Origin of the sequence: Enterococcus sp. 3G6_DIV0642 (assembly GCF_002140635.1) — a bacterium.
In the GTDB taxonomy this organism is placed as follows: domain Bacteria; phylum Bacillota; class Bacilli; order Lactobacillales; family Enterococcaceae; genus Enterococcus_D; species Enterococcus_D casseliflavus.
Genome location: NZ_NGLH01000001.1, coordinates 3114682 through 3172352, shown reverse-complemented (window position 1 = coordinate 3172352; position 57671 = coordinate 3114682). Strand labels below are relative to the sequence as shown.

At 45.0% G+C, this 57671-nt stretch carries 54 protein-coding genes (2 of these 54 only partly in view); 39 read left to right on the top strand and 15 right to left on the bottom strand.

From position 1 onward, the window contains the following. The 23 genes from prmA to A5878_RS15220 form a co-directional block, all read left to right on the top strand. Positions 1 to 675, top strand: partial view of a 50S ribosomal protein L11 methyltransferase gene (gene prmA / locus A5878_RS15330; RefSeq protein WP_005227766.1) — the 3' portion only. The gene continues 273 nt to the left of window position 1, outside the view; the window shows 675 of its 948 coding nt (coding positions 274-948); its start codon lies beyond the left edge, outside the window; it ends in the stop codon at positions 673 to 675. 1 nt (position 676) lies between these two features. Then, complete coding sequence (locus tag A5878_RS15325) at positions 677 to 1432, top strand: 16S rRNA (uracil(1498)-N(3))-methyltransferase (RefSeq protein WP_005227767.1); 756 nt, start codon at positions 677 to 679, stop codon at positions 1430 to 1432. Between the two features lie 4 nt (positions 1433 to 1436). After that, complete coding sequence (locus A5878_RS15320; RefSeq protein ID WP_005227769.1) at positions 1437 to 2102, top strand: hypothetical protein; 666 nt, start codon at positions 1437 to 1439, stop codon at positions 2100 to 2102. A 188-nt stretch (positions 2103 to 2290) separates the two neighbouring features. Then, the gene (locus A5878_RS15315) at positions 2291 to 4501 is read left to right on the top strand and encodes a bifunctional (p)ppGpp synthetase/guanosine-3',5'-bis(diphosphate) 3'-pyrophosphohydrolase (RefSeq protein ID WP_005227770.1); all 2211 of its coding nucleotides are present in this window, start codon (positions 2291 to 2293) and stop codon (positions 4499 to 4501) included. Positions 4502 to 4507: 6 nt separating this feature from the next. Then, positions 4508 to 4954: a D-aminoacyl-tRNA deacylase gene (gene dtd, locus A5878_RS15310; RefSeq protein WP_005227772.1), complete on the top strand. Its 447-nt coding sequence runs from the start codon at positions 4508 to 4510 to the stop codon at positions 4952 to 4954. A 312-nt stretch (positions 4955 to 5266) separates the two neighbouring features. Beyond that, on the top strand, positions 5267 to 6808 hold the full coding sequence (locus tag A5878_RS15305; RefSeq protein ID WP_005227774.1) for an FtsX-like permease family protein: 1542 nt from the start codon (positions 5267 to 5269) through the stop codon (positions 6806 to 6808). Between the two features lie 12 nt (positions 6809 to 6820). Next, on the top strand, positions 6821 to 7495 hold the full coding sequence (locus A5878_RS15300; protein ID WP_005227776.1) for an ABC transporter ATP-binding protein: 675 nt from the start codon (positions 6821 to 6823) through the stop codon (positions 7493 to 7495). Further along, positions 7488 to 9038, top strand: coding sequence for a PASTA domain-containing protein (locus A5878_RS15295; protein WP_005227778.1), 1551 nt, complete (start codon positions 7488 to 7490; stop codon positions 9036 to 9038). Before A5878_RS15300 ends, A5878_RS15295 begins: the two co-directional genes overlap by 8 nt. Positions 9039 to 9227: 189 nt before the next feature. Beyond that, complete coding sequence (locus A5878_RS15290; protein ID WP_086295767.1) at positions 9228 to 10967, top strand: ABC transporter ATP-binding protein; 1740 nt, start codon at positions 9228 to 9230, stop codon at positions 10965 to 10967. Further along, on the top strand, positions 10906 to 12828 hold the full coding sequence (locus A5878_RS15285; RefSeq protein WP_005227782.1) for an ABC transporter ATP-binding protein: 1923 nt from the start codon (positions 10906 to 10908) through the stop codon (positions 12826 to 12828). Before A5878_RS15290 ends, A5878_RS15285 begins: the two co-directional genes overlap by 62 nt. 202 nt (positions 12829 to 13030) lie before the next feature. Further along, complete coding sequence (locus tag A5878_RS15275; RefSeq protein WP_005227786.1) at positions 13031 to 13525, top strand: methylated-DNA--[protein]-cysteine S-methyltransferase; 495 nt, start codon at positions 13031 to 13033, stop codon at positions 13523 to 13525. A gap of 103 nt (positions 13526 to 13628) precedes the next feature. Further along, the gene (locus A5878_RS15270) at positions 13629 to 15134 is read left to right on the top strand and encodes a phosphoglucomutase (RefSeq protein WP_005227788.1); all 1506 of its coding nucleotides are present in this window, start codon (positions 13629 to 13631) and stop codon (positions 15132 to 15134) included. A 19-nt stretch (positions 15135 to 15153) separates the two neighbouring features. Next, positions 15154 to 15357 carry a hypothetical protein gene (locus A5878_RS15265; protein WP_005227790.1) on the top strand — a complete coding sequence of 68 codons (204 nt, stop codon included), beginning with the start codon at positions 15154 to 15156 and terminating at the stop codon, positions 15355 to 15357. Between the two features lie 158 nt (positions 15358 to 15515). Next, the gene (gene sapR / locus A5878_RS15260) at positions 15516 to 16190 is read left to right on the top strand and encodes a two-component system response regulator SapR (protein WP_005227794.1); all 675 of its coding nucleotides are present in this window, start codon (positions 15516 to 15518) and stop codon (positions 16188 to 16190) included. Further along, on the top strand, positions 16187 to 17224 hold the full coding sequence (gene sapS / locus A5878_RS15255) for a two-component system sensor histidine kinase SapS (RefSeq protein WP_034869039.1): 1038 nt from the start codon (positions 16187 to 16189) through the stop codon (positions 17222 to 17224). The genes sapR and sapS overlap by 4 nt, the downstream gene beginning before the upstream one ends. A 115-nt stretch (positions 17225 to 17339) precedes the next feature. Next, on the top strand, positions 17340 to 18206 hold the full coding sequence (locus A5878_RS15250; protein WP_005227798.1) for a GRP family sugar transporter: 867 nt from the start codon (positions 17340 to 17342) through the stop codon (positions 18204 to 18206). Positions 18207 to 18229: 23 nt separating this feature from the next. Beyond that, complete coding sequence (locus tag A5878_RS15245; protein ID WP_086295766.1) at positions 18230 to 19615, top strand: APC family permease; 1386 nt, start codon at positions 18230 to 18232, stop codon at positions 19613 to 19615. Between the two features lie 273 nt (positions 19616 to 19888). Next, positions 19889 to 21352 (top strand): ABC transporter permease, encoded by a 1464-nt coding sequence (locus A5878_RS15240; RefSeq protein WP_034869202.1) that lies wholly within the window; start codon positions 19889 to 19891, stop codon positions 21350 to 21352. A 12-nt stretch (positions 21353 to 21364) separates the two neighbouring features. Beyond that, positions 21365 to 22039, top strand: coding sequence for an ABC transporter ATP-binding protein (locus A5878_RS15235; protein WP_005227805.1), 675 nt, complete (start codon positions 21365 to 21367; stop codon positions 22037 to 22039). Beyond that, complete coding sequence (locus A5878_RS15230; RefSeq protein WP_005227808.1) at positions 22032 to 23345, top strand: PASTA domain-containing protein; 1314 nt, start codon at positions 22032 to 22034, stop codon at positions 23343 to 23345. The genes A5878_RS15235 and A5878_RS15230 overlap by 8 nt, the downstream gene beginning before the upstream one ends. Positions 23346 to 23386: 41 nt before the next feature. After that, positions 23387 to 23545, top strand: coding sequence for a hypothetical protein (locus A5878_RS17575; RefSeq protein ID WP_005233508.1), 159 nt, complete (start codon positions 23387 to 23389; stop codon positions 23543 to 23545). A 75-nt stretch (positions 23546 to 23620) separates the two neighbouring features. Beyond that, positions 23621 to 24307: a response regulator transcription factor gene (locus A5878_RS15225; protein ID WP_005227810.1), complete on the top strand. Its 687-nt coding sequence runs from the start codon at positions 23621 to 23623 to the stop codon at positions 24305 to 24307. After that, positions 24301 to 25632: a cell wall metabolism sensor histidine kinase WalK gene (locus A5878_RS15220; RefSeq protein ID WP_086295765.1), complete on the top strand. Its 1332-nt coding sequence runs from the start codon at positions 24301 to 24303 to the stop codon at positions 25630 to 25632. The genes A5878_RS15225 and A5878_RS15220 overlap by 7 nt, the downstream gene beginning before the upstream one ends. An 84-nt stretch (positions 25633 to 25716) precedes the next feature. Here A5878_RS15220 and A5878_RS15215 read toward each other — a convergent pair whose 3' ends face one another. Both A5878_RS15215 and A5878_RS15210 read right to left on the bottom strand, forming a co-directional pair. Continuing rightward, positions 25717 to 26910 (bottom strand): toxic anion resistance protein, encoded by a 1194-nt coding sequence (locus A5878_RS15215; RefSeq protein WP_005227814.1) that lies wholly within the window; start codon positions 26908 to 26910, stop codon positions 25717 to 25719. Positions 26911 to 27006: 96 nt separating this feature from the next. Further along, positions 27007 to 27648, bottom strand: a complete 642-nt coding sequence (locus A5878_RS15210; RefSeq protein ID WP_010749055.1) for a 5-bromo-4-chloroindolyl phosphate hydrolysis family protein — start codon at positions 27646 to 27648, stop codon at positions 27007 to 27009. A gap of 218 nt (positions 27649 to 27866) precedes the next feature. On the opposite strand from A5878_RS15210, the gene A5878_RS15205 reads away from it, so the two are divergent. Together A5878_RS15205 and macP are read left to right on the top strand one after the other, a co-directional pair. Continuing rightward, entirely contained in the window at positions 27867 to 28445 is a 579-nt protein-coding gene (locus tag A5878_RS15205; protein ID WP_005227818.1) for an NUDIX hydrolase, read from the top strand. Continuing rightward, a complete protein-coding gene (gene macP / locus A5878_RS15200; protein ID WP_005227820.1) occupies positions 28438 to 28734 on the top strand; it encodes a cell wall synthase accessory phosphoprotein MacP in 297 nt (98 codons plus the stop codon). Before A5878_RS15205 ends, macP begins: the two co-directional genes overlap by 8 nt. 57 nt (positions 28735 to 28791) lie before the next feature. On the opposite strand, the gene A5878_RS15195 is transcribed toward macP, so the two are convergent. Beyond that, positions 28792 to 29394, bottom strand: coding sequence for a class I SAM-dependent methyltransferase (locus A5878_RS15195; RefSeq protein ID WP_005227821.1), 603 nt, complete (start codon positions 29392 to 29394; stop codon positions 28792 to 28794). Between the two features lie 151 nt (positions 29395 to 29545). Here A5878_RS15195 and A5878_RS15190 point away from each other — a divergent pair, with 151 nt between their 5' ends. The 3 genes from A5878_RS15190 to A5878_RS15180 are packed head-to-tail and all read left to right on the top strand — an operon-like array spanning position 29546 to position 31148. Next, positions 29546 to 30241 (top strand): 5'-methylthioadenosine/adenosylhomocysteine nucleosidase, encoded by a 696-nt coding sequence (locus A5878_RS15190; protein WP_005227823.1) that lies wholly within the window; start codon positions 29546 to 29548, stop codon positions 30239 to 30241. Between the two features lie 43 nt (positions 30242 to 30284). Continuing rightward, on the top strand, positions 30285 to 30848 hold the full coding sequence (locus tag A5878_RS15185) for a cysteine hydrolase family protein (RefSeq protein ID WP_005227824.1): 564 nt from the start codon (positions 30285 to 30287) through the stop codon (positions 30846 to 30848). Further along, positions 30849 to 31148 (top strand): hypothetical protein, encoded by a 300-nt coding sequence (locus A5878_RS15180; protein ID WP_005227832.1) that lies wholly within the window; start codon positions 30849 to 30851, stop codon positions 31146 to 31148. 50 nt (positions 31149 to 31198) lie between these two features. Here the strand turns inward: A5878_RS15180 and A5878_RS15175 are convergent, their stop codons facing one another. After that, positions 31199 to 33091 carry a M13 family metallopeptidase gene (locus A5878_RS15175; protein WP_086295764.1) on the bottom strand — a complete coding sequence of 631 codons (1893 nt, stop codon included), beginning with the start codon at positions 33089 to 33091 and terminating at the stop codon, positions 31199 to 31201. Positions 33092 to 33231: 140 nt separating this feature from the next. Here A5878_RS15175 and A5878_RS15165 point away from each other — a divergent pair, with 140 nt between their 5' ends. Together A5878_RS15165 and A5878_RS15160 are read left to right on the top strand one after the other, a co-directional pair. Then, positions 33232 to 33771, top strand: coding sequence for a C39 family peptidase (locus tag A5878_RS15165; RefSeq protein ID WP_005233534.1), 540 nt, complete (start codon positions 33232 to 33234; stop codon positions 33769 to 33771). Positions 33772 to 33842: 71 nt separating this feature from the next. After that, the gene (locus tag A5878_RS15160) at positions 33843 to 34808 is read left to right on the top strand and encodes a ribose-phosphate diphosphokinase (RefSeq protein ID WP_010749060.1); all 966 of its coding nucleotides are present in this window, start codon (positions 33843 to 33845) and stop codon (positions 34806 to 34808) included. Between the two features lie 78 nt (positions 34809 to 34886). Here A5878_RS15160 and A5878_RS15155 read toward each other — a convergent pair whose 3' ends face one another. Further along, positions 34887 to 35906, bottom strand: a complete 1020-nt coding sequence (locus A5878_RS15155) for a LacI family DNA-binding transcriptional regulator (RefSeq protein ID WP_005227844.1) — start codon at positions 35904 to 35906, stop codon at positions 34887 to 34889. Positions 35907 to 36013: 107 nt separating this feature from the next. After that, positions 36014 to 38278, bottom strand: coding sequence for a glycoside hydrolase family 65 protein (locus A5878_RS15150; RefSeq protein WP_005227846.1), 2265 nt, complete (start codon positions 38276 to 38278; stop codon positions 36014 to 36016). Positions 38279 to 38529: 251 nt separating this feature from the next. Between A5878_RS15150 and A5878_RS15145 the strand changes: the two genes are divergently transcribed. Together A5878_RS15145 and A5878_RS15140 are read left to right on the top strand one after the other, a co-directional pair. After that, positions 38530 to 40704: a PTS transporter subunit IIBC gene (locus tag A5878_RS15145; RefSeq protein ID WP_005227848.1), complete on the top strand. Its 2175-nt coding sequence runs from the start codon at positions 38530 to 38532 to the stop codon at positions 40702 to 40704. 94 nt (positions 40705 to 40798) lie between these two features. Continuing rightward, the gene (locus tag A5878_RS15140) at positions 40799 to 41629 is read left to right on the top strand and encodes an endonuclease/exonuclease/phosphatase family protein (RefSeq protein ID WP_005227850.1); all 831 of its coding nucleotides are present in this window, start codon (positions 40799 to 40801) and stop codon (positions 41627 to 41629) included. Positions 41630 to 41684: 55 nt separating this feature from the next. Here A5878_RS15140 and A5878_RS15135 read toward each other — a convergent pair whose 3' ends face one another. The 7 genes from A5878_RS15135 to A5878_RS15105 form a co-directional block, all read right to left on the bottom strand. After that, positions 41685 to 42125, bottom strand: a complete 441-nt coding sequence (locus A5878_RS15135; protein WP_005227852.1) for a hypothetical protein — start codon at positions 42123 to 42125, stop codon at positions 41685 to 41687. Then, positions 42118 to 42891 (bottom strand): MurR/RpiR family transcriptional regulator, encoded by a 774-nt coding sequence (locus tag A5878_RS15130; protein WP_005227853.1) that lies wholly within the window; start codon positions 42889 to 42891, stop codon positions 42118 to 42120. The genes A5878_RS15135 and A5878_RS15130 overlap by 8 nt, the downstream gene beginning before the upstream one ends. A 63-nt stretch (positions 42892 to 42954) precedes the next feature. Then, on the bottom strand, positions 42955 to 44286 hold the full coding sequence (locus A5878_RS15125; protein WP_008379332.1) for a 6-phospho-alpha-glucosidase: 1332 nt from the start codon (positions 44284 to 44286) through the stop codon (positions 42955 to 42957). Between the two features lie 13 nt (positions 44287 to 44299). Beyond that, on the bottom strand, positions 44300 to 45892 hold the full coding sequence (locus tag A5878_RS15120; RefSeq protein ID WP_034869042.1) for an alpha-glucoside-specific PTS transporter subunit IIBC: 1593 nt from the start codon (positions 45890 to 45892) through the stop codon (positions 44300 to 44302). Positions 45893 to 46079: 187 nt separating this feature from the next. Further along, a complete protein-coding gene (locus tag A5878_RS15115; protein WP_005227859.1) occupies positions 46080 to 46751 on the bottom strand; it encodes a type 1 glutamine amidotransferase in 672 nt (223 codons plus the stop codon). Then, positions 46744 to 48093, bottom strand: a complete 1350-nt coding sequence (locus tag A5878_RS15110) for a Mur ligase family protein (protein ID WP_005227862.1) — start codon at positions 48091 to 48093, stop codon at positions 46744 to 46746. Before A5878_RS15110 ends, A5878_RS15115 begins: the two co-directional genes overlap by 8 nt. Positions 48094 to 48291: 198 nt before the next feature. Further along, positions 48292 to 49749 (bottom strand): TrkH family potassium uptake protein, encoded by a 1458-nt coding sequence (locus tag A5878_RS15105; RefSeq protein ID WP_223597487.1) that lies wholly within the window; start codon positions 49747 to 49749, stop codon positions 48292 to 48294. Positions 49750 to 50060: 311 nt separating this feature from the next. On the opposite strand from A5878_RS15105, the gene A5878_RS15100 reads away from it, so the two are divergent. Beyond that, the gene (locus A5878_RS15100) at positions 50061 to 50855 is read left to right on the top strand and encodes a Cof-type HAD-IIB family hydrolase (RefSeq protein WP_005227867.1); all 795 of its coding nucleotides are present in this window, start codon (positions 50061 to 50063) and stop codon (positions 50853 to 50855) included. A 150-nt stretch (positions 50856 to 51005) separates the two neighbouring features. On the opposite strand, the gene A5878_RS15095 is transcribed toward A5878_RS15100, so the two are convergent. Both A5878_RS15095 and msrA read right to left on the bottom strand, forming a co-directional pair. Then, positions 51006 to 52070: an iron-containing alcohol dehydrogenase family protein gene (locus A5878_RS15095; protein ID WP_034869045.1), complete on the bottom strand. Its 1065-nt coding sequence runs from the start codon at positions 52068 to 52070 to the stop codon at positions 51006 to 51008. Positions 52071 to 52232: 162 nt separating this feature from the next. Then, positions 52233 to 52751, bottom strand: coding sequence for a peptide-methionine (S)-S-oxide reductase MsrA (msrA, locus tag A5878_RS15090; RefSeq protein ID WP_005227878.1), 519 nt, complete (start codon positions 52749 to 52751; stop codon positions 52233 to 52235). Between the two features lie 128 nt (positions 52752 to 52879). On the opposite strand from msrA, the gene A5878_RS15085 reads away from it, so the two are divergent. The 6 genes from A5878_RS15085 to glyA form a co-directional block, all read left to right on the top strand. After that, positions 52880 to 53461, top strand: a complete 582-nt coding sequence (locus tag A5878_RS15085) for a GNAT family N-acetyltransferase (protein ID WP_005227879.1) — start codon at positions 52880 to 52882, stop codon at positions 53459 to 53461. Positions 53462 to 53597: 136 nt separating this feature from the next. After that, a complete protein-coding gene (locus A5878_RS15080; RefSeq protein ID WP_005227882.1) occupies positions 53598 to 54182 on the top strand; it encodes a thymidine kinase in 585 nt (194 codons plus the stop codon). 3 nt (positions 54183 to 54185) lie between these two features. Further along, positions 54186 to 55259, top strand: coding sequence for a peptide chain release factor 1 (gene prfA, locus A5878_RS15075; protein WP_005227884.1), 1074 nt, complete (start codon positions 54186 to 54188; stop codon positions 55257 to 55259). Further along, a complete protein-coding gene (gene prmC / locus A5878_RS15070) occupies positions 55252 to 56109 on the top strand; it encodes a peptide chain release factor N(5)-glutamine methyltransferase (protein ID WP_005227886.1) in 858 nt (285 codons plus the stop codon). Before prfA ends, prmC begins: the two co-directional genes overlap by 8 nt. A gap of 174 nt (positions 56110 to 56283) precedes the next feature. After that, complete coding sequence (locus A5878_RS15065; protein ID WP_005227888.1) at positions 56284 to 57312, top strand: L-threonylcarbamoyladenylate synthase; 1029 nt, start codon at positions 56284 to 56286, stop codon at positions 57310 to 57312. 81 nt (positions 57313 to 57393) lie between these two features. Continuing rightward, a protein-coding gene (glyA, locus tag A5878_RS15060) for a serine hydroxymethyltransferase (protein WP_005227890.1) crosses the window boundary here: on the top strand, positions 57394 to 57671 show its start. 967 nt of this gene lie beyond the right edge of the window; the window shows 278 of its 1245 coding nt (coding positions 1-278); the start codon lies at positions 57394 to 57396; its stop codon lies beyond the right edge, outside the window.

The following is a 57671-nucleotide window of genomic DNA, read 5'->3' as shown; positions in this document are numbered from 1 at the left end:
GGTTTGGCGATCGGCAAAAACACCATCACAACGAGCGAGGTCGTGGAAGAAGCATGGGCGACGGCCTGGAAAAAATATTACCATCCAGTCCGTATCTCCCGCTATCTGACGATCGTGCCGAGCTGGGAAAACTATCAACCGCTGCAAGAAGATGAAAAGATCATCATCCTTGATCCGGGGATGGCTTTTGGGACAGGCACACATCCTACGACACGTTTGACATTACAAGCCCTAGAAGTCTACTTGCGAGGCGGTGAAACCGTCTTAGATGTCGGGACGGGCTCAGGCGTGTTGAGTATCGCCAGTAAATATTTAGGTGCCAAAGACGTGTTCGCATATGATCTAGATGAAGTCGCTGTGAGGTCCGCCCAAGAAAATATGGCGATGAACCCTATTGCTCACGATGTGACCGTGCAGGCCAATGATCTCTTGCAAGGAGTGACGGTCCCTGCTGATCTTATCGTTGCTAATATTTTAGCGGACATCATTTTATTGATGATCCCTGATGCGTGGCGTCTATTGAAGCAAGAAGGGACCTTGATCGTTTCTGGGATCATTGAGACGAAAAAACAATTAGTGATCGATGCCATGATCGCACAAGGCTTTGAGATCGATCAGTTGTTCAATCAAAAAGACTGGTATGCGATCGCCTTTAAAAAACCAGAGGTAGAGTAAGATGCAGCGATATTTTTTACAGGAGCCTTATGAAGCAAAAGCGGTGTTTGCCGTTTCGGGAGAACCCTTCCACCATATGATCCGAGTGATGCGCATGACTCCCGGGGCAAAAGTCGGTTTAGTTTTTGAGGATCATTTGGCGATTATTGCCAAGATCAAAGAAGCCGATGAAGAAACGGTGTACTTAGAGGAAGTCGAAAAAGAACAGCAGGACAAGGAATTGCCGCTGCAGGTCACGATCGCTAGCGGCTACCCGAAAGGCGACAAGCTGGAATTGATCGTTCAAAAAGGAACGGAACTGGGGGCGGCAGCCTTTATCGGTTTTCCAGCGCAAACTTCGGTCGTGAAATGGGATCAAAAGAAATTACAGAAAAAGCAGCAACGGCTGCAAAAAATCGCCCAAGAAGCGGCGGAGCAATCCCAACGGCAGATCGTACCAGCCATCACGCTGCTGGATAACGCCAAAGCATTTTGGCAAAGCCTCAGTCAGTATGATGCGGTCCTAGTGGCTTATGAAGAATCAGCCAAACAAGGAGAAGCAGCGATGCTGCTGCAAGTGATCACCGCATTGCCTGTTGGTAGCAAAGTTTTAGCGATCTTTGGTCCAGAAGGCGGTCTGACCCCCTCCGAAATCGAAGAAGCCCAGCAAAACAACGCCAAATTATGCGGGTTAGGCCCTCGAATTTTACGAACAGAAACAGCACCGTTTTATTTTTTAAGTGCTGTCAGTGTGCTAACGGAATTAAAGAGGATGTGAGTTGATGAATAAGAACCAAGAAGCAATCAGTGTCCGTTTGTTGACGGCCGATCTGACCGACTGGGTCTTGAAGGATTTTATCAATCAATATAAGACGACCTTAAAGGAAGTCGTCGTTTTGCCTAGTGCCATTCGGCGAGCGAAAATCTTGGCACAAGGTTCTTCCCTACAAATCGGCGCAGTGATCGATTACCCCCTTGCCCAAGGAACACTGGCAAAGGTGGCGTTTGAAATTGGTCGGGCGTTTATGGAAGGCGCCGATTTTTTGGAAGTCTGGCTGCCAGCTTCTTCCTTCATGGAAAATGATCGTGGCTTTGCGGAGCTGACTGAAACGATCCGCTCCTTGACCTTGACAGGAGGAGAGATCCGCTTAGCTGTGCAAACCGAGATCATGAATGAATTGACGAAGATCCAAGTAGCACAACGCTTGAAAGAAGAAGCTTGGCCAAAGATTGTGTTAGGGCAAAAACAACCACTAGCAGAAGCATTGCATGACGTGAGCTTGTTTTCCTTAGATGGCGGCAGTCAACTGTCGATCCAGATCAATCCTGACACAGTAGATGAACAAGCGCTGCAATCACTACAGGCTGCTGGCGCTGAGAAAATCGGGCTCTCGTATCATGTTTTTGAAGAATTGCTTAAGGACCAGCCGTCGCCCGATGTGCTTTGAACAACAGCGATTGAAAAATAGCTGAAAAATTTGTATAATAATACTACTAAAATAAGAACTGCAGGTTAGACAGGAGTCCCATGCTTAGAACGTTTGTCCGCAAGGCTTTGGGTGCGTGACGAAACGTTAACAGCGACTTCTGTCTGCCTTTTTGATAGCACAAAAAAGAAAAGCAGGAGGCGGAATGAATGGCAAAAGAAGTTATATTGACCGGGCCCAATGTCATCAAATTGGTCGCTCATTATATGAGTGAAGAGCATGTTGCCTTTGTCCAAAAAGCATTAGATTACGCGACAGAAGCCCACAAAGAACAATTCCGTAAATCCGGCGAGCCTTACATTATTCATCCAATCCAAGTTGCGGGGATCTTGGCAGAATTGCAGATGGATCCTCATACCGTTGCAACTGGTTTTTTGCATGATGTCGTCGAAGATACCGATGTGACGTTAGCCGATCTGAAAGAAGAATTCGGTGCCGATGTAGCGATGCTAGTGGATGGCGTGACCAAGCTGGGTAAGATCAAGTACAAATCTCATGAAGAACAATTAGCAGAAAATCATCGAAAAATGTTGATCGCCATGGCGCAAGATTTACGGGTCATCATGGTCAAACTGGCTGACCGTTTACATAATATGCGTACGTTGAAACATCTGCGGGAAGACAAACAACGCCGCATCGCCCAAGAAACGATGGAAATCTATGCCCCATTGGCTCATCGTTTAGGGATCAGCCGCATCAAATGGGAATTAGAAGATATTTCTTTGCGTTATTTGAATCCACAGCAATATTACCGAATCGTGCATTTGATGCAGACAAAGCGAGAAGAACGGGAATCCTACGTTTCTGAAACCGTAGAAGAGATTCGAATCGCCACCGAGGAACTAGATATCTATGCTGAGATCTATGGCCGACCAAAGCATATTTACTCAATCTATCGCAAGATGAAAGACCAAAAGAAACAGTTCAATGAAATCTATGATTTGTTGGCGATCCGAGTGATCGTTGACTCCATCAAAGATTGTTATGCGGTTTTGGGAACGATCCATACAAAATGGAAACCAATGCCTGGGCGGTTCAAGGATTATATCGCGATGCCAAAAGCCAACATGTACCAATCGCTGCATACGACGGTCATTGGTCCCAAAGGCAATCCTGTCGAGATCCAAATTCGGACCCATGAAATGCATGAGATCGCTGAATTTGGGGTTGCTGCGCACTGGGCCTATAAAGAAGGCAAGACCGAAAAAGTCAGAGCCGACAAGATGACCCAACAAGTTGGCTGGTTCCGAGAAATCTTGGAACTACAAGATGAAAGCTATGATGCTTCTGAATTTATGGAAGGTGTCAAAGGCGATATTTTCAGCGACAAAGTCTATGTATTTACGCCAAAAGGTGATGTGACGGAGTTGCCTCAAGGCTCCAGTCCCCTGGATTTTGCCTATAGCATCCATACCGACATCGGTAACAAAACCACCGGCGCCAAGGTCAACGGCAAGATGGTCCAATTGGACTACAAGCTAAAAAATGGGGACATTATCGAGATCTTGACCTCACCAAATTCCTTTGGCCCAAGCCGCGACTGGGTCAAACTAGTGGCTACCAGCAAAGCGAAGAACAAAATCAAACGATTTTTTAAAGCCCAAGATCGTGATGAAAACATCATCAAAGGGCATGAGGCAGTGGTTCGTACCTTACAAGATATGGGCTTTGTGCCGAAAGAATTTTTGACGAAAAGCAAAATGGCGGAAGCTTGCGAACGGTTCAACTACCAAACAGAAGATGATCTATTTGCCTCTGTCGGCTATGGGGAAGTTAGTCCCACGACTTTAGCCAACCGTTTGACCGAAGAAGAACGGCGCGAGAAACAAATCGAGAAGCAAAAGCAGCAAGTCCAAGAGATGATCAATCAACCGACGAAAAAAGAACCAGAAAAAATGAAGGTTCGTCACGAAGGCGGCATTGTCATTGAAGGGGTCGATAACTTGTTGATCCGCATCTCCCGCTGCTGCAATCCAGTCCCTGGAGATTCGATCGTCGGCTACATTACCAAAGGCCGAGGAATCTCGATCCACCGCAGCGATTGTCCCAATGTTCAAAACAAAGACGCCGCGAACCGTTTGATCGATGTTGAGTGGGAAGATGCCACCGACATCAACAAAGAATACGATGCCGATCTTGAGATCTACGGCTATGATCGTTCTGGGTTGCTCAATGATGTCTTACAGACAGTCAACACTGTCACGAAGCGCTTAGTGAGTGTCGAAGCCAAAACCAACAAAGACAAAATGGCAACGATCCGCATCACGGTGGCGATTCAGAATTTGACCCATTTGAAATCGATCGTTGATAAAATCAAGCAGATTCCAGATGTTTACAGCGTCAGACGTACGAAGGGATGAGAAAGAATGCGGGCAGTGATCCAGCGAGTCAGTCAAGCAAGTGTGTCGATTGAGGAGAATATCGTCGGTGCGATCCAACAAGGGTTTATGGTTTTATTGGGGATCACCCATGAGGATACAGGCGACGATGTGGCTTATCTCGTAAGAAAAATCAAAAATCTGCGGGTTTTTGAAGACGAAGAAGGTAAAATGAATCGGTCACTGGAAAGTATAAATGGCGCCGTCTTGAGTATTTCACAGTTCACCCTCTATGGGGAGACCAAGAAAGGCAATCGTCCCAGCTTCATTCAAGCGGCACCGCCAAGTATTGCGATCCCGCTTTACGAAGCTTTTAATGAAGGCTTAAAAGCAGAAGGGATCACTGTTGCTACTGGAAAATTTGGTGCAGATATGCAAGTCGCCTTGGTCAATGATGGCCCGGTGACGATCGTGATCGATACGAAAGAAAAATAAGGGATACAAAACGAAGGATTTTCTCGCTGGGAAAGAGTGAGAGAATTCCTTCGTTTTTTTATACTCTCGAAAGTGCCAAGCATTTTTGATGGAATCCAAGTAAAATTTAAGTTGAAATCGGGAAATCTTACAAAACTGTTAGTAAAAATCCCATTCTTTTATTTGTTATTTAACATCTTTTTCTTGTTCTTTTATAAGGGTTTTTAAATGAAAATATCGTTTGTGCTCGTTTTTTTATATTTCAAATTCGAAAAACGACCCTTTATTGCGATTGTTCTTAAGGGAGAAGTATGGAATAATTGTTAAAAAATAATGTCACTGGAGGAAATAACAATGAACTTTTGGCAGCGTGCATTAAAAAGTATCACCAGAAGAAAAGGGAAATCATTTATTTTATTTTTAGTTCTATTTATTCTAGGCAATGTGATCGCTGGTGCTGTAGCAATTCAACAATCCACTGCCAACGTGGAGCGAGAGACGAAACGCAAAATGGGGAACGTAGCTACGGTGGAAATGGATTGGGAAGGTTTTGATAAAGACCATGCGGATGTTTCGGAGGAAGAACGGTCTCAAGAGGATTTTTATCCGAAACCACCAGCGCTGGATGTTTATAAGCAAATCGGTCAGTTAAGCTATGTCAAACATTATGACTATCAAATGATGGGCAGTTTAGAAACGAAAGAACTGAAAGCGTATGTACCAGAAGATGGTTCAATACAGATGGGCGGTCAATATTTCACATTGAAAGGCGGCAATTTGACACAGCCAATAGATATGCAAGAAGGGTTGATTCGTCTCGATGAAGGCGAAGGCCTAACGGAAAAAGATTTAAATGAACTGACGAATGCGGTATTGATCAGTAAAGAAGTTGCTGAACTGAATAACTTGAGCGTTGGGGATCAGTTGGTTTGGGATATCCGGACAGATATCATGATGGGCGGTGGAAGCGAGATCGTGGATGACGAAGAAAACGATGGCACAGAAGAAACTAGTGATGACAGCAACAGTGCCAGCTTTGATTATCCTGTGACGATCGCTGGAATTTTTTCGGTAGTTAAAAAAGATCAGAGCAATCAAAATGATTCATCGGATCAAAGTGGTAGTCAAAACTCCGATACGATATGGCAAGTGATGGATCAAATCAATACGTTTTATGCTAGTAATAATCTAGTCCTCGATTACACTAAGATTCAAGCAGAGAAGGTTTGGGGTGAAACAATCGATGAAGATGCAGATAACTTTTATCAACCGATCTTTGTCCTAAATTCAACGGATGACGTCGAAGCCTTTAAACAAGAAGCTGGTGCGTTATTGCCCCAATACTACCGCGTCGTTGCCAATACGGATCAATACGAGCAGATCGCCGGTGGTTTTACTCGTTTAGGAGTGATCGCAAATTACATCGTGATCATTGCATCGATCGCTACCATCTTTATCATTTCCTTAGTGGTCTTGCTTTTCTTACGAGATCGGAAACAAGAATTAGGCATCTATCTTTCCTTGGGGGAAAGTCGGGGGAAAGTCATTGGTCAGATCGTGATTGAAGTCTTGCTGGTTAGTTTAGCCGCATTGCTATTGTCCTTAGTGACCGGGAACTTATTAGGTGGTGCCGTTTCAAATACCTTGATGCAAAACGATTGGATGAGCAATCAAAATGAGATGGGCGGTGTTTATTATGGCAGTATGATGGCAGCTAATATTGATTACATGGATATCAAAAATGCTTATCAAGTATCCTTCTCAGCCGGCTACATCATCACGTATCTGCTGTTAGGTCTAGGAACTGTCTTACTCTCAGCGATTTTACCGCTATTGTATATTTTACGCTTGAATCCAAAGAAAATCATGATGTAGGAGGAACCAACGATGACTTTATTAGAAACGAAAGCAGTCGATTACTATTACCAAGATGGCGATCAGCGCCGCTATATACTGAAAGAGACCTCTGTTTCTTTTGAAAAAGGGACTTTCTATGCCATCTTAGGACAATCTGGTTCGGGAAAAACGACGTTTTTATCCTTGATCAGTGCGTTGGATAGTCCGAAAAGCGGTCAAGTACTTTATGAAGGCACCGATATCGAAAAAATCGGGCATGAGAATTATCGCCGCGACGACATCAGTATCATTTTCCAAAGCTATAATCTGATTCCCTATTTGAGTGCAGTCGAAAATGTCTTAGTGCCGATGGCGATTACGAAAAATCAGCTGCCAGACAATCAACGAGAAGTGGCGTACAATTTGCTGGATTATATAGGCATCACTAAAGAAAAAGCCGATCGTCTCGTCAATCAATTATCTGGTGGGGAACAACAACGGGTAGCGATCGCCCGGGCGTTAGCCACCAATGTCGATATCATTTTAGCGGACGAACCAACCGGGAATTTGGATGAAGAAATGGAACAAGAAATCATCGATATCTTTAAAGAGCTGGCACACGTCCACAACAAATGTGTGATCGTCGTGACCCACGCCAACGAGATCGCTCAACAAGCGGATGAAGTCTTGTATTTACGTAAAGGTGTGTTGAGCAAACATGAGTGATTTTTTATCAAATTTTAGCCCGGACAACTATGATGGCAAAAAGAAACCCACGCCCGATCGCGAGAAAAAAACCAGCGAACCTGTCGGAGATCAAAACGCAAGTGGCGCGGAGCAAGCGGGCAAACCAGCAGAGCCGACGACGGTTCACCAATCAGAAGAGTCGACCGCTAGTGAGCCACTGAGTCGTTCGGCAGCCCGACAACAAACACAGACGACTGAAGCAAAAGCGGCGAGTTCTTCGACGGAGAAGGTAGCATCAAAGGAACCAGTCAGCCGGTTTGGGAAAGAAGAAACGGAATTTGATCCGACCTACAAAAAGCGTAAGCAGAAAAAAATCTTGCTGATTGCCCTACTGACCGCCTTGGCGGTTGCCGTGATTGGGATCGTCTACTATCAAATGACCCATGTGAAGGTGCCAGATTTCACTGCCCAAGATCTGTCAGAAGCGCGGACGTGGGGCATGGAAGAAGGCGTCGCTATCAAAGTGGAGCAAGAATATGATTTTGACAAAGACGTCAACCAAGTGATTGACCAAAGTGTTGATCCTGACAAAAAGATCAAGAAGGGTGCCACATTGACACTGACGGCGAGTCTCGGGCCTGATCCTGAAGAACGCTTAGAGCTGCCAGATTTTTCAGCGATGCAAGTGACCGAAGCAAAAGAATGGATCGCCAGCAATAAAGCCGAGAACCTCTCTTTGATCGAACAATTTGACGACAACGTAGCAGCAGAAGCCTTTATTAAACAAGAGGCGGCCAACAAAGAGCTTGATTTGGCGGAATACAAACGCAAAGACCGTTTGAGTGTCTATTATTCAAAAGGGAAAGAGGTCTTTGAAAAGAATATTGAAGTACCTGATTTTACGGGCAAAGCCAAGAGTGAAGCTTCTGAATGGGCGAAAAAGAATGACTTGAAATACAAAGAAGAAACCGTCTTTTCTGACAGTGTCGCCCTGGATCTGGTGGTTTCACAAGAACCAGTCAAAGGCAGCAAACTCGCGAAAAAAGATGAATTTGTGGTGAAGGTCTCAAAAGGCCAAGCATTGACCGTTCCAGATTTTTCACAATACACGATCGAAGAAGCCCAAGGACTAGAATCGAAAATCCCGCTGCAAGTCAGCACAGTCTATTCCGATCAAGTGGCGTATGGTAGTTTCTTGAGCCAGTCGGAAGAAGCAGGCAAAGAATACAGCGAAAGCGATACTTTGCCAACTGTCAAAGTCGTCTACTCATTAGGCCGACCATATTTAAAAGACATCCGTTTTCAAGCAACGGAAGGCGACTTGCCAAAACTATTCTTTGATGAATACAAATCAAAAGGCGCCAACGTCTATTATGAAATCTACTATATCGATTCGGCGGAACCAAAAGGAACCGTTGTTGAAATGAGCCGCTACGGCGAGTTTATTCCCCTAGAAACGTGGATCACCATCGGGATCAGCCGCGGCAATCTGCAAGGCAGTACCCAAACACCGCCGGCAGATGATGGCGGTGACGATGTCGATGAACCGATCAGTACCGCTGGTTCAAACGCTACCGAATAATCCTTACTAAGTGCTTTTTCAAACCGCATCAAAAAAGCAAGCACCCTTCTTTTTGGAAGGGTGCTTTTTACTTACTAATTGTAAAAAAAACACAAGCGAGCCGCTTGAAATCGCTGGGTCGATAAAGTAAACTTGATGGTAACGATAAAAAATGGCTCCGCAGTGCCATCTATAGAAGGGACGAAACAAATGATAAAAAAATTACTCGCGAATGTTGGCAGCTATAAGAAGGACAGCTTGCTGACCCCTGTGTATGTAGCAGGAGAGGTTGCCTTAGATGTCATTATGCCCCTGATCATGGCCATGATGATCGACCAAGGGATCGAAAAAGGAGACGCCGGTGTGATTCTAAGAGATGGCGGCTTGCTTTTTTTATGTTCCTTGATCGCATTACTTTTAGGAACGCTTGGCGGACGAACGGCAGCGATCGCTTCGGCTGGTTTTGCCCGCAACCTGCGGCACAATCTGTTTCGCCGAATCCAAGATTTTTCCTTTTCAAACATTGACCGCTTTTCTTCCTCCAGTTTGATCACCCGCTTGACCACTGACGTGACCAACGTCCAAAATGCTTACCAAATGATTATTCGTATTCTGGTCCGTAGTCCGTTAGTTCTGATTTTTTCACTTGCAATGGTTAGCACCATCAGTCCAGAACTTATGACGATCTATCTGGTTGTTTTACCGATCTTAGCGATTGGTCTGGCTTTAGTTATACGTTTTGCCCACCCGCTGTTTCTAAAAGTATTCCGCATTTATGACCGCCTGAATAATGTGGTGCAAGAAAATTTACAAGGGGTTCGCGTCGTGAAATCGTATGTTCGGGAAGAACAGCAAGAAGAACTGTTTGGCGAAGTGTCCACCGATGTTTATCGGAATTTCACGCTTGCGCAACGAATCGTCTCTTTCAACATGCCATTGATGCAATTTTCTGTCTATACGTGTATGCTGCTCCTGTCATGGTTTGGTGCTCAGCTGATCGTGGAACAAAGCAGCCTGACCACTGGGGAGTTAGTCAGCATGTTCAACTACACGATGCAGATTTTGATGAGCTTGATGATGATGTCGATGGCTTTCGTGCAGATTTTGATCGCACGAACGTCGGCAGAACGGGTCGTAGAAGTATTAGATGAAGAAAGTGACTTGAAAAATCCCGCCGATCCAGTCAAAGAGATCAAAGACGGCTCCATCGTTTTTGAGAATGTCGGCTTTAGTTACGCCAATGACAAAAACAAGCTGGCGCTGACGGATGCAAATCTGCGTATCGAATCCGGGGAAGTCATTGGAGTCATTGGCGGGACCGGGAGCGGAAAATCCACCCTCGTCCAGCTGATCCCGCGCTTATATGATGTGATTGAAGGGCGTGTCATCGTCGGCGGTCATGATGTTCGCGACTATGATTTAGAAGCATTGCGGGACCAAGTAAGTATGGTCTTGCAAAACAATGTCCTTTTCAGCGGCACCATCAACGACAATTTACGTTGGGGCAATGAAGAAGCGTCGGATGAAGAGATCCAGCGCGTGGCAACGATCGCACAAGCCGATCCCTTCATTCAAGAATTTCCTGATAAATATGAAACGCAGATCTCACAAGGAGGAAACAATGTTTCTGGTGGACAAAAACAACGGTTGACGATTGTTCGTGCCTTGTTGAAGAAACCGAAAATCTTGATCCTCGATGATTCTACCAGTGCCGTCGATACCAAAACCGACCGCAGTATTCGTGAAGGCTTGAAACGAGAAATCCCTGGAACGACGACAATCATTATTTCCCAACGGATCAATTCGATCGAAGACGCCGATCGGATCATCGTAATGGATGATGGCAAAATCAACGGCATCGGTACCCATGAAGAATTATTGGCAAACAATGCCATCTATCAAGAAGTGTACCATTCGCAGCAGAAAGGATTTGGTGAAGGTGAAGAATAGACAAGCAGCAAATCCCAAGCGCACATTGAAACGCTTATTGCGGACGATGTTTGGCGACTACAAAGGACAACTCCTATTCGTCGTTGTTATGATCTTACTAAGTGCCTTTGCCAACGTTCGCGGTTCGTTGTTTTTACAAGTCGTGATCGACGATCATATCACACCGCTTTTAGGGCAAGCCAATCCTGATTTTGGCGGTTTGTTTCGGGCGATCGTTCAAATGGCGATCATCTACCTGATTGGGATCTTGGCCGCACTGATCTATAACTTTATGATGGTCAAGATCAGTGAGGGGACGCAGAAAAAAATCCGTGACCAAATGTTTACGCATATGCAGTCTCTACCCGTCGGTTACTTTGATGCCCGCTCAGATGGCGACATCATGAGTCACTTTACCAACGATACGGATACGTTGCGCCAAATGATCTCCCAAAGTATTCCAAACTTGATGATGGCGGCGGTAACCTTTTGTTCTGTCTTTATCGCTATGTTCTCCATCAGTGTCCCATTGACTTTGTTCGTGATGCTGTCGATTATTTTGATGCTGAATGTGATCCGCATCATTTCTCGCCGCAGCGGCCGCTTCTTTGGCGCACAGCAACGAGATTTAGGCGCTGTCAACGGGTATATCGAAGAAATGATGCACGGGCAAAAAGTCGTCAAGATCTTCAATCATGAAAAAATCGTCATGGAAGAATTTGATGCCTTAAATGACCAACTACAAGAAAGTGCCACTAAAGCCAATGTCAATGCCAATACCTTGATGCCGATCATGATGAACTTACTGAATGTCCAATATGTCTTGATCGCCATCATTGGGGGTCTGTTTGCCATCAATGGTGTTTCTGGCCTAACGGTCGGGATGATCGCTTCTTTCTTGCAGCTGAGCCGTTCATTAAATGGTCCTATCAGCCAGGTGTCACAACAAATCAACTTTGTGATCATGGCGTTAGCTGGTGCCGAGCGGATCTTCCATCTATTAGATGAAACGCCAGAAATCGATCATGGCTACGTCACACTGGTCAATGCCAAATGGTCGCAAGGTCAGCTAGTTGAAACCAAAGAACGAACAGGCACGTGGGCGTGGAAACATCCCCACGAGGATGGGACCATTACCTATACGGAAGTGACGGGAGACGTGCGATTTGAAGATGTTGATTTCGGCTATGTCGACAATCAACTGGTCTTACATGATATCAATCTGTATGCAGAGCCTGGGCAAAAAGTTGCTTTTGTTGGTGCCACAGGTGCTGGTAAGACAACGATCACCAATTTGATCAATCGGTTCTACAACATCCAAGACGGGAAGATTCGTTATGATGGCATCAATATTGAAAAAATCCATCTAGAATCCTTGCGCCGCTCCTTAGGAATCGTGTTGCAAGACACCCATTTGTTTACTGGAACGATTCGCGAGAATATTCGCTTCGGAAAACTGGATGCTAGTGATGAAGAAGTGCTGGCAGCTGCGAAATTAGCCAATGCCGACATGTTTATCAACCACTTGCCAGAAAAATACGACACCGTGATCACGGGCGATGGCGAAGGGCTTTCCCAAGGGCAACGTCAGCTGTTGGCAATTGCGCGGGCAGCGATCGCTGATCCGCCAGTGATGATCTTAGACGAAGCTACCTCAAGCATCGATACACGTACAGAGCGGATCGTCCAATCAGGGATGGACCGTTTGATGTCTGGACGGACCGTGTTTGTGATCGCTCATCGATTGTCTACGATCCAAAACTCCGATGCCATCATGGTGATGGATCATGGCCGTATCATTGAGCGGGGGACCCATGAAACGCTATTGGCGGAAAAAGGCACCTATTATCAGCTCTATACTGGAAAAATCGAATTGGATTGATCCTGCCATGGCTACGGCTTGAAGCTGCAGCGACTGGCGATCTACCTATTTTTTCCCTTGTTTGCAACGACCGATTGGCAGTAAGCCAGTCGGTTTTTTTGCGCAGCTCGAAAAAATGGTATACTGTCACTGAGACAGCCGCACAACGGCGGCAGCACGTAAGCAGTTGTGCTGCGAAAAATGGATTCCATGAGGTGAAAACATGAAACTAGCATTGGCAAAGATCGTTTTAGATGATGAGTGGTATGAAGTGGTCCAATCGGAAAAAGGGCTAGTTTATTTTGGTCGGCAGCAGGATCATCATGAATTACTCAAGTTCTTTCCAGGGGCTGAAATCAGTAGTACAGCTGACCTTGATCCAGTAATTGAAGCGCAGCTGCAAGCTTATTTTGCAGGGGAACCAGTGACATTTACTTTTGCGTGTGATTTTGTCGGGACACCGTTTCAACAAACCGTTTGGCAAGCACTGACCCAAATTCCTTATGGACAAACCACTACGTATAGTGACTTGGCGCTGCGCATTCAACGACCGACTGCTGTCCGCGCTGTCGCAAATGCAGTGGGGCGTAACCCGATGATGATCGTGGTTCCTTGTCATCGGGTGTTAGGAAAAAACGGCCGCTTGACGGGGTACCGGGGCGGGTTAGCAACCAAACGCCGACTACTGCAACTGGAAGGGATTCCGTTTAAAGAGTAAGGGAAGTAAACTATTTATAGTAAAAAATACTAAAAAGCAATTTCATTTCCTTTTTTCTCTGGTATAATAAAATTGATTCCGGTTACAAGAAGGGGTGGAGGAAATGAACATCGTTGATTTGCAAAATGGTTCTGATATTCGAGGAATTGCGATCGCAACAGAAAAAGAGCAGGTGACACTGACAGAGCAAGCGGTTCGGCAAGTTGCTTCGGGCTTGCGCAACTGGTTGGCAACAAAGGGCAGCGGTCCTTTTCGCGTGGCAGTCGGTCGTGACAGTCGCTTGAGTGGCGAAGCACTGCAAGAAGTGTTGATGGCACAGCTGCAGCAAGAAGGCGTGGCAGTGATCGATTGCGGCTTGGCAACGACACCTGCCATGTTTATGAGTACACAGTTTGCGGATTTCGACTGTGATGCTGGTGTGATGCTGACAGCGAGTCATTTGCCTTATTACTTTAATGGAATAAAAATTTTCAGCAGCCAAGGCGGTGCCGAAAAAACGGATATCCACTATATTTTGACCCACACTACCGTTCATGAGGCAGCGGAAAAAGGAAGCTATCAGCAAAAAGACTTGCTGACGCCTTATGCCCAAGATCTACTGCAAAAAATTCGCCAAGGGATGGGAACCAATGAGGAAAAACCTTTGGCTGGATTAAAGATCATTGTTGATGCAGGCAATGGCGCCGGCGGCTTTTTTGCTGAAAAAGTGTTGCTGCCGCTAGGGGCAGATACGAATGGCTCGCAATTTTTAGAACCGGATGGGCATTTTCCCAATCATATCCCGAATCCAGACAATAAAGAGGCAATGGCAAGTATTCGCGAAGCCGTCTTGCGGGAACAAGCTGATTTAGGCATTATTTTCGATACCGATGTCGACCGCTCGGCCGTCGTGACCAAAAGCGGTGAGCCCTTGAACCGCAACAATATGATCGCTGTATTAAGCAAGATCATCTTAGCGGAACACCCTGGCACGCGTATCGTCACCAATTCGCCAACCTCTAATCATTTAAAAACCTTTATCGAAGCACTGGGAGGGCAGCAAGTACGCTATATTTCTGGCTACCGCAATGTGATCAACAAAGCGATCGAATTGAATGAAGCAGGACTGGACACACAGTTAGCCATCGAAACCAGCGGGCATGCCGCGTTTAAAGAAAATTTCTTTTTGGATGACGGGGCGTACGTGATCGCCAAGCTCTTGATGATGCTGCCTCAATTGCAACAGCAAGGCACGACACTGGATGAGCTGATCGCGGCGTTGCAACAACCCGCCGAGACCCAAGAATTGCGCTTTGCGATCCAACAAGCCGACTATCAAGACTATGGTCGCCAAGTGATCGCGGATTTAGCCGATCATTTGCTGCCAGGCTGGCAGATCGATCCAGAAAATGAGGAAGGCATTCGCATCAACTTGACAGCGCCCTATGGCCAAGGCTGGTTCTTGCTGCGAATGAGCCTGCACGAACCACTGCTGGTGCTGCAGATCGAAAATGATGAAGCGGGTCATCTACCGGCAGTCGTTCAAGCGATCGGTCGCTTCCTATCGCAGTATGAAGCCATCGATCAAAGCAAACTGACACAGTTTTTAGCACAGCAACCAAAAATTTGAAGAAAAGCAGGGAACTAAAATGGTGATCTTGATGCTGCTGATCATGGCAGTGACGTATGGTGTGAATTTTTTCTTGTTTCGTTACTTGAACAAACGACCAAAAATCGATGTCGTTGAACGGTTATCGATGTTATTAGGTGTCAACATGAGTGTGCTTTTTTTCGATGGGATCTTATTGTTTATCGGTAAATTACTGATCGAGACGGTAGAGATCATCGAATAACCCAATAGACATTTTTGCTTTGCCTCGCCACTGGCTTCTACCGTCAGTGGCGAGGTTTTTTAGGGTTTGCTAAAAACGGCGATTAATGTTCGCATTCGTTTTTGATATTTGATAAAGTAAAGAGGAGAAAATTACACAAAGTGAGGGAATTCACGGATATGGCAAAAATAATGGTAGTAGAAGATGAAGCGGTGATTCGCCAACTGATTATCGAAGAACTAGAAAAATGGCAGTTTGAGACCTTTGGCACGACGGATTTCCATCAAGTGTTGACTGACTTTGAAGAACAAGAGCCCCAACTGATTTTACTGGATATCAACTTGCCGGTTTTTGATGGCTACTATTGGTGTCAAAAAATCCGCGAAGCTTCCAAAGTACCAATCATTTTTATTTCTAGCCGCAATACCAATATGGATATGATCATGGCCATGAATATGGGAGCGGACGATTTTGTGACAAAACCTTTTGAGATCGACGTTCTGATTGCAAAAATCAATGCGCTGCTGCGCCGTTCCTACAACTATGTAGAAAGTAGCAGTGAAACGTTAGTGCATAATGGTTTGACCCTCAATATCGACAACAGCAGCATGTATATCAATGGCGAAAGCATCGATCTTAGCAAAAACGAATACCGCCTGCTGTATATTTTGATGAAAAATCACGGCAAGATTTTAAGTCGGGAAAAACTCTTGCGGGCCTTGTGGGATGATGAGCGATTTGTAGACGACAATACCTTGACGGTCAATATCAATCGTTTGCGACGAAAAATCGAACAAGCGGGGATGAACGGCTACATTGAGACCAAGGTTGGTCAAGGGTATATCGTACCATGACAAAGTGGCGAGTTTTGCGCAGTTTTTTGAAAGATCGTTGGCTGCTGTTTATCGGTTGGCTAGTCTTTTTCGTGTTGACGGTCTTAGTTTTTTGGCTGACTCCTCATTCCCCGATGGATTGGGGCACAGTCGGCTATCTCTTTTTGATGCAAAGTGTCTTGATGGTGTTCTTTTTAGCAATCAGCTACTTATCTAAGCGGCGTTTTTGGCAAAAAATCACCCCCAAGCCCGGAGACAGCTTGCTGCAAAACTACTTGCAAGGAGCACGCTCGGCGGAAGAAGAACGGATCGAATCCTACATCAATCAGTTGATCCGAGAGCACCAAGAATTGATGCAGCAAGTCGTCAGCAATCAAGAAGAACAAAAGGAATACATCGATTCGTGGGTCCATGAGATCAAAGTCCCTTTAGCCGCATCACGATTGCTTTTGCATTCGATCGAATTTGATATTCCAGATGAAAAATTCATCTTATTAGAAAATGAATTGAACCGCATGAACGAATACGTCGAGCAAGTCTTGTACGTCGCCCGCTTGGACAGCTTTTCAAAAGATTATCTGGTCCAAGAAATTTCATTGAAAGCCGTCATCCAGCCGGTTTTACGCAGTCAGGCCAATTATTTTATCCAAAAGAACCTGCACTATGCCGTTGAAGGTGAGGACCAGCAAGTGTTGACCGATGAAAAATGGCTCGGCTTTATCTTTCGACAACTGGTCAGCAATGCCGTGAAGTACACACCACAAAATGGGCAGCTGACGATTCGGATCGAAAAAGATGCCCAAGGGACCTATCTCCACTTGCAAGATAGTGGGATCGGCATTCCTAAAGAAGACATGCGGCGCATCTTTGATAAAGGCTTTACGGGCGAAAATGGGCGCCAAACGGACACCCACTCGACGGGATTGGGGCTCTTTTTAGCGAAAAGTTTAGCGAAGGAATTAGGCATCGAGCTAATGGCTTCGTCGACAGTTGGAAAAGGAACCACCATGACGCTGTTCTTTCCGTTGTTGAGTTATTATGAGGAAAAACGCTAATCTGCTTTTTTTCGAGTATCTTTTTGTGTTTTTTGACAAAAATCACTTGTCCCTAGAACGTTTTCACTGATACACTAAAGCCTGTGTTTAAAATTGAATGGTAAGGATGAATGAAATGGAGATACTCGTTGCATTAGTACCAATGTTTGCGTGGGGCAGCATTGGTTTAGTAAGTGCCAAACTTGGCGGGGATGCGAACCAGCAAACGCTAGGAATGACGATTGGTGCCTTTTTCTTTTCGCTGGTCGTATTTTTTGTGACGATGCCAGTGATTGATGGAAAGGTGATTTTGATCGGTCTTTTGTCTGGTCTTTTTTGGTCCGTCGGTCAAAACGGTCAATTCCATGGCATGAAATATTTAGGTGTGTCTGTTGGACTGCCGCTTTCAACCGGCATGCAGCTGATTTTAAATACAGTCGCAGGTGCATTGTTTTTTGCAGAATGGACACAGACCCGCGATTATGCACTAGGTGTTAGCGCATTGATCTTGTTGGTGATCGGGGCGTATCTGACCGCTCGTCAAGATGGCGAAAGTCCGGTAGAAGCTGGCAGCAAGATGCTTGATTTTCCTAAAGGATTTCGGGCATTGATCTCATCAACGATCGGTTACGGCGCCTATACGATTTTGATTACTTGGGCAGGATTGGACCCCTTGGCGATCATTTTGCCACAAAGTGTCGGGATGCTGATCGGTGCCAGCCTATTTGCTTTAAGGAAGACGAAGGTCGACCGTTTTGTAGGGAAAAATGCTTTGTCAGGGTTGTTATGGGGCATCGGAAATGTCTGCATGCTGATCACGGTTCAGCAAGTCGGACTCGCGGTGGGCTTCTCATTGTCGCAGATGGGGATCATCATTTCAACGCTAGGCGGGATTTTTATTCTCGGCGAAAAGAAAACCAAGAAAGAACTGCGTTATGTGGTGATTGGTTGTCTGCTGGTGATTATCGGTGGTGTTTTGCTGGGGTATATGAAAGCAACATAAACTTATATTTTTGAGGAGGAGTTATGGATTTATTTCGAAAAAAAGTCATACAACGGGAAAGTGTGACGAATTTAAAAAAAGAGTTGAAGTTAAAAGATTTGATTATGTTGGGGATCGGCGCCATTATCGGCACAGGTATCTTTGTTGTTACAGGGACTGCTTCTGCTGAGTATGCCGGACCGGCATTGATTCTTTCCTTTGTTGTAGCTGGTATCGTTGTTGTGTTATCAGGGCTTTCTTTTGCGGAATTTGCTTCTCGGATCCCTGTTTTAGGGGGCGCCTATTCGTATCTGTATGTCGTTTTTGGTGAATTTACCGCGTGGCTGGCAGGCTGGTTTTTGATTTGCGAGTTCTTATTGGCCGTTTCTTCGGTGGCATCTGGCTGGTCAGGCTATGTGCAAGGCTTCTTGGCCAGTGCGGATATCCATTTACCAACCGCTTTGACGGGCGGTTATGATCCAAGTAAGGGGACCTACATTGATCTGATTGCTGGTTTAGTCATTATTTTCGTAACCTTGTGGGTCAGCCAAGAAGCGAAAAAAGCGTTGCGTTTGAATAATGCCATGGTATGGGTGAAATTCGGCGTGATCCTCTTGTTTATCGTCTTTGGTGCCTTTTTCGTGGAACCAGGCAACTGGCAGCCCTTTATGCCCTTTGGTTTTTCAGGCGTTTTTAATGGTGCAGCGTTAGTCTTCTTTGCTTTTCTTGGCTTTGATGCCGTCGCAATGGCGGCGGAAGAAGTTGAAGATGCAAAGAAAAATGTCCCTCGGGGGATCATTGGGTCCATTGCGATCGCAACAGTCCTTTATATCATTGTCACACTGATCATGACGGGAATCGTGCCGTTTGCTGAATTAGGAGTCAATGATCCGGTGGCTTTTGCGATGCGTTATGTCGGTCATGGAGTGGTCGGATCAATCATTTCCGTAGGGGCGATCTTGACCTTATTAACAGTGACGATCGCTATGATGTACTCTTTGGCGCGTCTGTTATATGCCATCAGTAAAGATGGGTTATTGCCAAAAGCCATGCAAGCCATCGATTCTAAGCATAAAACACCAAAGAAAGCGACCTACATCGCTGGTGTTTTTGCTTTCTTCTTTGCGGCAGCTTTCCCGTTGAATATCTTGGCAGAATTGACCAACATTGCGGCATTGTCTTATATGATCTTAATGTCCTTAGGGATCATCAAGCTGCGGAAGATGATGGGGCCACCTGCTAAAGGTGAATTTAAAGTACCCCTGGTACCGTTATTGCCTTTGTTGTCCGTTGCCAGCTGTCTCTTCTTGATGACCCGTCTGCAAACGGCGACCTGGATCGTTTTTGGGATCTCCTTAGTGATCGGAATCGCGATCTATTTTGTATTTGGCTATCGTAACAGTGAATTAAATGAGAAAATCGACGAATAAGATAGCGAAAAGACAAAGACCCAGATGTGGTCTTTGTCTTTTTTTGTTAACTATAGCAAAGCCTCCCAAAGAAATCTTTTGGGAGGTATGTTCTTTTGTCATTCACATTCCGATGATTGCTTGAGTCGATTATTGAAACAACAGTCTTTTTTATCAAAAGTTCCCTACGATTCTGCTTTTTTTGAAAAAATTTGCAAATGACAGATTCACTAAAGGTTCATCCAGTATGCTTTTGTTAGAGAAAAAAAGAGAGGATGTTGGCAAGTGAATTATATGAAACGAGCATGGCTGAGTGTGACGAGAAAGCGAGGGAAATCTGCGATATTGTTTGCTGTTATTCTGATATTAGGAAATGTGATCGCTGGCGCAATTGCGGTCAATCAATCGACTCAAAATGTCGAAAAGCAGATCAAAAACCAATTAGGCTCACTGGCAACGATTGAGATCGATTATGAAGCGTTGATGGCAAATAGTGATAGCGGCGCAAGAATGGAGGAGATTCAGCCGCTGTCAGAGGAGCTGATCAAGCAGATCGGTGAACGCTCCGAAGTCAAGCAGTACGATTATTTACGAGAAACAGTGATTGCTGTTGAAAACTTCAAACCCTATAGTTTCAGCCCACAAGAGGAAGATGAGAATGTCATGATCGTTGGGGGCATGCCTTCTGCGGTCTATTTAACAGGAACCAATCTCCTACAGCCGTTAGATTTTGAAGAGGATACGGTGAATTTAACGCAAGGTCGCTTCTTTAACGAAGAGGAGCAGCGTACGGGAAAACGTGTCGGTTTGATTTCTGAAGAGCTTGCTCAGGAAAACGGCTTGACCGTGGGAGACACTATGGTCTTAGATGGACAGTTTGTCGATTATTCGTCAGGGATGGACCCTGAGAAGCAAAAAGGCAATGATTACCCAATCGAAATCGTCGGGATCTTTAAAAATACCAGCTTAGAACAAGCGAACGATCAAGGACAAGATGGCATGGTCAGCTCATTTGCATTTGATGACCGGCCCTTCAATCGTATCTATATGCCGAATGATGCCGTGAAAACGATTGTTGAAGAGGAACGTGCGGGACAGCAAGCGGCGTTTCCAGCGACAGATTTCGGTTCGGGTGAAGATTACTTCACCCCGCAATTTATTTTGAATCAACCAGAAGATGCAGAGCAATTCAAACAAGAGGTGACACCGCTCTTGCCAAATGGCTATAAGGTCAATGCATCTACGGATGAGTATGACCGCGTGGGAACCAGCATGAATCGCTTATCACAGATTTCCTCATATGTCGTAGTGATTGCGGTGATTGCTTCCTTGATTATTATCTCCTTGGTCATTGTCTTGTTTACCCGAGATCGTAAATATGAGTTAGGCATCTACCTTTCGTTAGGGGAACGACGGAAATACGTGTTTGCACAAATCGTGCTCGAACTCCTGTTGATTGGTGTCAGTGCAATGCTGATCTCCTTGGTCACAGGGAATATGCTGGGCAAGATGGTTTCTGAATCTTTGTTATCCAGCAGTATGCTAGAGGCAAATCAAGCAGGGGTGGAGCAATTCTTTGTGGGCGTTGCGGGCGTACCAAAAATCGATCAAGCAACGATCAACGAAGCGTTTCGCGTTCAATACACCTTGCCTTATATCATTGCCTTTTTAGCGACCGGGATCGTGACGATCTTGCTTTCGGCAGTGGTGCCGCTATTATATATTCTGCGTTTGAATCCGAAAAAAATCATGCTGTAAGGAGCGAAGAACATGGCAATTTTAGAAACCAAAGAGATGACGTATTACTACCAAGATGGTGAGAATCGTCGGAAGATTTTAGATAAAACCAATATCTCCTTTGAAAAAGGTAAATTTTACACGATTTTAGGGAAATCAGGCTCTGGAAAGACCACCTTTCTTTCCTTGATCAGCGCATTGGATCAACCAACCGATGGGGAAGTATTTTTTGAAGGAAAAAATATCAAAACGATCGGCTATGAAGAGTATCGCCGCAACAAGATCAGTTTGATTTTTCAAAGTTACAACTTGATCCCATATTTGACGGCATTAGAAAATGTCCTTGTTTCGATGGCGATCTCAGACAACAAACTCCCCGATCAACACGATCAAATTGCGTATCGCTTGTTGGATTATATCGGAATCACTTCCACGAAAGCTGATCGTTTCGTCAATCAGCTCTCCGGTGGGGAACAACAGCGGGTCGCCATCGCTCGTGCCTTAGCGACCAATGTTGATATCATTTTAGCCGATGAGCCGACGGGAAATTTGGATGAAGGCATGGAGCAAGAAATCGTGGATATTTTTAAAGATTTAGCTACTTTACACAACAAGTGCATCATCGTAGTGACGCATTCGACTGAAATTGCCAAGCAGTCGGATCAGACCTTTTATTTGAAAAACGGCGAGTTGACGGCCTATGAGTGATTTTTTATCGAAGTTTGAAGAAGAACCGAAAGAGCCAGACAAGGAATCAGCTACAGCTAAAGCACCTTCTTCCCGTGCTTCCCGCAAAGAAAAAGGTTCAGCTTCTTTAGAAGAGGGGATCGAACACGATCCCTCCTTCAAAAAGAAACGGCGGAAAAAACGACTGCTGGGGCTTGGTGCATTACTCGGACTACTTCTACTCAGCGGCTTTTTATTTTTCCAATTGGCGTACGTCCGACTGGATAACTTTGTGGACAAAGAGATCTCAGAAGTCAGGGAATGGGCGGCGGAACATGATCTTGCGATCGATGTGACGCCTGCCTATGATGAAGCCCCAGCCAATCAAGTGATCGCCCAAGAAGAAGCCGCCAGAAGTCGAGTCAGAAAAAGAAGCACCCTGCATCTAACGGTGAGCCAAGGCCCAGATCCAGAAGAGAAATTGGCATTGCCAGACTTTATGGAAATGACGAGGGACGAGGCAGCAGAGTGGATCGAAAAAAATCAAGCCAGCAATTTGACGATCGTCGATGAATACCACGATGAGATCGAGGAAAAAGCACCGATTCGAGTAGAATTTACTAATAAAGAAGTCTCGCAAGAAAACTATCATCGTCGAGATGTCGGACGAGTCTTTTATTCCAAAGGCGAAGAAACCTTTGAAAAAGATATTGAAGTACCAGACTTTCGTGATAAAACCCGTGCAGAGGTAGAAACATGGGGGAAAGCCCATGAGCTGGAGCTTGAAATCAAAGAACAGGCTTCGGATACTGTGGAAGAAGGCAAAGTCATTGAACAAAGCGTGGCACCAAAAGAAAAAATCGCGAAACGGGATGCGTTTCAAGTAACGATTTCTCTAGGGAAAGGGGTCACCGTACCAGACTTTTCAACGATTTTACCAGATGATGCCCAGGCCGCTGTTGAGGGTGTCACTGTGCGGATGCGGATGCAGTTTACTCAGAGTCTGCCTTACGGACAATTGATCTCGCAAAGTGAGACCGCCGGGACCGTTTTAACCAGCAAAGATGACCAAGGCATTGAAGTCGTCTATTCAGCAGGTCAACCGTATATCAAAGATTACCGTCGAAGCGAGCTCCTTGAAGGGGATCTGCAAAAACTCTTCTTTGATGAATTCCGTTCAAAAGGGGCGAACATCAGCTATCAAGTCCGTTATGTCAATTCAGCAGAACCCTACGGGACAATCGTGGGGATGAGCAAGTTCAATCAGTTTTTACCGTTAGAAGATACGATCACCTTCGATATCAGCTTAGGCAATCAGACAGCCCCAGCGGCTACTGATCCAGAATAGCCGAGCGGATTTATCGATGACCTGCAAAAAGGAGGAAACCCATGCGTCATCAAGAGAATTTTCAAGACCTTAGGAAAAAGCTGTTTGTCTTTTTGTTAAGCGGTATGGTAGCATTGTTGCTACACATGTGGATTCATCAATCCAGCGAACACGTGCGGATCGTTTCAACAGAACGGTTTATTGGAGAACAATTGGAATGATCCTACAGGAATGATTGTGCTTACCGAAAAGTGATTGAAAAAAAGAAATGATGAGTGTAAAAGGGGGACTGACCGATGCGGATCTTATTCGTAGAAGATGAGCCATCGATCGCAGAAGCGGTTGCCAGCTTATTGAAAAAACAGCATTATTCCGTTGATTTGGCGTATGATGGCGAGACTGGGTTGGACTACGCAGCAAGTGGGGTGTATGACCTTCTCGTTTTGGATATCATGCTGCCAAAAATCGATGGGATCACATTGCTAAAGACGTTACGCAAGCAAAATATTCGCACGCCGATCATTATGTTGACGGCCAAAAGCGAAGTCGATGACAAAGTGCTCGGCTTGGATGCAGGGGCAGATGATTACTTGACGAAACCCTTTCAAATGAAAGAGCTGCTGGCACGGATTCGTTCATTAAGTAGAAGAAAAGACTTGGATTATCAAGAAGACCAGTTAGCATTTGGCAACGTGGTCTTGGCGCGTAATGAGCTGCAGTTGGCTACGACGACCAATCAAGTGGTGCTGTCACCCAAAGAAATGAAACTGATGGAGCTATTTTTATCCAGACCTAAAGTGATTTTATCAAAAGAAACCATCATCAATAAGATTTGGGGCTTTGATCCCGATGTGGAAGAAAACCGCGTTGAGATCTATGTATCTTTGCTGCGAAAAAAACTGACGCTGCTAGAAGCGGATATCGGCATTCGTACGATCCGCAATGCGGGGTATATTTTGCAGAGCAAGGAGCCGCTATGTTAAAAAAATTACGGAATAAAATGCTGTGGTTCAATATGGTGTTGATCTCAATCATTGTCTTAGGTGCTTTTACCTTTATCTATATTTTGAATGCCACCCAAATTGAAAACGAGATCCAATCATTGATCTCGCAAGAAGCCAACACCTTAGCTGCGGTACCGTTGGATGAGGAGGAAGTACGGCAATCACTGACAGAACCTGAGTATCCAATGATGTTGACCATCACGAATAGTACCAGTGAGTTCAGAGAAATCGCTCTAGTCGACGTGGATCAAATGGATGTTGTGATTCAAAGTATTGATGAGAGCGTCGATCAAAACGAGCTTTATGAAGCATTGGTCGATGCAGCGGCGAAACAAGGGGAGATCCCTAACGAAGTGAAGGTAAATGGCCGAAATTGGCGGTATGCGCTCTTTTTGGTGACTTCCTTTAGTCATTATTCGATCAATCATGATTCGACGGGGGAATATTCCACCAGTATCAATAATTACGAGCCATTTTATCAAGTGCTGTTCTTTGATGTCACCGACTACAAAACCAGTCTAAGCAACTTAAGAACCACGCTTTTGCTCATCGGGGTCTTAGCCTTAGCCAGTATTTATATCGCTAGCTTTTATGTCGCCAATCGAGCCTTACGACCAGTTGAGCTGGCTTGGCGCAAACAAAAAGAGTTTGTTTCTAACGCTTCCCATGAGTTGAAAACACCACTGGCGATCATTCAAGTCAATGCTGAGGTATTAGCTGGCAGTCCAGAAGAAACCTTGGAAAGCCAAATGAAATGGCTGGAAAACATCCAGTTAGGTTCCGAACGGATGGATGAGCTAGTAAATAGCTTATTGATGCTGACCAAATTCGAAAGTGCCGAGCAAGAAGTCGTGCGTTCGGTGATCGATGCCAGTCAAGTCGTGCAAAGTGTTTATCAAAGCATGGAGGCCATTGCACTGGAAAAAGGGATCCACTATCAGGAACAGATCGCTAAACAGGTGAGTCTTGAAAGCAATGAGCAAGCCTTGCGGCAATTGACCATGATATTGGTAGACAATGCCTTGAAATATACACCTACTGGAGAAACCGTCACAGTGGCACTCGTTGAACGCCAACGAAAAACGGTGCTGCAAGTCTCTAACAGTGGTTGCCCGATCCCTGAAGAAAAAATTCCCTATGTCTTTGATCGCTTTTACCGCGGGGATCCTTCTCGCAACCATCAAGACGGTGGCTATGGGTTAGGTTTAGCCATAGCCAAAGCCATCACAGAAATGCTGCAGGCGCAAATCAGTTTGACGGTGGATCAAGACGGCGTCAATCACTTTGAAGTTTTATTTCATTGAGATTGGATCGCGGCTTTCACTTAAATAAAATTTTTCAAAAAAAGAGGACTCCATGAATGGAAGTCCTCTTTTGATAGGTGAAATTTACTTGTTGCTGGTTAAATCCAATAAGCGGTCTTTCAAGTCTTCTTCTAGATGACCCAATTCCACTTCGGCAGCACGACGTTTTTCTTTTCCTTCTTTTTGGATCCGTAATGTTTCTTGGATCGTTTCCACAAGGTCGTTTTGTGTTTTTTGCAAGGTTTCGATATCGACGATGCCGCGCTCGTTTTCTTTCGCTGTTTCAATAGCAGAAACTTTCAACATTTCTGAGTTTTTCTTCAATAGATCATTGGTGGTCTCAGAAACTTGGCGTTGTGCCGTAACTGCATCTTTTTGACGCAATAAAGTCAAGGCAATGACCACTTGGTTTTTCCATAGTGGGATCGCTGTATTGACAGAAGCTTGGATTTTTTCTGCTAACGCTTGGTTCGTGTTTTGGATCAGGCGAATTTGCGGTGCCTGTTGGATCGTGATTTGACGTGCCAAGCGCAAGTCATGAGTCCGTTTGTCTAAACGATCAAGAAATTGCGTGTAATCGTTGGCGATCTGTACGTCCATTTGATCATTCGTTTCTTCTGCTTTTTTCATGGCTTCAGGAATGATTTTGGTTTGCAATTCTTGCATCTTCAACTCGCCAGCGGCAATGTAGATGTTCAATGCATCAAAGTAATCTTTGTTCTTTTGATACAACTGTTCCAACATCATGTTGTCTTTTAGCAAACCGTCTTTTTCTTTATCCAATTTGACGGCGATCTTGTCGATTTGGGCACCGATTTTTTGGTATTTAGCGGTGATTTCAAAAATGGATTGTTTTACTTTACCAAACATCCGCTTGAATAAGTTGCCTTCCCCTGCACGCAGTTCGTCTGGATTGGCTTCTTGCAAGCGATACATCAACTCCGTCAATGAGTCGCCCACAGGGCCGATATCAGCTGCTTGGACATGGTTCAACATGGATTGGGAAAACTCCCCAAGTTTGGTTTGGGCAGCTGCACCATAGGTGATGACCGCTTGCTGGTCGGTCGCATCGATTTTGCTGGCTAATTCTTGGGCCTGTGCTTGACGCTCTGGCGGTAATTTATCAATCAAACGCGGTGCCGTTTGCTGTTCTTTCAGCTGACTGATTTCCGCTTGTTGAGTGGTGGTCAAAGTGTCGACAGGGGTTGAAAATGGGTTGTTCAATAAATCGTCAAGCGTATCCGTTACGGGTTTTACTTGATTTGGTGTTTCACTCATAATAACTCCTCCTAATAATTGTCTGCTTTCGAAAAAAATCTAGCCTGGGCTAGATTTTTTTTAGATTCTTTTCTTGTTGCCAATCAGAATCTATCCCTATTCATTATCTCGTTTTATGCTTTGTTTGGCAATGGATAACTCAACATCCATGTCATCAAGATCGTCTGCTACAAATTGGGAGTAGTCTTTGGCGATCAAGGAAGCCATTTGCTCGATGATTTGGGTGCTTTCCTCGATTTTATCATAGGTCTCCCGACTTTTGATCTCATGGCTATTGATTTCAATGAACTTATCGGTCAAATCGACCATGTTGGGCAAGTGTGTATAAAGGAAATGACTTGCCAAAGGCAGTTTGGTCGGTTCTTTCACGAGTTCTTTGAAAAGAGCTTTTGAGGCACGCAAGGCATCGTGACGCAAGTCAATGGCTTTTAACTTGTTATTACTAGTGATATTTTTTTGGTATTTATCGATTTGGTGTTTCGTCTGATTCATCGTTTCACGGAACAATTCGATCTCACGAGCAGTCATTCCGCTTTTCAAGTAATGGGCTTCTCGTTCTCTCGTTAAAGAAGGCAAAACTTGTGGGTCGGCTGCTGGAACTTTACGCCCTCTAATACCGACGTAGACTAAAATTGCACCGACGATTAATAATAGGCTCGCAAATGAATCGCCTACTACGTTAAAAATAATACTGATGAGGACGATCGCACCAACGATCAGCCAGATGTTTTTTTTCATTTTTCCTCCTCCTAAAAATCTCTTGGACAAGTAGATTGGGTTATTCGACATCTTTATTTTAGCATGTTCACTAAAAGAAAAATATCAGACTTGGGGTGGATTTTCCGATTTTTAGTAAATTCATAAGCTTTCTTGCTATTTCTTAAGAAGATATTTTTTCTAAATTATGCTAAAGTGTTTGATAGATAAGACGTATGAGGAAAGTTAGGTGTCGATAGATGTTAGAATTTAAAGATTTTGAAGAAAAAACGATCCAACGGAATGAAATTTTCCATGGCAAGATCATTGATGTGGTCGTTGATGATGTCTCCTTGCCAAATGGCGGGACCAGTAAACGCGAACTAGTCTTTCATCCTGGTGGTGTTGCCGTGATCGCCTTGACAAGTGAGAACAAAATGCTGTTTGTTCGCCAATTCAGAAAACCGTTAGAGCGAGTGATTTTAGAGATACCAGCAGGAAAAATTGATCCAGGAGAAGGCGCTCGTCCAGATTTGACTGGCGCCCGGGAATTAGAAGAAGAGACCGGCTATCGTGCAAAAACGCTGGAGCACGTTTCTTCTATGTACCTTTCACCAGGCTTTGCTAATGAGCTCTTGCACGTCTATTATGCCAAAGAGCTGGAAAAAGTGACAAATCCCTTACCGCAAGACGAAGATGAAGTGCTGGAAGTCTATGAATTGACCTTAGAGCAAGCACAAGCCGCTATCGCTGATGGAACGATCTGTGATGCGAAGACCGTGTTTGCGATCCAATTTTGGGAGTTGCTGGAATTGAAACGGAGGAACGGACTTGCCTAAAGAACCATTGATCACCCGCAGTGAGCTTCGACGCAGACGCGAAGAAGAACAAGCGGCAGCTGAACGCAATCAGCAAATCGTAGAAAAGCAAAGCAAGAAAGAATGGAAACAAAAAGAAAAACAAATTGATAACCACTACCGAAAAGTGCGCAAGAAAAACAAAGAAATCACGAAGACCCGTGCCGGTGAGAACCAGAAATCTCGGGATCTGAACCGTTTTTTAATGAAAGCCATTGTGATCGTCACTTTATTGTTAGTCGTCGTTGGTTTAGCGATCTTTTTGTTGTGATTCTTCTAGTACTAAGAAAAAGCCGCCCCTGCATCTTCTGCAAGTGCGGCTTTTTTGTTATTCGGTCGGCTTTTTCAAAATAGCTAAAAACATGGCAGCTGGCTGATTCATGAACAAATGATCCGCTTCATGAAAAACGTTAAAGGAAGTGGTAATAAACCCAGTCGTCTCTGCCAGTTGAGTCAATGCGGCAGGATCGAACCCATTATGAACGAGCGGGTGAGACACGGCGGGGTTTTTGAGGAAATCCACTAGATAAAGGGTTCCTCCTGGCTTTAGCAAGGCGTATAGTTTTTCCATCATAGCGGCTGTGTCAGGAATATGCAGCAAGACGAGGGATAGCAGCACCGCGTCTGCTTTTGCTTGTAAGGATTCTTGCAGCAGATCGTGGACAGTTGCAGAAGCATTGGCCAGCTGCAGTTGGTTGATTTTTTTTTCAGAAACCTCGATCATGTTAGGGGCAGTATCCCAGATGGCTAAGTGCTGGATATAAGCTGCTAAGGGCAGACTTACTAGGCCGGTACCGCCGCCGATATCGATCAGAGTTTGATGCTGGTTGTCTTTAAAATAAGGTTCAAGGGTTTGGGTGACTAATTGTGCTAACGCGATCCGTTCAGGGGTATCGTATTTTGCTGCCATGGCGTTGAAAATTTCAGACATAAGTGCCTCCTTTTATAATGACAAAAAACTGTTCGTTTCGTCAAAACTAGTTTATCATGAAAGGAGAAAAACACGTCAGTAGATACGTGGGAATTTCTGTTGTTTTTCATTTTAAAGGGTGAAAAATAAACGAGAAGCAGGAGGCAAACACATGAAAATTGGTATTATTGGTGCAATGGAGGAAGAAATCAAGGCGTTGCGGGAACAGTTGATTTCACCGCTTTCTTGGGAACGCGGCGGCGCACTATTTATTTCAGGAAGTATCGGCAATCATGAAGTGATCGTCGTTCGTTCAGGTATCGGCAAAGTTCTGGCATCGATCACTACTAGTTTATTGATCCAACAATACGGGGTCAATATGGTGATCAATACTGGATCAGCTGGTGGGATCGGTGCCGGCTTACAAGTAGGGGATTTAGTGATTTCAGATAAAGTGGCCTATTTTGATGTCGATGTGACGGGCTTTGGTTATGAATATGGCCAGCTGCCTGGCGGGATGCCTTTGTATTATGAAGCCAGCCGCTATTTGATCAGTGAGATGACGAAAGCCGCAGAAGCGACTCATCATACCGTGAAAAAGGGACTGATCGTTACCGGTGACAGCTTCATTCATGACCCGCAAAAAGTACAGGAGATTTTAGGACATTTTCCAGATGCCTTGGCTTGTGAGATGGAAGGCGCCGCGATCGCACAGACCGCGCAGCAATTCAATATTCCTTTCTTGATCGTGCGCGCGATCAGCGACACCGCCGACCACGCAGCAACCGTCTCTTTTGATGAGTTTATCTTAGAAGCTGGCAAGCGTTCCGCTGAAATGGTCTTGGCATTCGTTGAAACATTAAAGTAACTAAAAAAACAGGAGAGCCGATCAGTAAGAGGAGGAAGGAAGCATGAGAGCATTACTATCCATTGATTATACGTTTGATTTTGTTGCAGATGAGGGACGATTGACCACGGGTGCTGCTGGGCAAGCGATTGAAGCTGCCTTAGTAGCTCGGACGCAAGCCTTTATCGAAGCCGGTGAGTATGTCGTTTTTGCCATTGATCGTCATGAGGAAACGGACAACTATCATCCTGAAAACCGCTTGTTCCCACCCCACAATCTTGCGGGCAGTACGGGGCGACATCTCTACGGCCGTCTAGCACCGCTTTATGAAAACTATCAGGAAGCGCCAAATGTCTATTGGATCGACAAGCGTCATTACTCCGCCTTTAGCGGTACCGACTTGGACATCCGACTGCGGGAAAGAGGGATTACGGAATTGTACCTGACCGGCGTTTGTACCGACATCTGTGTCTTGCATACAGCAGTGGATGCCTATAATTTAGGCTACCAACTGGTGATCGATGCAGATACTGTTGCCAGCTTTGACGCGGTCGGACATGAATGGGCACTACGCCATTTTGAAAATACCCTGGGCGCGAAAATCATTTCTGCGAAGGAGGAAGCATAAATGGGATGGATGGATCAATTAAAAGCAAATTTCAGTTTCAGTGAACTGACTAGCCTTTATCAAGCGTATCAAAAAGGGGATCTTGATGTAAAGGCGTTGTTGAACAATGACTTCTTACAAAAGTATACGGATTTTCAGAACTTGGATGAGTTTATGGCTAAATTAGGCATCCAGAATGAAAACCAAATCTTCGACTTTCTAAAAGACCGCCCCAATCGGCAAAAAGCCGATCAAGTCGTCAATGAGCATTCCCAATTTGATTCTGTGATCAGTATGATGAAAAAAGCTTTACAGAAATAAACAATTGGCGAAGAAAAAGCGCAAGCAGATTTTTCTGCTTGCGCTTTTGTTTACCAGATCTGCACACGATCTTCTGGTGCACGATACATAGGGTCACCAGGTTTGATATTAAAGGTTGTATAGAATTCATCGATGTTTTGAACTTGGATATTGGCCCGTAGTTTAGCTGGTCCGTGGACATCGATCGACAGTAAGAGCTGTTGGTATTGTTCTTTGGCTTTTGTACGCCAAATTTTCGCCCAATTGGTGAAGAAGTCTGCCAAAGAAACGTCGCTTTCTTTTTGCGCTGCTTCTAGCGCACAGCTTAGTCCGCCTGCGTCGGCGATGTTTTCAGAAACAGTCAATGTGCCGTTGACGGTACCGCCGGCAAAGGGCAGGCCATCAAACTCGTCGATCATCGCTTGAGCTAAGCGTTCAAAGTGTGTCAAATCTTCCTCTGTCCACCAATTGTTTAAATTACCATATTCATCAAATTTTGCCCCGTTGTTGTCAAAGGCGTGGGAAATCTCATGAGCAATGACCGCGCCGATCCCCCCATAATTTGCGCTGGTGGATTGTTCCAAACTATAAAAGGGCGCTTGTAAGATTGCCGCTGGGAAAACGATCACGTTTTTAAATGGGTGATAGTAGGCATTTACGGTAGCGGCGGACATTTCCCATTCCTCACGATCCACAGGCTGCTGCCATTTTTTGAAGGCATCTTCTCGGAACAAACGATTGAAATGCAGGGCATTCGCCAGCAGACTTTTCTCTTCATCGGTATGCAACTGGTCATAAATGACAGGAACTTGATCAGGGTACCCGACATGGATGCCTAAACGATTCAATTTGATAATCGCTTTTTGGCGGGTTTCTTCACTTAACCACGTGTTGTTGCGCAAACGATCTTGGTAGACAGCAATCATTGTTTCCACCATATGTTTGACGTCTTTTTTCGCTGTTTCCCCAAAGTACTTGCGTCCATAATAATCACCGATCACTTGACTGAAATGACCCATCGTTAAGTAATAAGCCGCTTTTTGTTGGGGAGCCGCTTCATCGATCCCTGATAAGTAGCGACTGTAGGTTCCGCCTAACTGACGCAATTCTTCACTCAGATAGCTAGTATAGCGCAAGCTTTGGTTGACGATCATCCAGCCTTTCAAGAGTTCAAAATGGCTATCAGAAACAATAATGTCAAAGGCTTCAAAGTAAGCGGGTTCCGTTACGATCAGCTCTTCCGGTGTACCTGGTAAAAGGGCCGTCAAGAGTTGTCTAAAATCGATCTTGCTAGCTTGCTTTGCAAATTCCTCCAAGGAGCGAGGATTGTAGTTTTTGCTATAATCCGCACTTTCTTCCGCACTGCGGACGTGAGGGGCGATCAATTTATCAAATGCGATCGCTTGCTCTACCAATGATTCCGCTTCTGCTTGGTCTTTTCCATAAGCAACTAAAACGTTGACGGCCATCTCAAAGTAGACTTGCAGCATTTCGCTTGCTTGGGGGTTTTCTGTGTAATAGGTTTTATCCGGCAAAATAGTAGCAGGCGGATAGACCGACAAAGTATTCATTTGCGCATTTTTCATGTCTGCATCGACATCTAGTTGGAAAGGCAAGGCAATGCCCTCTAAAACGAAACTTGCCAGTTGCTGATTCAATTCCTCGTAAGAAGGCAACGCTTCGATTTTTGCTAATAGTGCACTTGCTTCAGTAGCACCAGCTGCCTCTCGTTGGGCAAAATCGCTGGCTAAGCGGTAAAAAGCCACAGCATCCTTCATGCGGCCTTTTGGCGTAGCATGGGGATCGTGTGCCATATTTTCAAATTCTGCGATCATTAAGGAATCGATTCCGTCAACGAGATCTTGGAATCCACCCGTAGCGGGTTTATCTGCTGGAATAACAGCGGTCTCCAGCCACTCGCCATTTACATAGTCATAAAAATCATCTTTTAACAAGGTTGTCATGTCTTTCGCTCCTCTCGCTTTCTACTATTATGAAACAAAATCTGTAAGGACGCAAAGAAAAGTTTTCTAGGCGAAAAAGGGTTTTGATCCAAGTAGGAGGAGAATCTAAGGTATAATAAGAAAAAAGGCAGGTGAACGAGATGGAACAAGTAGAGTGGAAAGGGATCGCCGAAGAGCGGTTTCGTCCGTATAAGCAGTGGGTCACTCCTTCAGGGTATTTATGCGGCACCTATGCAGCAGCCGTCTTTTTGGCCTACTATCAAGATTACATCGATGAAACGATCATCCCGAAAGCATTTCGTAGAAAAAAACAGCGGGATCTGACAGTAGTGACGGAAATGCTGCGGGTGCTGATTCAGCCTCATGGGTTGCCGACGATCGCTTGGCAGGTCAGTCATGGATTGACTCGGTTTTTCGATCAATTCCAATTGCCTTACCGCGGACGTGCGACTGTTGTTGGCGGCTGGCATCGAGCGTGCAAACGAATCGATGAAGGCAAACCGGTGATCATCGGTATTTTGAAGCCTTTAGGCAGCACGTATGGCAATCATTGGGTCGTGGCTTACGCCTACGCTGAAACCGCCAGCGGAGAACGCTATTTTAAAGTTCATGACAACTGGGGCAACTACAAAAAAGTGATTCCCGCCAGTTGGGTAAACGGTACCGTCACACTTCCTTGAACGAGACGGTTAAAAAAACAGTCACTTTGTGCTAGAATAGAAGAAAACAACCACATTCATTGGAGGCAATCATGGGCGAAAGTTATAAAGATAGTTCGTTGAAAATTTTTAGTTTAAATGGAAATTTACCATTAGCAGAAAACATTGCGAAAGTTTTCGGTACAGAACTAGGGAAGTCAAAAGTGACACAGTTTAGTGATGGAGAGATTGCCATCAATATCGAAGAAAGTGTGCGGGGCGACCATATTTATATCATTCAATCGACGAATGAACCCGTCAATGATCACTATTTAGAGCTACTGATCATGATCGATGCGATGAAACGGGCTAGTGCGAAGACGATCAATGTCGTTTTGCCTTATTACGCATATGCGCGGCAAGACCGAACCGCCAACCCGCATGAGCCGATCACTGCAAAATTGATTGCCAATATGCTGGTGGAAGCAGGGGCTTCTCGAATCTTGACGCTTGATCTGCATGCCGTCCAAGTTCAAGGATTTTTCGACATCCCAGTGGATAATCTCTTTACGATCCCATTGTTTGCCCATTACTATCGCGAACAAAAAATGACCGGTGACGACTATGTCGTGGTTTCACCAAAAAACAGCGGTGTCCAACGGACCCGTAGTTTGGCAGAATACTTAGATACAGCGATCGCGATCGTCGATCAAGATGAAGCCGATGGCGGCTATGTGATTGGTGATGTCGTTGGGAAAAAATGTATTTTGGTTGATGACATTTTAAATACCGGCCATACATTGGCAAAAGCGGCAGACTTGTTGAAGGAAGCTGGTGCCAGCGAAGTGTATGCTTGTGTCTCTCACGCCTTGCTTTCACCGCCTGCTAAAGAAATTTTGGATCAATCAGCGATTGAAAGTATTTGTGTCACCGATTCTTGCTGGACCAGCGAAGAACGCCATCCAGAAAAACTGCACTACATTTCTTGTGCCGAATTGATGGGGGAAGCCGTTCGCCGCATTCACGAAAATACACCAATGAGTCCATTGTTCCGCCTGGAAAGCAAAGAGTATAAATAAAAATATGAAAAGCACCCGCTATCCTTAGGGACAGCGGGTGCTTTTGCATGTAAGGGGAAGTGGACAAGACCCAGCGGATCAGTTCAACTGGTTGCGGTTTAAGACCGTTTCTCGTTTGATCAGTTTATGTGGTACGACCAGCTGTACGCCGTTTGAATCTTCATGATTCAATTGCGCCATCAGCCGTTCGGTAGCGATTTTTCCTAAGGACAACACGTTGATATCGATACTAGTCAAATACGGATGGGTCAAAGTAGCAAAGATCGAATTGTTGAAACTGATGATGGATAAGTCGTCGGGGACTTTGTAGCCATACATCGTCGCTAATTGAATGATCCGCACAGCGAACAGATCATCGATCACGACGATGGCCGTTGCTTGGGATTCTTTGATCGTTTCTTCAAACGTGACGTAATCTTCCGCTTTTTCAAAGGTCAATGCTGGATAAAAGGGGAGATTTGCTAGCATCATGGCTTTTTGGTAGCCGAAGAAACGCTCGAAATACAGGTTTTCATGGGTCGTATTGGTAGCAAATAATATCTTCGTATGCCCTTGGGCGATCAGATGCTCAGTTGCTTGCTTGCCTAACAACTGGTTGTCATTATCGACAAAAACGATTTTGTCTTCATTGCTGTATGGTTGACCAATCAAGGTAAAAGGGACTTCTTTTTCGACCAGATAGTCGATGATGGGGTCTTTTTCATCGGAATAGACCAAGATAAAGCCATCTACTTGTTTTTGCAGGTGCATCCGTTCCACGTTTTTTAGTAATGTAGCAAAGTCACGGGCGGAGGCAACGGCAACCGTCATTTGATGATGGCGGGCCTCTTCATTGATGGCTTCGATCGTTTCTAAATAAAAGGGGTTTCCTAGTCGTTCTTTCGAATCAAGAGGCGGCAAGATCACGCCGATGGCACTGGATATCTGTTTGCCGAGATTTCGAGCCGCAAGATTGGGGACATAGCCCATTTCTGCCATTACTTTGCGCACTTTCTTCTTGGTATCTTCAGAAATGCTGGGATGATCGTTTACGACACGAGAAACCGTGGATGTAGCGACGCCAGCCTTTTTGGCGACATCTTTGACCGTAATGCTCACTGATTTCCCTCCTTTTTTAGCTTATAGTATCACAAAGTGTCGGCACAAGGGTAGAGCCAATCAAAAGAAAGAAGAAATGCAGACATTTCTTCTTTCAGAAGGCTTGTTTAGTTGATCGCTGTACTGATTTCGTCTTCTAAAACATAGTCTTTGCCATACAACTTGATTGGCAATGCCTCACCGCTGATTTTCTTCAAAGTCACCGTTGACTCATTGACGGAAACAAAGAGCAGACGTCCACGATAGTTGATGTGGAAGGCGTAGCGGCTCCAAGTTTTAGGTAAGAATGGCGCAAACCCTAAGTGATCGTGATCAGTTTTCATTTGAGCAAAACCTTGAACGATCGCTAACCAGCTACCGGTCATAGAAGTGATGTGCAAGCCATCATCGGTATCATTGTTGTAATTGTCCAAATCAAGACGAGCAGTCCGCTCATACATTTCCAACGCTTTTTCTTCCATGCCTAATTCCGCTGCTAAAATCGCATGGATACTTGGAGAAAGGGAAGATTCATGCACTGTCATCGGCTCATAGAAATCAAAGTTCCGTTGTTTTTCTTCTTTGCTGAATTGATCGCCGAAGAAGTAGATACCTTGCAAAACATCGGCTTGTTTGATAAAGCAAGAGCGCAAGATATGATCCCACGACCAATTTTGGTTTAACGGCAAATGTTTTGGATCAAGATCGGAAACGGGCATCAAGTCTTTGTCTAAGAAGGTATCATGCTGGACGAACACACCAAGCTCTTGGTCTTCTGGGAAGTACATATTGTCGATGATGTCTTGCCATTTGGCTTGTTCTTCGTCAGAGATCGTGACAGTCGCTTCGTCTTTGAAGGCTTCATAGCTGGCTAAGGTATAAGCTAAGACCCAAGTAGCCATTTTATTGGTGTACCAGTTGTTATTGATATTGTTTTCGTATTCGTTTGGTCCTGTAACGCCATGGATCATGTATTTTTGCTGGCGTTTTGAATAGTGGACACGATCTGCCCAGAAACGTGAGATCGCGCTTAACACTTCTAATCCTTCTTTTTTCAGGTAACTTGTATCGCCAGTATAATTCGTATAGTTGTAGATGGCATAAGCGATGGCACCATTTCGGTGGATTTCTTCGAAAGTGATCTCCCACTCATTGTGGCATTCGATCCCAGTGAAGGTCACCATTGGGTAAAGGGCACCTGCTAAGCCTTGTTTTTGCGCATTGATATGGGCTTGCGGCAATTGGTTGTGACGGTATTTCAACAAGTTGCGGGTCACTTCTGGTTTTGCTAATGCCAAATACAATGGAACTGCATAGGCTTCGGTATCCCAGTAAGTCGCACCGCCATATTTTTCACCAGTAAAGCCTTTCGGTCCAATGTTCAAGCGCTCGTCTTCACCATAATAGGTTGAGAACAATTGGAACAGGTTGAAACGAATCCCTTGTTGCGCCGCAGCATCGCCTTCAATGATCACATCGGCTAAATCCCAGCGGGCTTTCCAAGCAGCGACTTGTTCTGCACGCAACGCATCATAATCTGCTTTGTATAAAGTGCCTAATTCGGTGACTTTTGCTGGATGATCATGAGCGGGAACATCACGACTCGTAACGATCAAGACTTCTTTGATCAATGAGAAGGTGTCACCGGCTGTTCCAGAAAAGGCAAAGGTATCAGCAACGCAAAGCTCGTTTTTCACGGAATCGATCGGTGTTTGGCTATGACGCATAGCAGAAGTGACAGTAAAGCGTTCAATGTCAAAATTATTTTCTACGGTCCGAGTGGTCAAGTAATGGAAGGTTTCGGTTTGACCATGAGCCAATTCTTCCCAGAAACGTTCGTCGTAGTTGCTGTCTTCGTTATGGACATTGTTATCTAGTTTAGAAACGACTTTGATCTCAGCGTCGCCTTCAATGATCTCAGCGTCCATCTTAATGAGGGCAAGTTCACGTTTTACGATGCTCAAGAAGCGTTCAAAAGAGAATTTTACGGTGGCACCTGCCAAAGTGACAGTAAAGTTGCGGCGTAAAATCCCGGTTTCCATGTCTAGTTCTAAACGGAAATCACTTGGGCTGATTTTTGCTAAGTCGACTAATTGGTCATTGACAAATAGGTCCATTGCAATAAAGTTGACCGCGTTGATCACTTTGCCAAAATAATCAGGATAGCCGTTTTTCCACCAGCCGACACGGGTTTTGTCTGGGTACCAGACACCAGCGATATAAGTACCTAAGTGATGATCGCCGCTGTATTGTTCTTCAAAGTTGCCGCGCATTCCCATGTAGCCATTCCCGATACTTGTTAGCGACTCTTGCAGTCGACGATTTTCTTTATCTAAGGTAGATGTCGCGATTTTCCATGGATCGATCTCGAACAATCGTTGGATTTTTTTCATGAAAGTCCCTCCAGAATCTTTTTGATATCTCTATCATAAGCGCAAACGATTGCATCGTCAAGTGAAAGTTGTTGCGTTTAAAGAATTTCCTGTAAGGAAACATCGAGAAAGAGAGATCCAGTTATATAAAGGTGAAAAAGCGAATAGAATCCCTTTTGATATTTCTGGGTTTACAAAATCTTTTTTCTCCGTTAGAATGAACTCATTAAGAAACCGATTGCGTAAATCGATTCAGGGAAGGAAGAAGGAAGATGAAAAAATTATTGAGTTTCGAATTTTGGCAAAAATTCGGAAAAGCGCTAATGGTGGTTGTCGCTGTTATGCCAGCCGCTGGTTTGATGATCAGTATTGGGAAAACGATCCCAATGATCAATGCCGACTGGGCATTTTTGATCACTACAGGAGGCGTCATTGAAAACATTGGTTGGGCAATTATTGGTAACCTGCATTTATTATTTGCATTAGCTATTGGTGGTAGTTGGGCTAAAGAGCGAGCTGGTGGGGCATTTGCTGCTGGGATCGCCTTTATTTTGATCAACCGAATCACTGGTTCGATCTTTGGCGTGACGAGCGCGATGTTAACCGAAGAAGGCGCCTTTACCCATACGTTGTTTGGGACGAAGATCATGATCGACGGCTTCTTTACTAGTGTATTAGAAGCACCTGCTTTGAACATGGGTGTCTTTGTTGGGATCATCGCCGGTTTTGTGGGAGCAACAGCTTACAACAAATACTATAATTTCCGCAAATTACCGGATGCGCTTTCCTTCTTTAACGGCAAACGCTTCGTACCTTTCGTAGTGATCGCCCGTTCAGTAGTCGTCGCATTAGTGTTATCGATCGTTTGGCCCTACATTCAGGCAGGCATCAACAACTTCGGTTTATGGATCGCGCAATCACAAGAAAGTGCGCCCGTTTTAGCACCGTTCTTGTTTGGAACCTTGGAGCGGCTGCTCTTACCATTCGGGCTGCATCACATGTTGACGATCCCGATCAATTACACCGAATTAGGTGGAACTTACACGATTCTTTCTGGCGCACAAGCCGGCACCCAAGTCTTTGGACAAGACCCATTATGGCTTGCTTGGGCAACGGATCTAGTGAACATGCGCAATGCTGGCGATACGTCACAATATCAATTTTTATTGGAAAACTTTGTTCCTGCCCGCTTTAAGGTTGGACAAATGATTGGTTCATCTGGGATCTTGATGGGCTTGTCTTATGCCATGTATCGCAATGTCGATGCGGACAAACGGCACAAATATACCTCTATGTATTTATCAGCTGCTATCGCTGTCTTCTTGACAGGGGTAACGGAACCGTTGGAGTTCATGTTTATGTTTGCTGCCGTACCGCTTTACATCGTTTATGCAGTCGTACAAGGGGCTGCGTTTGCGATGGCGGATATCGTCAACTTACGGGTCCACTCTTTTGGGAATATCGAGTTGTTGACCCGTACCCCAATGGCGATCAATGCCGGTTTAGGACAAGATTTGATCAACTTTGTGTTAGTGACCATCGTCTTTGGTGTCGGGATGTATTTCTTGGCCAACTTCTTGATCAAAAAATTCAACTTTGCAACACCAGGTAGAAACGGCAACTATGAAACAGAAGGAGCCAGCGATGCGCCAGCAACTGCTTCGGCGGATGGCAATTTGAACCCAGATTCGCAAGTCGTGAAAATCATTCATTTATTAGGTGGACGTGAAAATATCGCCGACGTTGATGCATGTATGACTCGTTTACGGGTCTCTGTGAAAAATCGAGAAGCGGTCGGCGATGAAAAAGCGTGGAAAGCCGCAGGGGCGTTAGGCTTGATCGTAAAAGACAATGGCGTGCAAGCAGTCTATGGACCGAAAGCAGATGTCTTAAAATCAGACATTCAAGATATCTTAGATTCTGGTGTCACGATTCCCGAACCGACGGCTAGTCAAGCACCAGTAGAAACGACTACCCATCAAAGCCAAGGCGTGACAGCTGAACTAGCTGCTGTTGCCACTGGAGAAGTGATGCCGATCACCTCTGTCAAAGACCAAGTGTTTGCGGAAAAAATGATGGGTGACGGTTATGGTGTGCGTCCAGAGCAGACGACAGTTGTCGCACCAATCAGTGGGAAAGTCACCAACATCTTCCCAACGAAACATGCGATCGGCTTGCTTTCTGATGAAGGCATCGAAGTATTGGTTCACATGGGCTTAGATACCGTTGACTTAAACGGTGCACCCTTTACGGTAGCTGTCACTGAAGGACAACAAGTGGCGGTGGGTGACAAGTTAGCGGAGATGGATCTCGCTGCAGTAAGTGCTGCTGGCAAAGACACCACCATCGTTGTAGTGTTGACCAACAGCGATCAAATCGATTCCTTTGAATTGACCCAAATCGGCAAGCAACAAGCGGCCGCAGTTGTTGGAATCGTAAAACTATAATAAAATGACAAGCGGGTCGACTCTTTTGTTGACCCGCTCTCTTTTATTTTTAAAAAGGAATCGTACAAGCAAACCGAGAGAAGGAGCCTTATTCATGAAGGTATTAACATTGAACACCCATAGCTGGTTAGAAGAAAATCAGCTAGAAAAATGCAAGATGATCGCACAAGAGATTGCAACTGGCGACTATGACATCATCGCCTTGCAAGAAGTCAACCAAACGATCGCTGCTCAAACCATCGTTCCTGATGGGCTGTATTGTCCCACAGATACGCTGGTGGAAATCAAGGAGGACAATTTTGCTTTACGCCTAGTGGAAGAACTGCAACTGTTAGACTGTGATTACTATTGGTCATGGACTTACAGTCATGTAGGCTATGACATTTACCACGAAGGCAATGCCTTATTGTCCAAACAGCCCATCATTGCCAAAGAATACCTTGCTTCACAAGCCACGGATGTCTGGGATCATACCACACGCAAAAACCTGAGCGGCGTGACTGAAGCCGATGGACAGATCGTACAAGTCATTAGCTGTCATTTTTCTTGGTGGCAAGACGGTAAATTTGCCTACGAGTGGCAACAGACAGAAGCATTTTTAGCAGAACGGGCTGATACCTTATTGATCCTAGGTGATTTCAACAACGATGCCGCCAGTTCTGGGCATCAACTGGTCCTTGACAGCTCCTTACAGCTGCAAGACAGCTTTTTAACGGCTGCTGAAACGATCGGGGAAGCCTCTGTCGTTAAAGCCATTGATGGTTGGCAAGACAATCGAGAAGCGTTGCGAATCGATTATGTTTTTACATCCAAAGACCTGCAAGCAACGGAATATGAAGTCGTTTTTGACGGAACGCGTACTCCGATCGTCAGCGATCACTTTGGAATCAAAGTGGTTTTTGCTTCAAAAACAGAGCCAAACTAGCAGAAACGACAGCAAAAAGCAGTGCCAACCGGCACTGCTTTTCTTTTTGGGGAAGTTAAATCGCTGATCGAACAAGGAGGAAAAAGAATAAACTCAATAAAAGAATGAATGCTAATGCCCCATAGGTAAAACTCTTTTCGCCCCAAGTTGCGTTTTCCTCCTGACTCGAAAGACTTCTTCTTGTAAAAAAGACGAGTCCTGCGCCGATGACATTCGCTGTCAGCAACTGTTGAAAGAAGATCAGGAATAAATACTGACCCAAAAGGCCTTTTTTACTCATGGAAAACCGTTGAATAAAGTACAGGCAAGCCCCTTGCAGCAAAAGGAGACTACTTAACAAGACCCCTAAAGCGGCTAACGGTTGCGAGCTGAGGTACTGGGCAAAGGTCATCCCATGGTTGAAGGCAGTCAAGGAAAGATAAAGATAGTAAGCACCAGCGATCAAAAGCCAATAACTCAGTAAAATCAATGGAAACGCCCATTTTCGTTTAGTCATGGTTGCCCTCCTGTAAAGTGAATAGTCCGTAGGAACGGATCAAATAATCAATCAAGCAGCTCAGTCCGATCAAAGACTGGCTAGGGATTTTCTTGCGACCGATTTGAAAAAAATCGCAATAATAGGTCAGGTGAAACGTTGAATGGCGAGCAAAATAATTATCTCCTGGCGCACTCAATGTCAAAACGGGAATCTGACGAATCGCAAACGTCGTCAGATTCTCTTTGACGTTTTCTGTTTCGCCGCTCAGTGAGGCGATGATCACACAATCTTCGGCAGTGATCATCGGCATGACCATATCAAATTCCGTTTTGTTCGGCAATACGATCACTCGTTTTTCCATAGAAAGCATCATTTTGGAAAACTCCTCCAGTGCTTTCTTTTGGGAAAACCCAGTCGGGTAGCAGTAGATGGTTTTGCTGCGGTCAAACAAGCGGTTGAGGGCAGCTAAGTCTACCGTTTTTAAATAGTTGAGGGTGGCGAAAATATCCTCTTGTTGCTTTTCAAAAATCGTTTTTTGTTGCGAAATCGTTGTTGCCTGTTCTTGCTGATGCCGTAGAAAATATTTGAACTCGGAATAGCCAGAAAAACCAAGTTTTTTCGTCAACCGTAAAATAGAAGACTTTGAGACGTGAACCTGCTCGGATAGCTCGACGATCCCCATAGATAGAACGGTATCGCCGTTGGAAAGAATATAGTTCAGAATGCCACGATCAAGTTCACTTAACTCTGATTGGTGCTGTTGAATCAAATACTGTAATTTCACAAAAACCTCTCCTTATAGATTAAGTATAGCTGAAAAGCCAGGAGGGGAGGCGAAGAACGCTGGCTAGTGTAATTCTGGCCAAAAGGCTTGATTTGCTTCAATCAATTCATCGAGTAATTCTTTGGCTACACGGGCATTTGGAACCACTTTTGAAAGAATCAGTGCTTGCCATAATTTCTGGTAAGAACCCTCTGCCCAAGCCTCCACGACTAATTTTTCTACGGCGACTTGTTGCTCCATCAATCCTTTTTGGAAGCGAGGGATCTTGCCTTGTGTGATTGGTTCTGCCCCGTTACTGCCGACGATACAAGGCACTTCCACCATTGCCTGCTCATCAAAGTTGACGATCGCTCCTTCGTTAGGCACGATCAACAGCATCCGTTCTTGCGTGTTATAAGCGATCGCTCGTGCAAGGTCCACGATGTAGCTGGCGTGTTCATCCACTTCAAGCGTGGTGTCAGTCGCTGTCTGGTTTTCTACGATGCGTTGGCATTCACCAAAGACGTGTTTTTCGCGGCCAGCCATGACTTCATTTGCCCGTGTAAAAGATGGGTTGGTGTGCGCCACTTCATCTTGAGGGAAAAAGTAATATTTCAAGTAGGTATTTGGCAAAGTGGATGGATCAACTTCGTACACTTCTTTTGCTTTGGCAAAGGTGTGCATCCAGCTGGCATCAGCATGTTGGCTCGCTTCGATTTCTTCTGGCAATGAATAGCCGTATTTTGCCACATGCGCCTGGATCTGCGGCAGCAAATCATTGCCAGCTTTGTCTCGTATATCAGTCCACCAGCCAAAGTGATTCAAGCCATAATAGCGAACCACCAACTCTTTGCGAGAAGCTAAACCGATCGCTTGCGCCATCCGTTCTTCGATTCCCACTGGCATATCACAAATATTAATGATCTTGGCATCAGGGCGCAATTTACGAGTCGCTTCTGCGACGATCGCTGCAGGATTGGAATAATTCAACATCCATGCATCAGGGGAATATTTTTCCATGTAATCGACTAACTCCAATACACCGCCGATAGAACGCATCCCATAAGCGATCCCGCCAGGACCACAAGTTTCTTGGCCGACCACACCATATTTCAAAGGGATTTTTTCATCCTTTTCGCGCATCGCATACAAGCCAACTCGGATATGCGCCATCACAAAATCGACATCCTGAAATGCGGTTTCGGGATCAGTGGTTGCTAAAAAGCTGATTTCTGGTGCGCGTTCTTTCAATAAAATCTCGCAAGCTTGTGCAACTTTTTCTTGTCGTTCTTCCAAATTGTCGTAAAACTTGATTTGGCGAATCGGGAAACGATCCAAGTGTTCCAAAAGCATCAAGACGATTCCTGGGGTAAAGGTACTGCCGCCTCCGGCGATCACGATTGAAAATTTTTTCATTCTTGTTTCCTCCTTAGTCTGATACAGCTAATAATTTTTCGAATTGTTCTCTCACTTGTGGCACATCCAGACCAACGATCACTTGGAAGGCGTTGCCGTTGCGAACAACACCATGAGCACCAGCGCCTTTAAAGATGTCATCTGGCAGCACTTGGTCTTGATCTTTAACGGTGATTCTTAGGCGAGTGGCACAATTAGTGACTTTATCGATATTATCGCGACCGCCAAACCCTTCTAAGTAGACTGCGGCTTGTTCGGTGTAGCGATTGGCACCAGCAATCACTGGCGTTCCAGTGTTGGATTGTTTTTCTTTGTAATCTTTTTTGGTGTATAGTTTGACTTCGCTATTGTTTTCTTCCCGTCCTGGTGTGGCTAACTTAAATTTGAGGATCAAGAAGCGGAAAACAAGGAAATAAAGGGCAGTAAAGACTAACCCGATCACCAGCTGCGTGAAGATCATACTGCGATGATTTTGAAATAGCGGAATCCAGACCTTCGCCAACAGATCAATCAAGCCGCCCCCCATATCTCCAATGACCCCGAAGGCAAACATCGTTGCCGCCATGGTCGCTGCTAAAACAGCGTGCACCGCAAAGAGGGGTGGTGAGATAAAGAGGAAGGTGAATTCCAATGGCTCAGTGATACCAGCTAAAACGGCAGTTAAAGTGGCAGGGATCAAAATCGCTAAGACCTTCTTTTTGTTCTCAGGCTTGGCTGTGAAATAAAAAGCAGCAGCGATCCCTGGTGCAGCAAAGATCTTAGAATTGCCATGTAAAGCAAAGCCCCCTTCAGGGAAAAGCTCTTTCAATGGTCTGGTGGATTGGGCAAATTCTTGTAAATGTGCCATCCAGTATTTGGAGATTCCTTCTTCGACGACAGCGGGACCAAAAACAAAGGGGGTATACACGAAATGATGGAGACCTGTGGGAATCAATATTCGCTCTAAGAAAGTATAGAGCCAGACCCCAAAGACCCCAGCACTTGCTAGAAACCCTTGCATGGACCCAATGCCAGCTTGGACTTTCGGCCAAATCAATGCGATCAAAAAAGCAACTGGCAGCATTAAAAAGAAACCGAGGATCACGACAAAGGAAGAGCCTTGGAAAATTCCGAGAAAATCAGGCAGCTTCGTATCGAAAAACTTGTTGTGAAGATAGACGACGATCGCCGAAATAAAAATTGCTCCGATAATACCAGTATCTAATGTTTTGATGCCAGCGATCATTTTCAAACCACTCTCACCGCCGGGATCAGCTGCAAAGTTGACACCGAAGAAGTTACCAAAGTACTCGATCATGCCAGAAATAAAATAATTACAAGTAATATAGACGACAAAGGCTTCCATTGCCGCTCGCGCATTGGCTTTTTTTGCGAGACCGATCGGTAATCCAATGACAAATAATAATTCCATTTGGTTGAAGACCGTCCACGCTCCGTTTTCAATGATCGTCCAAATGTTGTACCAAGTAGAGCCTTCAGTGGCGATGCTCCCCACAAGCATCGGATTTTTAAAAATAATACACAGCGCGACCATGATCCCTGAAAAGGAAAACAAGAGGACCGGGGTAAACATCGCACCGCCAAACCGCTGAACTTTTTCCATCATAATTTCTTAACATCTCCTTTCAATTTTTACTACAATCTCAGTATAGAAAAGAAAGATAGCGGTTACAATAAAGTGAGGCAGCATAGGAACGTAGAAGCAAACAAAGAGAAAAAGTGGCAACTGCGGGGAAATTTCCCATAAAAAAACAAACCTGCGAAAAACAGGTTTGTTTGCTACGTACGTGTATTTAAATTTCGACGTTGCCATAACGATTGGCAAGGGCGGTGCGGATCAAGCGCTCTGCCAAATGCTCATTTCTTGCAAGGAGCGGTCCGTGGAAGTAAGAGCCGAACACATTGCGGTAAACCACGCCTTCGGTTTGGTCTTCGCCATTGTTTCCTTGTCCTTGGATGACTTTCCCCAATGGTTTTTCCCCTTTACCTAAGAAAGTACGGCCATTATGGTTTTCAAAGCCATAATAGGTCTCATCGAATTCTTCATTGTGGATCACGATGTCACCGATGAACCGATTGTTTTCTTGGCTTAAGGTGTAATGATCCAAGGCACCTATCCCATTGATTTTCTCGCCGTTGGCACCGATGTAGTAATGACCCAGCAATTGATAGCCGCCGCAGATCGCCAGCATGACGCCATCATTTTCGATATAGCTGGTCAGGGCTTCTTTTTTTGATTGGATATCTTGTGAAACGATCACTTGTTCAAAATCTTGTCCGCCACCGAAGAAGACGAGATCATATTTTTCAGGATCGAAGGGCTCGTGAATGCTGACGACTTCTGCGTTGAAGGTCACGCCTAGTTTTTCGGCCACGTAGCGCAGCATCAAGAGATTGCCGTTGTCGCCATAAGTATTCAAAAGATTTCCATACAAGTGGGCAACATTCAGTTGATACTTAGTCACGACTCATTCCTCCTTTGATATAGCCTTTTTCCGCAAGCTTTTTGCGTAGCTGCAAGACTGCAGTGTAAGTCGCTAAAATATAGACTTTTTCTGTTGGTAAGTCTGCGATTTGCTTGATGACGTCATCAAGTTCAGGGGTTTCAATGATTTTTTCTTCAGGGATCCCCGCAACTTTTAGCCGCAACGCCATATCTTTGTGACGATCACCACCAGCGATCACTTGAGGAATCCCCATATCGGCAAACGCTTCATGGTCGCCATCCCAAATCCAGCTGACGTCGATCCCATCTGCGTAGTTGGCATTCAACAAGCTGACTAGCGAGAAAGGATAGGGCGACAGGCCGATCATATCGATGACTTGGTTCAAACCAACAGGGTTTTTAACTAAGACTAACGTACATTCTTTGTCCCCAATGCGGATCACTTCTTGACGACCAAAGACTTTTTCGTCATAGGCCAAACCAGATTTGATTTTTGCAGGTGCTACGCCATAATATTCCGCAACCGCAGTTGCCGCCAGCGCATTGTAGACATTGTACATCCCACCAACTTCGATGCGATAGTCGTTGCCATCGATCACAAAGTCAGCAGAGGTGTTGTCCATTGCGGTCATTTCCGTCAGTTTATAATCCAATTCTGGTCGATGGAAGCCGCAATTTGGGCAGTAGTATTTTCCAAGATTGGCATAGGTGATCATTTTATAATGTAAAATGTGATGACACTCAGGACACAACACGCCATCCGTATTGTAATGGGCCATCTGCTCTTCATCTGGCAAATGATCAAATCCATAGTATTTCCGCGGATTGACAGTTGCTACCGAATTGAACAGTGGCGAATCCCCATTGCAGAGGATCGTAGCTTCCGGTGAGTTTGCGGCACCTTCAACGATCATTTTATAGGTCGTATAGATCTCGCCATAACGGTCCATTTGATCGCGGAAAATATTAGTGAAAACGAACAATTCAGGTTTGATGTACTTCGTTACTTTGCTGAGACTGGCTTCATCGATTTCTAAAACCGCAAATTTTTTGCCTTTTTTAGGGCGTGCCGATAGAAAGGTTGAAACGATCCCTTGAACCATATTGGCGCCGGTGGGGTTCGTCAATACTTCATCAAATTCTTGGCGCAAAATATTGACAGTCAAGGCAGTCGTCAATGTTTTGCCGTTGGTGCCTGTGATCACGACGACTTGGTAATCTTTCGCCAAATGATCTAATATATGTGGATCAACTTTTAATGCTAATTTACCAGGCAGGCTTGAGCCGCCTTTGAAAAAGTTCTTTAATACCCATTGAGAGGTCTTACCGACTGAAACAGCCAGATGACTTCGTATTCCCATAATGTAACCCTCCATTAGAGCGAATGCTTTCATTGTGCAAATTCAATTTATCATACCATATACCAAGAAAAAGGTTAAATTGCTTTTGCGATTCTTTAAATTTCTGCAAAGACCATTCTGATAAATGGCTCTTTTACTTGCGATGATCAAAGGCTTGAAAAGCAAAACAGCAAACCTGGCAGAAGGTTTGCTGCTGCTTTAACCGATAATGATTTTTTCCGTTGGGTACTCGTAGCCTAAGTCACGTGTTTCTTTTGGTACGAATAACATCAAGGTGTACAGCATACCGACACGGCCGATAAACATCAAAAGAGCAATCACGAGTTTGCCGATAGTTGATAAATCACCCGTGATTCCTAAAGAAAGCCCTGTGGTTCCAAATGCCGAGGAAACTTCAACAATGATGGCGATCAAAGGGATATCCTCGATGGCGGTCAAGAATAAGACACAAAAGAAGCACATGCCCATCGAAAGCATAAAGACCACCACTGATTTGCGGACGTCATCTTGATCGATCCGGCGACCGAAGATATTGATATTGTCCTCACTTTTCAAGAAGGCATAGAGGTACAGCCCAATGATGGCAATGGTCGTCGTCCGAATCCCCCCACCAACAGAGCTGGGACTACAACCAATAAACATCAGCAAGGAGAAAACGATCAACGTCGTGGTTTGAAAGTTGCCTAAGTCATGGATCTGCAGGCCAGCATTCCGCGTTGTCATGGAATAAAACATGCTGTTCATCCACATACCGCTAAAGCTGTAATCTTTGAACAAATAATCTTTCTCAAGGAAAAAGATCGCTAATGTACCGCCGACAAAGAGGATCACGAAAGCCAAAACAGCAATTTTTGTGAATAAAGAAAAGCGAAACGGCAAGCGGCGGCGTTGTTTTTTCATTTTAAAAAGGACCCATTCCCGAAAGTCCATGATCACTGGAAATCCGATCCCCCCGATAAAAATCAAAATCATGATACACGTCAGGAAGAAATAATCATGGGAAAACGGCAAGATGGAATTGCCCGTCACATCAAACCCTGAGTTGGTCACAGCAGAGATCGCTTGATAAAATCCATAAAAGATCGCATCTCGCCAATTGTCATAATAGCCGTAAAGATGAAAATAAACAGCGAAGATCGTGCCTGCTACCACCTGACAAAGCAAGATAATGGTAAACGTCGTTCGAATCATCCGAACGATCCCACTAAGCTTTGGCTGATTCATATCCGTCATGATCAACTGGCGCTGCTTTAAACTGATTTTGCGCCGTGAGACGATCGCAAAAAAGGTCGAGATCATCATGATCCCTAAACCGCCGACTTGAAAGAGGACTTCCAATAAGATGACCCCGTGGTCGTTAAACACGTCATTGATCGGAAAAGTAGTCAGCCCAGTGACACTGACCGTGCTGACCGCCATAAAGAACAGATCGATAAACGCGACATGAGAGCCGGGTTCTCGAAAGAAGGGGAGTGAAAAAAGCCCCAAAGAGACCACCGTCATCACGATATAATAAAAAACAATCACTTGGATTGAAGACACATTCTGGGAAATAAACGTCTTGCTCCTGCGCTGCGTCAAGCGGGCAAAGCGGGTAAAGTTCATTACAAAAAACCCCTCACTAAATAAACTATCCCCAGTATACCAAAGAACCAAGTAGATTTGAAAGAAAGCAGGATAGAATTCATGGGAGCAGAAATTGTGTAAGGAAAAGCTTTTGGAAAGGGCCGTTGGGTTAGAGGAAACGATCAGGCTGTGGTTCTTGCGGCAGCTTGATCGCTTAAGAAACTTAAAAACTCGAAGCAAATCAGTAAGGATTTCACGATTTCAGAAGAAAACGCTGGCAATTTATGAGAAGATAAAAGAAGTAAAAGATAGCAGCGACGATCCGCACGGAACAATAGCGAGAAAGCGGACAAAAAAGCGCATCAAATTTTTTGAAAATCGAGACGGAAATGGGGAGTATCATGAAAGACGTAAAAATTATTTTTTTCGATGTTGATGGCACACTGATCGATATGAGCAAAAAGCAAATCTCTGAAAGAATGTTAGCCACATTAAAAGCCTTGAAGAAGCAAGGAATCCTGTTGTGCATTGCGACTGGCAGAAGTCCCATCGCGTTGCCGCAATTTGAAGGCGTGACCTTCGATGCGTTTTTGACCTTTAACGGATCGTATTGTTTTAATCAAGCCGAGGGGATCCACCAAAACCCCATTCCTAAAAAAGATGTTCAGCAAATCATTGAAAATGCGACGGCACTAAAGCGTCCAGTAGCGATCGCAACGAAGGATCGAACGGTTGCCAATGGCAAAGATGCTGACTTAGTTGAGTATTTTTCCTTTGCCCACCAAGAAGTGATCGTGGCAGAAGATTTTGATGAGGTGATCCAGCAGCAAGACATTTTCCAAGTGATGCTTGGCTCAGGGAAAGAAGACTACGCCAAAGTGATGGCAAATACCACGGAGGCGAAAATCACCGCCTGGTGGGATCGCGCAGTCGATATTATTCCGGCCAGCAGTGGGAAAGGAAGCGGCATTGCCAAAATGCTGGCTTACTATGGCTTGGATAAATCTGAAGCCATTGCCTTTGGCGATGGCAACAATGACATTGAGATGCTGGAGGCAGTCGGATGGGGTCTCGCAATGAATAATGCTTCGGATGAGTTAAAAGCAATCGCCGATGAAGTGATCGGTCACGTAGCCGAGGAAGGCATTTATCATTACTGCTTAGAAAACGGGCTGCTGGGTGAAGTCGTGCAGTGATGGGCAATGCGCCAGTTGCTGTCGCCCGCTAAGAATATGCGCAGCCAGGATCGCTACTGCGTGTCTGTTTGATCAAATAAAAAAACTGTTTCCGAAATGTATTAGGGAAACAGTTTTTTTGATATAAAGTTGTTTAGCAATGAGTACGGTTTACAGCGCCTCCACCGCTTCGATCGCCTGATAGACTTTTTCGGGTGTGATCGCAGGATCAATCAAAATAAAGGTTTCTTCTTCTTTGACAGCATAGGTCAGAACCGAGGCGAAGTAATCCCGATCAAGGCGTGTCACGTGGAGATTCTTCAGCTTCATTGGCAAGTGCAAAGCTTCGTAAAATGGCCGTAATTCTTCAATCACATCAAAATCATTGGTATAGGCAAGCTGGACCCAAATGCAGTAGGCGACTTTGTTGCCGTGCAAGACGGTATGGGTCTCACTCAAATAAGACAAGCCGTCATGCAGCGCATGCGCACCAGACGTGCGGCCAAATTCGACTGCAAAACCACCAACTTCGCCTGCCAAAGCAATGATCGCATCGGTGATACGGGCGAAGGCGGGGGTCAGCTGCCCGACTTCTAGGTCTTTGACGGCTTGGATCGCATCGGCAATCAACAAGTTTTTGATCAAAAGAGCGCTTTGGAAACCTAGCCGTACTAAGGCAGTCTTGTCGTCTTCTGCCATGTTGCGGACGATGGCTTCCATTTCATAATATTTGGCTAACGTATCAGCGATCCCAGCGATAAAGTAATCAACGGGTGTAGCTAGTAAAAAACGGGTGTCGACGATCGTCATGTAGGCACCTTTTTTGGCATAGTCGATTTTACAAATCGTATGATCAGGGTAATAGGCGACGATCACCGGGGTGAAGGGTGCACAGTTAGAAACCAATGTAGGGATCACGATCAATTCTGCGCCAAGGGTTTGGGCGGTGATTTTTGCTGTATCAGCGACTTTGCCGCCGCCGATTGCCACTACGGCATCCGCTTGCTGGATCGTTTCAGCTAAGGCTTGCGCATTTTCAAAACTCGATGATCCATCGTAGCGGTAGATCGGGTAGTCAAATGAATGGGGGTAATAGGCTGAAAACACATCGAATGACTGCTCCCCAGTGATCACAGCAACTTCTTGGAACTCACTTAAGTACTCTGGCAAATCAGCTAAGACCCCATCGCCAGTAATATACCGATTAGGACCTGGACGGACTTCATTGGCTAACATCAAACAAACACTCCTTTATAATCGTCAGAATTTTCTAATCAGTGTATCGCGAAAATGCCCTGACTGTCAATTTCCTTTTGGCAAAAGAAACAGAAAACAGCCGATCTGCCTTGAGAGCAAATCGGCTGTTAATGATGAATCGGGAGGCATGCTCCAAAAATGTTAGGCCCAGTTTTGGCGAATAAAGCCAGCTCGTCCTGAGCCTTCGCTATAAGCATTGTAATGGGCTGCATTTTTTTTGTAAAAATCTTGATGATAGTCTTCTGCAGGATAAAAAGGTTCTGCTGGTTCGATCTTCGTTACGATCGGACGGTCAAAGCGGCCGCTAGCTTGCAACTGCGCCTTTGATTTTTCCGCAACCGCTTTTTGTTCTTCACTATTGTAAAAAATCACTGGACGATAGGAATCACCACGGTCGGCAAACTGACCAAACGCATCCGTGGGGTCTGTCTGCTGCCAATAGATGGCAACCAATTCTTCATAAGAGATGACCTCAGGATCAAAGGTGATCTCAACTGCTTCGGTGTGACCGGTGGTTCCTGTCGTTACTTGTTGGTAGGTTGGGTTAGGCACATGGCCGCCAGTAAAGCCAGAAACCACTTTGAGGATGCCTGGCTGCGAGTCAAAAGGTTTCACCATGCACCAAAAACAACCGCCAGCAAAAATTGCCGTATCTTTCATAGGTATTCCTCCTTTGCTTCTATGGTATGCTTCTAGTAGAGAAAAACAAGAGATATGCTTGTAAGAAGGAAAAAAACAGAAAATGAGTTCTTTACGAGAAAACAAAATGAGAAAGAGAGGCACAACCAATGTTAGACAAATCAATTCCATATGCAGAAATCTGGATGAAGCGAGCGCACAAAAGCACACCGATCCAGCCCATTCAATCCGATAACTATTCATTACGCAGCTACCAAGCAGGAGACGAAAGGCACTGGGCACGGATCGAAACATCCGTCGGAGAGTTTGACAATGAGGCCGAGGCATTGGCGTATTTTGAAAAGGAATTTATGCCCGAGCAAGCACAGCTAGGACAGCGAATGTTTTTTGCCCTTGATCAATCAGGTACACCGGTCGGTACGGCTACCGCTTGGAAAAAAGCCAAGCAAGACGGCACACCGGTTCCATTAGTCCATTGGGTAGCAGTAATGCCGCAAGCTCAACGTCAAGGAATCGCTCGCGGCTTGGTCACGCAAGTCGTTTCTGTCTTGGAGGCAGCCAACGAACCAATGTACCTTCATACGCAAACCTGGAGCCATGCAGCAATCACGCTCTATCAGCAGCTCGGATTTGTGATCATTGCAACGGATATCAATGGGAATGAAAATCCAGAATATTCGCTGGCTTGTCAAGTATTGGCAGAAGTTGCTCAAAAAGCCAGAAACGAGTAAGAGATGGCGGCGGCAAAAAATCCGTTAATTTTTCGTAAAACTCTTGCGTAAAAGGCGGCAGGTGTCGAATTTAAGTCTGTAAAAATTCTCCTTTTTCAAGTATAATACCAAAGGAGTATGAGGAAGGATGGGCGAGATGGCACAGCTTTTTTTTAAATATGGCGCAATGAATAGTGGGAAAACGATCGAGATACTGAAAGTTGCTCACAACTATGAAGAACAAGACAAACCAGTCGTGATCATGACAAGTGGATTGGACACGAGAAGCGGTGTGGGAAATGTTTCGAGCCGCATCGGCTTAGAACGAGACGCGATCCCGATTTTTGATGAAACGGATCTGTTCCATTTGATCAAAGACCTCGGTTACAAACCTTATTGTATTTTGATCGACGAAGCACAGTTCCTAAAGAAGCATCACGTGTTGGCTTTCACCAAAATCGTAGACGAGCTAGGTATCCCTGTGATGGCCTTTGGTTTGAAAAATGATTTCCGCAATGAATTATTTGAAGGCTCAAAATACTTGCTGCTTTACGCAGATAAAATCGAAGAGATGAAAACCATCTGCTGGTTCTGTCATAAAAAAGCAACCATGAACTTGCACTATATCGACGGAAAACCCGTTTACGAGGGCGACCAAGTACAAATCGGCGGTAACGAAGCGTATTATCCTGTTTGCCGCAAACATTACTTTCACCCGGGAATGAAAAAAGAAGGAGAATAATCAATGTACGATCAGTTACAAGCAATCGAAGACCGTTACGAAGAATTAGGCGAATTACTAAGTGATCCAGCCGTGATCTCTGACACCAAACGCTTCATGCAGCTTTCAAAAGAAGAAGCCAATACACGGGAAACGGTGGAAGTCTACCGTCGTTACAAAGAAGTCGTTGAGGGAATCAAGGATACCGAAGAAATGCTTGGGGAAAACCTTGATGCGGAAATGGCAGAGATGGCCAAAGAAGAACTCTCTGACTTGAAAAAAGAAAAAGATGTTTTAGAAGAACGCATCAAAATCTTGTTATTGCCCAAAGATCCGAATGATGACAAAAACATCATCATGGAGATCCGTGGTGCAGCAGGCGGCGATGAAGCAGCCTTATTTGCTGGCGATCTTTTCAATATGTATCAAAAATATGCGGAAAACCAAGGCTGGAAAGTCGAAGTCATGGATGCCAACGTCACTGGGATCGGCGGCTACAAAGAAGTCATCATGATGATCACTGGCGACAACGTCTTTTCAAAATTGAAATATGAGAGCGGCGCCCACCGAGTGCAGCGGGTACCATCTACCGAATCACAAGGCCGAATCCATACGTCTACGGCAACGGTCGTGGTTATGCCTGAAGCTGAAGAAGTCGAAATCGATATCGCAGACAAAGATATTCGGACCGATATTTACCATGCCTCTGGTGCTGGTGGTCAGCACGTCAACAAAACAGCTTCTGCTGTTCGTCTGACTCACTTGCCAACAGGGATCGCTGTAGCGATGCAAGATGAACGTTCACAGCTGAAAAACCGTGAGAAAGCGATGAAAGTCTTGCGGGCACGGGTCTATGACCAAATGCAGCAAGAAGCACAAAGCGAATACGATGCAAACCGTAAATCAGCAGTGGGTACCGGCGATCGTTCTGAACGGATTCGCACCTATAACTTCCCGCAAAACCGCGTAACAGATCACCGTATCGGGTTGACTATTCAAAAATTGGATCAAATTTTAGCTGGAAAACTCGATGAAATTGTTGATGCACTGATCGTTTACGATCAAACATCAAAATTAGATGAGATGCAAAATGGCTAAAACCTATCGAGAAGTCCTTTCACGGGCTTCTTCTTTTTTAGAAACGAAAGGGCTGGACGGGTATGCGATCCAATACCTGTTTTTACAGCGAAAAAACTGGCAGCAACTCGATTGGCTGCTGCAGATGGACCAACCCATCTTAAGGGAAGATGAGGCACAGATCGCAGCAGATCTTGAACAGCTGCTGCAGCATGAACCACCGCAATATTTATTAGGGTATGAAGAATTTTATGGGCATCGCTTAAAAGTGACCCCTGCAACCTTGATCCCGCGTCCAGAAACCGAAGAGCTGGTGGAAAACTGTCTGACAAAATTACCAGCAGATCAGCCGCTGCGAGTCGTAGACATCGGCACAGGTACTGGAGCGATCGCCATTGCCTTGAAATTAGCACGTCCCCAGTGGGCCGTAAGTGCCGTGGATCTTTCAGCAGAGGCATTAGCCGTTGCTAAAGAAAATGCGGCAGCCTTAGGCGCGGAGATCCGCTTTTTCCAAGGAGATACCTTAGAGCCCGTGGCAGATCAGCAATGGGATCTGATCGTTTCCAACCCGCCGTATATCAGCGCTGAAGAGTGGCCGCTGATGGATATCAGCGTAAGAGAAAAAGAGCCTAAGATGGCGCTTTTTGCTCAAGAACAAGGATTGGCGATCTATAAGCAATTGGCACAGCAAGCACCGAATTGTTTGGCGCCTAACGGGCAAATGGCGCTAGAAATCGGCTTTCAGCAAGGATTAGTTGTTCAACAGCTTTTTGCAGCCGCTTTTCCCAACAAAGAAGTCACCGTAGTAAAAGATCTTGCGGGTCAAGACCGGATGGTGTTCGTCAGTCATCCACAAGATGTGGATAAATAATTTTTTTGCTACAGAAAAATTGCAAAAACCTTATGAAATGAACAACTTCTAAATAAACCGAGTTATAAACAGGGTTATCCACACTTGACAAACGACTTATCCACAAAATGTGGAAAAGAAACGAGAAAATGTTGATAAGTGTGGAAACTTCTCAAAAAAGGATGTGGATAAATTGTGGAAACAAAAATTTTTGATCAAACACAGTTAAACGAAGCCGCAGCTATTTTAGCTGAGGGGGGATTGGTGGCGTTCCCGACGGAAACCGTCTATGGACTAGGGGCTAGCGCGCTTTTGCCCACGGCTGTTGCGCAAGTATATCAAGTCAAAGGGCGACCTAGTGACAACCCTTTGATCGTTCATATTGCCGAGCCAGAGCAGTTGGAACCGTTTGTGGATAACAAGCATCCTTTTGCTGATAAATTGATGGAAACTTTCTGGCCTGGGCCCTTAACCTTGATCTTTTCGATCAAAAAAGACAGTTTACCTAGCATTGTTACTGGCGGCTTATCCACAGCGGCGTTTCGGATGCCAAACAATACCAAGACGTTAGCGTTGATCAAGCAAGCCCAACAGCCATTGGTTGGTCCTAGCGCGAATACATCTGGTAAACCAAGCCCAACATCAGCTGCGCATGTTCAGCATGATCTGGCAGGCAAAATCGCTGGCATCTTGGATGATGGGGTGACGCAGATCGGTGTCGAATCAACGGTCTTAGATTTGAGTGACCCAACGGCGCCGCCGATCATCTTACGTCCTGGTGCGATCTCTAAAGAACAGCTTGAAGCAGTTTTACAAACAAAAGTCCTCGTCGATCAGCACTTAGTAACAGAAAGTGAAGCACCCAAAGCGCCGGGCATGAAATACAAGCACTATGCACCGAATACCAACGTTCTGATGGTCAATGACCAAGATTGGCCGGCAGCCATGGCTTGGGCAAAAGAACAGCAGTTTAAGGTAGGGGTTTTAGCTGGACCAACGATCGCCGAGCAAGTCCGCTTTGAAGCTGCAGCCATCTATTTATTTTTTGATGACAGTGTGGAAGCCGCGACAAAAGGGCTGTTTGCTGGTTTACGGGCGTTAGATGAATCGATTGCTGAGTTAGATGTCTTATTTGCACCCACGTTTCCAGAAAGCGGCTTAGGGGCTGCTTATATGAATCGGTTGAAAAAAGCTGCAAATCAAAGTTTCTTTCAAGAAAATTAGCAAAAAACCAGAATTCATTATAGGTAGCTTATGAAGAAATGTGATACAATGCTACCATTAAGGTAAAGGGGTGTTGTAAGCATGGATTATCAAACGTTTGATCCCGAATTGTGGCAAGCGATCGAAAAAGAAACGAATCGTCAACAAAACAATTTGGAATTGATTGCGTCTGAAAATATCGTTTCAGAAGGTGTAATGGCTGCGCAAGGTAGTATTTTGACAAATAAATACGCTGAGGGTTATCCAGGTCGTCGTTACTATGGCGGTTGTGAATTTGTTGATGTGGTAGAAAACTTAGCAATTGAACGGGCGAAAAGTATTTTCGGTGCGGCATATGCCAATGTTCAACCGCATTCTGG

Bases quoted from the DNA above. Each gene is read 5' to 3' on its own strand.
- A5878_RS15285 (WP_005227782.1), top strand. From the start codon at position 10,906: ATGCCATCTATCAAGAAGTGTACCATTCGCAGCAGAAAGGATTTGGTG.
- A5878_RS15225 (WP_005227810.1), top strand. From the start codon at position 23,621: ATGCGGATCTTATTCGTAGAAGATGAGCCATCGATCGCAGAAGCGGTT.
- A5878_RS15100 (WP_005227867.1), top strand. From the start codon at position 50,061: ATGAAAGACGTAAAAATTATTTTTTTCGATGTTGATGGCACACTGATC.
- A5878_RS15245 (WP_086295766.1), top strand. From the start codon at position 18,230: ATGGATTTATTTCGAAAAAAAGTCATACAACGGGAAAGTGTGACGAAT.
- A5878_RS15145 (WP_005227848.1), top strand. From the start codon at position 38,530: ATGAAAAAATTATTGAGTTTCGAATTTTGGCAAAAATTCGGAAAAGCG.
- A5878_RS15110 (WP_005227862.1), bottom strand. From the start codon at position 48,093: ATGGGAATACGAAGTCATCTGGCTGTTTCAGTCGGTAAGACCTCTCAA.
- A5878_RS17575 (WP_005233508.1), top strand. From the start codon at position 23,387: ATGCGTCATCAAGAGAATTTTCAAGACCTTAGGAAAAAGCTGTTTGTC.
- A5878_RS15160 (WP_010749060.1), top strand. From the start codon at position 33,843: ATGGGCGAAAGTTATAAAGATAGTTCGTTGAAAATTTTTAGTTTAAAT.
- A5878_RS15085 (WP_005227879.1), top strand. From the start codon at position 52,880: ATGTTAGACAAATCAATTCCATATGCAGAAATCTGGATGAAGCGAGCG.
- A5878_RS15215 (WP_005227814.1), bottom strand. From the start codon at position 26,910: ATGAGTGAAACACCAAATCAAGTAAAACCCGTAACGGATACGCTTGAC.
- A5878_RS15275 (WP_005227786.1), top strand. From the start codon at position 13,031: ATGAAACTAGCATTGGCAAAGATCGTTTTAGATGATGAGTGGTATGAA.
- prfA (WP_005227884.1), top strand. From the start codon at position 54,186: ATGTACGATCAGTTACAAGCAATCGAAGACCGTTACGAAGAATTAGGC.
- A5878_RS15195 (WP_005227821.1), bottom strand. From the start codon at position 29,394: ATGTCTGAAATTTTCAACGCCATGGCAGCAAAATACGATACCCCTGAA.
- A5878_RS15220 (WP_086295765.1), top strand. From the start codon at position 24,301: ATGTTAAAAAAATTACGGAATAAAATGCTGTGGTTCAATATGGTGTTG.
- A5878_RS15290 (WP_086295767.1), top strand. From the start codon at position 9,228: ATGATAAAAAAATTACTCGCGAATGTTGGCAGCTATAAGAAGGACAGC.
- A5878_RS15320 (WP_005227769.1), top strand. From the start codon at position 1,437: ATGAATAAGAACCAAGAAGCAATCAGTGTCCGTTTGTTGACGGCCGAT.
- sapR (WP_005227794.1), top strand. From the start codon at position 15,516: ATGGCAAAAATAATGGTAGTAGAAGATGAAGCGGTGATTCGCCAACTG.
- A5878_RS15185 (WP_005227824.1), top strand. From the start codon at position 30,285: ATGAGAGCATTACTATCCATTGATTATACGTTTGATTTTGTTGCAGAT.
- A5878_RS15230 (WP_005227808.1), top strand. From the start codon at position 22,032: ATGAGTGATTTTTTATCGAAGTTTGAAGAAGAACCGAAAGAGCCAGAC.
- A5878_RS15305 (WP_005227774.1), top strand. From the start codon at position 5,267: ATGTCACTGGAGGAAATAACAATGAACTTTTGGCAGCGTGCATTAAAA.
- A5878_RS15180 (WP_005227832.1), top strand. From the start codon at position 30,849: ATGGGATGGATGGATCAATTAAAAGCAAATTTCAGTTTCAGTGAACTG.
- A5878_RS15140 (WP_005227850.1), top strand. From the start codon at position 40,799: ATGAAGGTATTAACATTGAACACCCATAGCTGGTTAGAAGAAAATCAG.
- A5878_RS15135 (WP_005227852.1), bottom strand. From the start codon at position 42,125: ATGACTAAACGAAAATGGGCGTTTCCATTGATTTTACTGAGTTATTGG.
- A5878_RS15295 (WP_005227778.1), top strand. From the start codon at position 7,488: ATGAGTGATTTTTTATCAAATTTTAGCCCGGACAACTATGATGGCAAA.
- sapS (WP_034869039.1), top strand. From the start codon at position 16,187: ATGACAAAGTGGCGAGTTTTGCGCAGTTTTTTGAAAGATCGTTGGCTG.
- A5878_RS15210 (WP_010749055.1), bottom strand. From the start codon at position 27,648: ATGAAAAAAAACATCTGGCTGATCGTTGGTGCGATCGTCCTCATCAGT.
- A5878_RS15165 (WP_005233534.1), top strand. From the start codon at position 33,232: ATGGAACAAGTAGAGTGGAAAGGGATCGCCGAAGAGCGGTTTCGTCCG.
- A5878_RS15125 (WP_008379332.1), bottom strand. From the start codon at position 44,286: ATGAAAAAATTTTCAATCGTGATCGCCGGAGGCGGCAGTACCTTTACC.
- dtd (WP_005227772.1), top strand. From the start codon at position 4,508: ATGCGGGCAGTGATCCAGCGAGTCAGTCAAGCAAGTGTGTCGATTGAG.
- A5878_RS15270 (WP_005227788.1), top strand. From the start codon at position 13,629: ATGAACATCGTTGATTTGCAAAATGGTTCTGATATTCGAGGAATTGCG.
- A5878_RS15240 (WP_034869202.1), top strand. From the start codon at position 19,889: ATGAAACGAGCATGGCTGAGTGTGACGAGAAAGCGAGGGAAATCTGCG.
- A5878_RS15325 (WP_005227767.1), top strand. From the start codon at position 677: ATGCAGCGATATTTTTTACAGGAGCCTTATGAAGCAAAAGCGGTGTTT.
- A5878_RS15205 (WP_005227818.1), top strand. From the start codon at position 27,867: ATGTTAGAATTTAAAGATTTTGAAGAAAAAACGATCCAACGGAATGAA.
- msrA (WP_005227878.1), bottom strand. From the start codon at position 52,751: ATGAAAGATACGGCAATTTTTGCTGGCGGTTGTTTTTGGTGCATGGTG.
- A5878_RS15150 (WP_005227846.1), bottom strand. From the start codon at position 38,278: ATGAAAAAAATCCAACGATTGTTCGAGATCGATCCATGGAAAATCGCG.
- A5878_RS15095 (WP_034869045.1), bottom strand. From the start codon at position 52,070: ATGTTAGCCAATGAAGTCCGTCCAGGTCCTAATCGGTATATTACTGGC.
- A5878_RS15265 (WP_005227790.1), top strand. From the start codon at position 15,154: ATGGTGATCTTGATGCTGCTGATCATGGCAGTGACGTATGGTGTGAAT.
- A5878_RS15235 (WP_005227805.1), top strand. From the start codon at position 21,365: ATGGCAATTTTAGAAACCAAAGAGATGACGTATTACTACCAAGATGGT.
- A5878_RS15175 (WP_086295764.1), bottom strand. From the start codon at position 33,091: ATGACAACCTTGTTAAAAGATGATTTTTATGACTATGTAAATGGCGAG.
- A5878_RS15300 (WP_005227776.1), top strand. From the start codon at position 6,821: ATGACTTTATTAGAAACGAAAGCAGTCGATTACTATTACCAAGATGGC.
- A5878_RS15120 (WP_034869042.1), bottom strand. From the start codon at position 45,892: ATGATGGAAAAAGTTCAGCGGTTTGGCGGTGCGATGTTTACCCCGGTC.
- prmC (WP_005227886.1), top strand. From the start codon at position 55,252: ATGGCTAAAACCTATCGAGAAGTCCTTTCACGGGCTTCTTCTTTTTTA.
- A5878_RS15250 (WP_005227798.1), top strand. From the start codon at position 17,340: ATGGAGATACTCGTTGCATTAGTACCAATGTTTGCGTGGGGCAGCATT.
- A5878_RS15315 (WP_005227770.1), top strand. From the start codon at position 2,291: ATGGCAAAAGAAGTTATATTGACCGGGCCCAATGTCATCAAATTGGTC.
- A5878_RS15190 (WP_005227823.1), top strand. From the start codon at position 29,546: ATGAAAATTGGTATTATTGGTGCAATGGAGGAAGAAATCAAGGCGTTG.
- A5878_RS15080 (WP_005227882.1), top strand. From the start codon at position 53,598: ATGGCACAGCTTTTTTTTAAATATGGCGCAATGAATAGTGGGAAAACG.